Genomic DNA, 55,517 nt, shown 5'->3' on the forward strand with positions numbered 1-55,517 from the left:
AGCCATGATCCACATTGCTCTCGGAGCCCTACTCATCAGGCGAATTGCTCATTGAAGACCTTTTTCAAAAGGACTCTCAGTTTTCAGCGCTCGCAGGTCGCTGAAAATCCTGGGCTTACGCCGCGGAACGAATAGGCCGGTCCGTCAATTTTATTTGGGGCGTCCTGGTTGGCGATCAGGCGAAAGCGGTTATTGAAGCTGACCAACTTCAAACCGATATTATATTATTGGAAGAATGTTGCGATATGAGACTATTTTTTATTGTTTTGGCGCTTGCCCTGATTAGCTGGTCGAATGTCGCTTCTGCAGCCGGGCCGAAGAGAAATTTCGGCATAGAGTGCCGACGCATTCCCATTCAGGGGACAGGTTCTCCAGATGCAGTCACACGGCCATCCTGGGCGATGCCCTTGTCGAATCCCGCTGGCCAACGGTCACAACGTGCCGTCGTCTATCCGAAGGCGGTGCCGTCACCGCAGCTTTTCCGCTATGAGTGCGGACGCTAGTGTGGTGGATTTGAAGTTCCTGTCATTTGGATGGCATCTGCGTTCAGCAACTTCAAATCCGTAAGCAACCTCGCTCCTGTATGAGACGAATTTCGGATTCGCCACACTAAGTCTGCGCAACCGAATTAGGCTCCGCAGACCGATTTCAGGGGTCAGTAGGGGCTGTCGACCTTGCCCATCTCTACATAGACAGTCTTGATCTGGCTGTAATGGGCAAGGGCTGCAATACCGTTTTCGCGTCCGATACCGGATTGCTTGTAGCCGCCGAACGGTACTTCTACCGGCGTCAGGTTATAGGCGTTGATCCAGCATGTCCCGGCCTTGATCTGGCCGATGACGCGATGGCCGCGCGCAATATCGGCGGTGAACACACCCGCTGCCAGACCGAACTCGGTATCATTGGCGCGTGCGATCACTTCCTCCTCGTCGGAGAATTCCAGAACGCTCATCACCGGCCCGAAAATCTCCTCGCGCGCGATGGTCATGTCGTCGGTCACATCCGTAAAGACGGTCGGCTCAATGAAATAGCCTTTGTCGAAACCCTGCAGCTTCGGCACGCCGCCGCCGCAGGCGAGTGTCGCGCCTTCTGCCTTGCCCTTTTCAATATAGGACAAAACCTTGTCGCGTTGGGAGGCGTTGACGAGCGGACCCATCTGTGTTGCTTCATCCAGCGGATCGCCAATGCGGATTTTTCGCGTGCGTTCGACCAGCCGCTCGACAAAGCGCTCGCACACCTTCCTGTGAACGAAGACGCGGGTGCCGTTCGAACAGACCTGACCGGTCGAATAGAAATTGCCGAGCATCGCGCCGCCAATGGCGCTTTCAAGATCGGCATCGTCAAAGATGATGATCGGTGACTTGCCGCCAAGTTCCATGGTCACGTGCTTCAGGTGTTCGCCTGCCTGCGCCATGATGCGCTTGCCGGTCGGCACCGAGCCGGTGAGGGACACCTTGGCTGTCAGGCGATGATTGACGAGCGCGGCACCCACATCGCCAAAGCCCTGCACGACATTGAAGAGACCGTCGGGGAGACCTGCTTCCTTATAGGCTTCAGCCAATGCGAGCGCTGAAAGCGGCGTGTTTTCGGACGGCTTGAAGATGAAGGCATTGCCCATGGCGAGCGCCGGCGCCGATTTCCACGCCGCGATCTGGATCGGATAATTCCACGCGCCGATACCGACGCAGATGCCGAGCGCTTCGCGGCGCGTATAGGCAAACGAACCGCCAAGCTCCACGAACTCGCCGTTGAAGCCGGAAATGATGCCGCCGAAAAACTCCAGCGCATCCGCTGCCGAGGCGGCATCCGCAACGAGGGTTTCCTGAAGCGCCTTGCCGGTATCCAGCGTTTCGAGCTTCGACAGCTTCTTGTTTTTCTCACGAAGGATTTCCGCTGTGCGGCGCAGGATGCGGCCACGCTCGACGGGCTTCAAGGCTGCCCATTCGCCCTGCGCCTTCAGCGCCGCCGCGTAGGCCGCTTCGATCACATCGGGCGTCGCCGAATAAAGCTTCGCAATCTCTTCGCCGGTTGCCGGATAGATGACCGGCAGCGGCTTGCCCGCCTTGTCTTCCACGAATGCGCCGCCAATGAAGTGCGAGGCTTTGGGTTGTGCTTTCATTGTTGGTTCCTTGTTTAAGGCAGTAGGGCAGTAAGGCAGTAGGGCAGTATGTTTTTAAGCGCAGGGAACATGACCTATCTATTGTTTTACGCATGTCTTTAGCCCGAAACCGGTTCCCACTCTCGGGAGACATGCTCTAACATATTGCCCTACTGCCTTACTGCCCTATTCCCCTGGACCGCGTCAGCGGTCTGCCTCCCTCCACCGCGGATTGATCCAAGGCTCCTGATTGGAGCGCGCGAGCGGCGTACGACCGAGAATATGATCGGAGGCCTTTTCGCCGACCATGATCGACGGGCCGTTGAGATTGCCGTTGGTAATGCGCGGGAAGATGGATGAATCCGCAACGCGCAGGGCTTCGACACCGATCACCCGGCATTCAGCATCGACCACTGCCATTGGATCGTCAACCGCACCCATTTTGCACGTACCGCATGGATGGAAGGCGCTTTCAACATGCTCGCGGATGAAATTGTCGATTTCATCGTCGCTTTGAACATGCGCGCCGGGCTGGATTTCCGCGCCGCGATAGGCGTCGAATGCTTTTTGTCCGAAGATTTCCCGCGTCAGCCGCACGCAGTGGCGGAAATCGGCCCAGTCATCTTCATGCGACATATAATTGAACTTGATGACAGGCTTTTCGCGGGGGTTGGCGGAGCGCAATGTCACACTGCCGCGAGATTTCGACCGCATTGGCCCGACATGGGCCTGAAAGCCGTGCGATTGCGCTGCCGCCTTGCCGTCATAGCGGATGGCGACCGGCAGGAAGTGATACTGGATGTCGGGATATTCCACACCTGCCTTCGAGCGCACGAAAGCAGCGGATTCGAAATGGTTCGTCGCGCCGTCGCCCGTCTTGAAGAACAGCCACTCCGCACCGATTTTCGCTTTCGAGAACAGGTTCAGCTTGGAGTAGAGTGTGATCGGCTGTGTGCATTCCTGCTGGATATAGACCTCAAGATGGTCCTGCAGGTTCTGGCCGACGCCGGGACGATCCGCCACCACGTCGATGCCGTGTTGTTTCAGTTGTTCGGCCGGTCCGATGCCGGAAAGCATGAGAAGCTTGGGCGAATTGATCGATGAAGCGGCAATAATGACCTCGCGCCGCGCACGGATGGTCGAGAAGCTGCGGCCTGCCTCGATTTCAACACCAACCGCGCGCTTGCCCTCAAGCACGATCTTGCGGGCCAGGCCCTTGACCAGCTTGACATTCGGGCGCTTGAGGGCCGGTTTCAGATAGGCATTGGCGGCAGACCAGCGACGACCATTATGGATCGTCTGCTCCATCGGGCCGAAGCCTTCCTGCTTCTCGCCATTATAGTCTTCCGTGACTTCAAAGCCCGCTTCATGGCCCGCCTCGACAAAGGCATGAAACAGCGGATTGTCGCGCTTGCCGCGCTGGATATAGAGCGGGCCGCTGGTGCCGCGCCAGCCTTCCTGACCGCCGCTCGAATTTTCCATGCGCTTGAAATAGGGCAGCACATCGGCATAGGCCCAGCCGCGCGCGCCGCTTTCCGACCAATAGTCGTAGTCGCGCGCATGGCCTCGGACATAGACCATGCCATTGATCGAAGATGAACCACCAAGCACCTTGCCGCGCGGGGTGACAAGGCTGCGCCCGCCAATATGCGGTTCCGGCTCGGTGGAAAAGCCCCAGTCATAGGTTTCCATATTCATGGGGAAGGAGAGGGCGGCTGGCATCTGGATCAGCGGGCCGACGTCCGGCACGCCATATTCAATGACGATTACCGAATAGCGACCGTCTTCCGAGAGACGGTAGGCCATGGCCGATCCGGCCGAACCGGAGCCGATGATGACGAAATCCGCTTCCATGCTCATTTTGCCCCCATAAGCTGAACTGCGATGTAATCTTCCACCAGCGCTATGGCCGAGGCAGCATCAGGCGCGTCGGCGCCGAGCGCGTGACGGATATAGAGACCATCGATCATGGCACCCGCGCCTTCAGCAATGCGGCTGGCCCGCTCGCGCGTTGTCAGGTGTTCAAGCGCAAAAACGAGGTTCGAATGCAGGCGACGCGCATAGATGCGCAAAAGTCGACGCGTCTCCTCCGACTGCTGCGCATGCACGTAGAAGGTGAGCCAGGCCGCAATTGTTTCCTGCGCGAATTGCGATGCGGAAAAATTGACCGCGATGATCGCAGCGATGCGCTCCTGTGGCGTTTCAGTCCGTCCAATGGCGGCGTTCAGATCCTGCCCCAACTCGCGCAGCAGGTGGCGCATCGTGGCGAGAATGAGCTTGTCCTTGCCGCCGAAATAATGATGCGCGAGCGCGGGCGAAACGCCTGCCTCATGGGCGATCTGCGCAACGGTCACGTCCAGCGAACCGCGCTGGCCGATAGTGCGAATGGCGGCATCGATCAGTTCGCGCCGCCGCAAGGGTTCCATCCCGATCTTGGGCATAATCGTGGTCCGTTCTCAGGCTAATTACCGGCCATTCTAACGTTGATTGACTCATCAATCAATAAAAACCAGATATGCAAATCATGCATTTACCGTCGTAACAGTGGGTGGCTTGTATGACAGGGAGCCTTGCCGGGGAGGCGCCAACTGCTTACATTCAACTGATGAGCAGAGCTTTCACCAAAGAACAGGATGATGCGCCAACCGATCTCGGTGAGCGCCCGGTCAGTCCGCATCGCAATCTCGTCACGCCGACGGGCCTGAAGATGATCGAGGATGAAATCGCCCGACTGCAGCGCGAACTTGCGGATGCCAATGTCGCTGGCGAACGTTCGGCGATTGCGCGTATCTCACGCGATCTGCGCTACTGGACGGCGCGGCGCGAAAATGCCGAGCTTTCGGTTCCCGCTCCCGACAGCGATGTCGTGCGTTTCGGCATGACGGTGGAACTGGAAAATCTGGACGACGGCAAGGTCCGCCGCTGGACCATCGTGGGCGAGGACGAAGCCGATCCGTCCAACGGCAAGATTTCCCACGTTGCGCCGGTCGCGATCCTGCTGTTCGGCAAGCCGGTCGGAGATGTCGTGAAAATCAATAATGTCGAATGGGAAATCGTGTCGCTTAGAGCATAATCCGACCGGAGTGCAACGAGGATCGACAAGATTATGCTTTGGAAAGAAAAGCTTAGAGCGCCGATCTGATCCAATCAGATCAAACCGCGCTCTAAGGTTGTTTAGTCTTCGTCTAAAGCGACGGTATGGTCGCGGAAAAACGCCGCAGCACCCAATTCATCGATTTCACTCGTCGAAACCATCAGGACGAGCTGGATAATGTCTTCCTGTTCGGCCTCAAGACTGAAACCATTGAAATAAAGAAACAAGTCGGCGGCAGCCAATCCTGTTCTCTTGTTGCCATCCACGAAAGGATGGTTCTTCAGCACTCTGAACAGATAGGCCGCCGCCAGGTCGAAAATATCCAGATCGCCATAGGCTTCCTTTTGCAGCGGACGCGCAAATGCTGAATCAAGCAAGCCGTTATCGCGAATACCCGCTGCACCGCCATGCAGACGCAACTGCTCCCGATGCAGTGCCTCTATGAATGCCCGCGAATGAAAGTCGATCATTGAGCGAGCACGCGATAAGCGGTCTCGTATTTTTTCATCCGCTCGCGGGCGATCTTCATTTTCTTCTCGAAGATTTCCGGGTCTTCCGTGCTCCTGGTCAGTCTCAGCCCATCCTTGTCTGCGGTCAGGACCAGAGTGTCGCCAGTTTGTACGTTCAACTGCTCCAGCATTTCCTTCGGGATGATCACACCGTCGGAATTGCCGATTTTGCGCAGGGTTACGTACATGGCTTTTCTCCTATGTTATAACGCATGATATAACATGGTGCGCCTGTGGTGTCACCACAAGCTACAGCCAGCCCTTGCGACGGAAATAATAGAGCGGCAGCAGAGCGGAAGCGACCATCAGGCCCAGCGCCATCGGATAGCCCCATGGCGATTGCAGCTCCGGCATGAAAGAGAAGTTCATGCCGTAGATGGAAGCCACCAGTGTCGGCGGCATGAAGCCGACCGCCGCCACAGAGAAAATCTTGATGATGGCGTTCTGCTCCACCGAAATCAGCCCGACGATCGTATCGAGCAGGAAGGTGACCTTGTTGGACAGAAAATCCACATAGGCGGTCAGCGATTGCGTGTCGCGCTCCAGCGACTTGATCCAGCTGCGGGTTTCCTTCTTGCCGGATGCGGGATTGTTCGTCGCCGACAGATAGACCAGCATGCGGCTGATGCCCGCCAGACTTTCGCGCATTCGCGAGAGAAAGGTTCCCTGTCCGCCGATCTGGGTCAATATGTGCCGGAAGTCCTGCGTCGTCATCGGGCGCGCCTTTGGCTGGCGGCGATAGATGGAGTGCGAGGCGGCATCGATCTTGCCCGCCACGCCTTCCAGAATATCGGCGAGCCGGTTCGTTGTGGCTTCGGTGATGCCAAGCATGATTGACAGGCCCGAGCATTTGGGTGAGATCAACCCGTTGCCCGGCTTGGTCGAGCGCATGATATAGGTGCTGAACGATTTCGGATTGGCATAGCGCACGGTTATCAGGCGCGAACCGTGCAGGATGAAGGTGATCGGCGCCAGCTCGCGATGGTCGAGATCGACCGCATGCAGAATCGGAACGGTCAGATATTGCGCGCCGGTTTCCATGTAGAATCGGCTCGATTCCTCGATTTCCGTCATATCTTCCCGTGTCGGGATCGAGATGCCGGTCCAGGCCTCGACAATGCTGTCTTCATTGACGCCGGGAGCGAATAGATCGATCCAGATCACATTCTCGGGCAGTGGAGTACCCGGCTCGACTTCCACTTGTTCGAGGTGGTCTCCGGAAAGGCTGTAAAGTGTGATCATACTGGCACCTGAAGTCTGGCCCGAAATCTCGAGCGGCTGGATTATGGGCACTGTGCGCGAAAATTGTTAACGGAATGCGGCAGTGGTTACCAGTCTGGCGACAGGAATTTCAAATCCGCCACGCCAGCTGCAATCAGCTTGCTTCATGACGGTTGACAGCTTCATTGCACAGGTCTAATTCATCAAGTCATCAGATGACTTTGGTGAGACTATGAAGGCGATATCCCGCAAGACTTTGACGGATTCAGCCATGCAGTCGTTGCGTGGGGAAATTATGTCAGGACGCTGGTCGATAGGCGACCAGCTACCGAATGAGGCCGCACTTTCCGCAAAACTTGACGTCAGCCGTGGTACAATACGTGAAGCCGTGCGGGCGCTTGTGGCGCAGGGAATGCTGGAAACACGGCAGGGTTCGGGAACCTATGTCCGCTCCACTGCCGACACGGCGCGCAGCCTCGACCGCATCCGCCATACCAGTCTGCGTGACCGCTTTGAGACTCGGGCAGTTCTGGAAACGGAGGCGGCACGGCTTGCCGCCTTACGCATCACGTCCAAGGGGATTGCGCATCTTGAGAAAATGCTGGCACAGCGCGGCAACCGCGATGAAATCGACCGGGCAACTTTCGTGGCCCGAGACTTTGCCTTTCATGAGGCCATCGTCGCGGCCTCGGGCAATAGCGCGCTGATCGAGGTCTATGCCTTTTTCTCTGCTTCCATTCGCGAATCCATAGAAGCCACGCTCGACGGTGAACTGCCTGAGCCCAGCGATGAAGCGCATCGCCAGATCGTCGAAGCCATCGCTTCGGGTGATCCCGACAAGGCCGGAGCAACGGTTCGCCGCTTCATGGCACCCCTGATTGAAGAACTTGAAAGGTTGCTGGCATCATGAGCCACACGAACACAGCCCTGCCGGGCACGACAGAAAACGAGGCGATGCTGCTGCCTGAAGCGCTGGTTGATGCGGAAGCGGACAGCGTTCCGCCGCCGCCTGTCCAGCAACTGCCAGGCAAGGCGATGGGCATTTTGCTGGGGTTGAGCCTCGTGCTGATCGCCGCCAATCTGCGACCGGTATTTTCCAGCGTTTCCGTGCTTTTGCCGGAAATCATCGATGCCACCGGCATGTCGTCCGTTGCGGCCGGTATTCTGACCACTTTGCCGGTGGTCTGTCTTGGCGTTTTCGCGCCATTCGCACCACGGCTGGCGCAGCGTTTTGGCGCTGAACGGGTTCTGCTTGTTGTTCTGGCTGTGCTGACCGTGGGCACGGCACTTCGTGGCTTCGGTTCGCTCTCCTCGCTCTATATTGGTGCGGCGCTGGCCGGTGCCGCCATTGCAACGGGCAATGTGTTGCTTCCGGGTGTCGTCAAGCGTGACTTTCCCAAAACCGCAGCCATCATGACCGGTCTTTATACGATGGCGCTGTGCGGCGGTGCCGCAGCCGCAGCCGGTTTCACCATTCCGATCAAGGGAGTGCTCGGCGGTTCCTGGAGCCTCGCTCTGGCCTTCTGGGCCGTTCCGGCAGCAATCATTCTGATGCTGTGGCTGCCGCAGGCCATGCGTGCGAAACACAATGTCGCTCATTCGGGTTTCAAGGTTATCGGCCTGTGGAAGGACAGGCTGGCCTGGCAGGTAACCTTGTTCATGGGCCTGCAGTCTTCCACCGCCTATATCGTCTTCGGATGGCTGGCGCCGATCCTGCGTGAGCAGGGCCTGAGCCCAGCAGCTGCGGGCGGTCTGGTGTCCTTTTCCATCATGGCGCAGGTCATTACCTGTCTCGGGGTGCCTTCCATTGCCACCCGTCAGAAGAACCAGAGCCTGCTCAATGTCGTTCTCTGCGCCTGTGCGGCCTTGCCATTGATCGGGTTTCTTTACCTGCCGCAGTGGACATTCTGGATACTGGCCGTGATTCAGGGCATCGGGCAGGGTGGTCTCATCGCTGCAGCCATGATGGTGATCGTTTTGCGGGCGCCGGATTCGCACACCGCAGCCCATCTGTCCGGCATGGCACAGTGCGTCGGCTACACACTGGCTGCGATTGGACCGCTCGTTGTCGGGATGATCCACAGCGCGACTGGCAGCTTTGCGGCCTGCGGTGCGTTCTTTGCTCTGCTGGGGTTGGGGGCTGCTATCGCCGGATGGGGGGCAGGGCGCGCGCAACATGTGGGCGTGCAGGTCATCAAGGAATAGCGGCAACAAAAAACCCCGGCAAAACCGGGGTTTTTCTTTATTCCCACACGAAAGGCATCAGGCCTTTTCGTACAGCTCTTCGACGAATTCCCAATTGATGAGGTTGTCGACGAAGGCTTCGAGGTACTTCGGACGCAGATTGCGATAATCGACATAGTAGGAGTGTTCCCATACGTCGACGCCGAGGATCGGCGTTGCGCCGTGAACGAGCGGGTTTTCACCGTTTGGAGTCTTGGAAATTTCAAGCTTGCCGTTCTTGACCGACAGCCAGGCCCAGCCCGAACCGAACTGGCCGACACCGGCGGCGATGAAATCTTCGCGGAACTTGTCATAGCCGCCGAGATCGGACTCGATTGCCTTTTCAAGCTTGCCTGGCAGCTTCTTGCCGCCGCCGCCCTTCTTCATCCACTTCCAGAACTGGATGTGGTTGTAGTGCTGGCCGGCATTGTTGAAGAGGCCCTGGTTCTTGCCGTAGCTTTCCTTGACGATCTCTTCCAGGCTCTTGCCTTCGAGGCCGGAGCCTTCGAGCAGCTTGTTGCCGTTGGTGACATAAGCCTGATGGTGCTTGTCGTGATGAAGTTCAAGCGTCTCGCGCGACATGAAAGGCGCAAGGGCGTCATAGTCATACGGCAGGGCGGGCAGTTCGAAAGCCATTGGAAACTCTCCTCTTTTCTTTCAGCTTACATGGCAGCTTACGTGGGCAGCTTGCGGCGGGCCGAGCAGACGCTGCCTAAAACTTGCGTGCGGAATCTACATAGGCCGCATCGGTGCGGGCGGCAATGGCGCGAATGAGCAATTCAGCTTCAAGACAATGAATTATTATTGAAATCACAGTAGGATGGCGCAGAGTTCATTTTTCAGCATCACGGTGCGATTGCGCCTCAAGGGAGGAAATGGTGTCCCACAGTTCTTATGTCTTCGACGCTTATGGCACATTGTTCGATGTCCATTCGGCGGTGCGGCGACATGCGGATAAAGCCGGGCCGGACGGGCGGGCATTTTCCGAACTGTGGCGGGCAAAACAGCTCGAATATTCCTGGGTTCTCAGCCTGATGGGCGCCTATAGCGACTTCTGGAAACTCACCGAGGATTCGCTCGATTTTGCATTCGCGCGCTATCCTTCGGTCGATCCGGCATTACGTAATGACCTGCTCGATGCCTATTGGAAGCTCGATTGCTATCCGGAAGTGCCCGGCGCCCTCAAAAGCCTGAAGGAGAAGGGAGCGCGGCTTGCAATTCTCTCCAACGGCTCACCCGCAATGCTGGAATCCGCTGTCCGTTCGGCAGCGCTCGGCGTTCTCCTGGATGATGTCATTTCGGTCGATGAAGTCAGAAAATACAAGACCGCCCCGGCGGTCTATGAGCTCATCACCCTGCAATGGCGGCTTTATCCGTCAGCGATTTCGTTCCAGTCTTCGAATCGCTGGGACGTGGCAGGTGCGGTACGGTTCGGCATGCGCGGGGTCTGGATCAATCGGTCCAACCAGCCTGACGAATACAAGCAGTTTGCTCCGGCGCTCATCTTGCCAAGTCTTCAACTGCTCGACTGAGTTCTCACTAAAAGTTGAACTGTGCGATTTATTGAAGGCTGGCTCTAGCACCCAAAATTGTGTCGCGGCTGCAACACGAGCCATACTGGTGGGCTTTCGCCATGTTTAGGCCGCATTCCGAACGGGCGTACGCCACATTTTTCGGGCGTTTTCCGTGCAACCAATCACCGGAAACAGCCGTTTACGGACGTTTCGATAGCTCGCCGCGTATCTGCCACAATTGGCTGGGTCGCAATTCGTTAACCCTGAATGTGTATCTGTAACCCCTCCCGTCACTAAACTGGTTTTCATATGCAAACGACCCTTACCCGCCGTTCCTTTCTGACGGCAATGACAGCAACAGCGGCCGCCGGCCTGGCCGGTTGCGCTCAGTTGGGGCAGAATGTTCCAATCATCGATGTGGATCAGTCGGGCAACCCGATCAACCGCACCCCGCAGGCCAATGTCGACGCTTCCTATGGCGGCTGGGCGCAGATGTATGCCGCCGTCGAAGATGGCGGCTTCCAGCTTCCGGCAATTCCGATCCAAAAGATGGACAAGCGCTATCTGCGTCAGGTAGTGCAGGATCCAACCGGCGAAATGCCCGGTACTCTGGTCATCGATACCTCCAACCGTTTCTGCTATCTCGTTCTCGACAACGGCCAGGCGCTGCGTTACGGCGTCGGCATCGGTCGTGAGGGCTTTGCATGGTCGGGTCGTGCCGTGATCCAGTACAAGCGCCAGTGGCCGCGCTGGACCCCGCCGGACGAAATGATTGCCCGCCAGCCGGAACTGCAGCCTTATAGCGCCAAGAACGGCGGCATGGCGCCGGGCCTCAAGAATCCACTGGGCGCGCGTGCGCTGTACATTTTCCAGGATGGCAAGGACACGCTCTACCGCCTGCACGGCAACCCGGAATGGTGGTCGATCGGCAAGGCAGTCTCTTCGGGCTGCGTGCGCTTCCTGAACCAGGATATCATCGATCTTTATGATCGCGTACCGCCGAAATCACCGATTCTCGTGATGTAATGGCGCGTGCCGAAACGGCAGATCGCAAAAGCCCCGGACAGCCATCTGTCCGGGGCTTTTTCTGTGATGCTACAGGTTCACTTGCCGTTGTCTTAAAAATAAGCCACTTTCCGCGCGGACAAATCGTCGGAGCAAGGGGAGGGAAACCATGTCCGAGGAAAAAGCCGCCAAGGAAGCCGTGAAAGGGCCTGCATCCTATTTTCCGTCCATTGAGAAGAAGTACGGACAGCCCGTCCAGCATTGGCTTTCGCTGATTGAGCAGCGAAAGGGCGACAAGCATATGGAAATCGTCAACTGGCTGAAGTCGGAATTCGACATGGGGCACGGCCACGCCAATGCCCTGGTCGCCTACGCCCTCGCCAAACCGGCGAAGGCGTGACGCTGGCATTTTCTACCGCTTGAAACTGCCGAGAATGCCGCGCACGAGTGCGCGGCCCAGCGAGTTGCCAACCGAGCGGACGACGGATTTCATCGCGGCTTCCGCGACGGTCTGGCGACCGGAGCGACGGCCGGTGCCAAGTGCGGTGCCGACGAGATCGCCGAGGATGCCACCGCCGCCTTCTTCCTCTTCCTTGGTCTTTTGCTGTGCTGCGGCAGCATTTTGCGCTTTACGGGCCAGCATTTCGAAAGCGGAATCGCGATCTACAGCCTGATCGTATTGCCCGGCAACCGGGCTTGCAGCGATGATCTTCGCGCGTTCTTCCGGCGTCAGCGGGCCGATGCGTGACGAGGGCGGACGCATGAGTGTGCGCTGCACGATGGATGGCACGCCCTTGGCCTGAAGCGTGGAAACCAGTGCTTCGCCGGTGGCGAGATTGGTGATCGCCTGAAACGTGTTGAAATCAGGATTCGGACGGAACGTATCGGCTGCGGTTTTCACGGCATTGGTTTCGCGCGGCGTATAGGCGCGAAGTGCGTGCTGCACGCGATTACCAAGCTGCGCCAGAACCGTTTCCGGCACGTCGAGCGGGTTTTGCGTCACGAAATAGACGCCAACGCCCTTGGAGCGGATCAGACGCACGACCTGCTCGACACGGTCGACCAGTGCCTTCGGCGCTTCATCGAAGAGAAGATGCGCCTCATCGAAGAAGAAGACGAGCCTTGGCTTGTCGGGATCGCCAACTTCCGGCAGTTCTTCAAACAGTTCCGACATCAGCCAGAGCAGGAAGGTGGAATAGAGCCGTGGGCTCATCATCAGCTTGTCGGCGGCAAGCACGCTCACCACGCCGCGCCCATCGGTCGTGGTGCGCATCAGGTCGGAAATCTTGAGCGCTGGTTCCCCGAAGAATTTCGAGCCGCCCTGTTGGTCGAGAACCAGAAGCGAGCGCTGGATCGCACCCACCGAAGCCTTGTTCACATTGCCGTATTTGCCCGAAAGCTCGGCGGAGCGCTCCGCCATTTCTGCGAGAATGGCCTGCAAGTCCTTGAGGTCCAGAAGCAGCAAGCCTTCTTCATCCGCCAGGCGGAAGGCGATGTTCAGCACACCTTCCTGCGCGTCGGTGAGGTTCATCAGGCGCGACAGAAGCAGCGGCCCCATTTCGGAAATGGTCGCACGGACAGGGTGCCCCTGTTCCCCGAAAATGTCCCAGAAGATAACGGGCGCGGCGCGCATTTCGTACGGATCGAGCTTCACTTCCGATGCGCGCTTGAGAAGGCCGTCATTTTGAACGCCGATGGCACCGATGCCGGAAAGATCGCCCTTGATGTCGGCGCAGAAAACCGGAACGCCAGCCGCCGAAAAGCTTTCGGCCAGAACTTGCAGCGTGACCGTTTTACCGGTGCCGGTCGCGCCGGTGACGAGGCCGTGCCGGTTGCCATATTTCAGCGCTAGATATTCCGGCTGCTGGTAGGAGTCGTCCGGCTTGCGGCTCGCGCCAAGAAAAATAGCGTCTTCGGCAGTCATCAGGCAGCTTGCTCCCTCTGTTCAACTATAATAGCAGGGCGCTAAGATGCTAACGCATCACGCCCTGAAAATGCTCAATTGCCGCACGGGCTTAACCACGTCTCGATAAGTCAAACTCAATGAGACTTGGTATAACTTACGATATAGAGCAAAATCCGGCCGGAGTGAAACGAGGATCGGTAAGATTATGCCGGATCGCGACCCTCAACGCTCAGGATAGCCGTTCGGGTGGGCTGGAATGGCTTTCAGATAGGTGGCAATGGCGTTTCGGTCCGCCTCGGTGAGATGGGCCATATTCGCAACCACATCGGTCATCGATCCGCCGAGCGAATCGAAATCCGGGGTAAAGCCGCTCTGCAATGCATAGGCGATATCGTTCTCGCTCCAGCCGCCAATGCCTGCTTCATCGGGCGTGATGTTCGGCACAACGCCGCGTTTTCCATCGCTGCCGGTCTCCGGCGACAAGGCTCCGGCGAGCCATTTGCCGGTATCCAGCCCGCCAATCGCATTGCGCGGCGTGTGGCATTCGCCGCAATGGCCGAGTGCTTCTGTCAGATACTGGCCGCGTTTCACCTGATCGGAGGCATTTGAAATTTCCACCGCAGGCTGGTCGGACAGATATAGCTGCTTCCAGAGGCCGAGCCCGCGCCGGATATTGAACGGGAAGGAAAGCTTGTGCGGCGCTGCGACATTGTCGGAGGGCGGCAGCGTTTTCATGAAGGCAAAGAGATCGGCCACATCCTGCGGCTGCATTTTGGTATAAGAGGTGTAGGGGAAGGACGGATAAAGATGTTCATCCTGCTTGCCGACGCCCTTCAGCATCGCATTGGCAAAGTCCTGGATAGTCCAGGTGCCGATACCCTGATCGGACGGGGAAATATTGGGCGCAATGAAAGTCCCGAAATCCGAAACCAGTTCGTGCCCGCCCGCCAGAACCTTGCGCGCATCGCCTGATGCCCCCGGCGCGGCGTGACAGGAAGCACAGCCGCCCGCCCAGAAAACCTGTTCGCCCTTGACTGGATCGCCAGGCTTCATCGCGTCCAGAATGGTCGCGTCCACTTTCTGTGGCGCGGTCAGAATCCAGAAAGCCGCAGCTCCAACGACGACCACGGCGCCTGCGACATATGCCAGTTTTCGGACCATTTCATCGGTTCCCGTATGGCGGTTCCGGCGCGAACCGGACCGCTCTTATGATCGCTATTCAGCGTAACAGTTCCAATGTGCGAAGGCGCTGGAAAACTGCACCGCACTTTGTCGGAAATGCCTTCGCACACCGAATTTTCCGTCCGGTGCGCTCTGTGTCAATTGTGAAGATCAGTTCTTCTTGACGCGATAGGCCTGATGGCAGGAACCGCAATTGGCGGCGACCTGTTGGAAGGCTGGTTTCAGCGCATCGAGATCCTGCGGCTTGGCAGCCAGTCCTGCAGCCGCATCGGTCTGGAATTTTTCAACGTGCTTGACGAAATCGTCCTTGTTTTCCCAGATTTTCGGTGAGGCTTCGGTGTCGCCCTGATCGGAACCTGCCGGGAACAAAGCGTCCACATCCAGTTTCTTGGCATCGGCATCGATCTTCTCCAGCGCTGCAAGCGCTGTGGCGGCATCGAATGGCTTCTCGCCTTTGATCATGGGAGCAATCGACCCGACCGAACGTCCAAGATCCTTCATGATTGCCTGACGATCGGCAGTGACATCGGCCTGCGCGACACCGGTAACCAATACCGCCGCAGAGCTGACAGTCAGAAAAAACAAACGCATGCGATCCTCCGCATTTAAAAATTGAACAGACTTCGTCCCTTGGTTCAAATATCCGATACAATGCAGCACATTGCAATCATCGCATCGGCTAAATCCCCAATGCGGCAAGTATCATCCTGAGTTGACAGTGGTTATTACACTGGTTTCACGTTATCGTGAAAAATATGACTGATATACTATTGTTTATACTGAGCCGGGTTTGTCGGGGCAGTACAAACAAAAAAAGCCCCGGAAAAACCGGGGCCTTTTCAAGCGTATGAAGTTCGATCAGACAAACTGGCCGAGGCCCGGAATGGCGCCGATGACGGCGTCAACCGGTTCGTCACCGGCCTTTTCCTTGGCAAAGCGGATGGTTTCCTTGGCAACGCCGGAAATTTCACCCATGCCGAGGCCCGCACCCATCAGCTGGGAGCCGAGACCCATCACGCCGCCCATCAGGCCAGACAGGAAGCCGCCGCCCTTGACCTGCGCGATTGCTTCTTCAGCGCCGGGAAATGCTGCCAGAAGCTTCTGGACTTCCGCTGCCGGGCCTTCCTTCTGCAGGAAGGCGAGGATCATGCCGACTGCCTTTTCTGCCGTTGCCGCATCGATGCCAACTTTGGAGGTGATGCGTGCGATCAGTTCTTCCATGGAAACTCTCCCAAAAATCTTACGTTTACGTAATATGCATTCTCGCCTTCGCTTTGCAAGCCGCCATGAGCGAAAATATTAGAGCATGATTCCGAAAAGTGGGAACCGGTTTTCGGATAAAATCATGCTCAAACAAAAACTTAGAGCAAGACGACGATAAAACTTACAAACATCCCGCTCTTGGAGAATATGACTCGTGAGGTGACGAGATAATTACGCTGTTCGAATTTCCTGCAATTCCAGTTCCTCGATCATGACCTGCCGCATGACGAATTTCTGAATCTTGCCGGTTACGGTCATTGGAAACTGATCCACGAAGCGGATATGGGCCGGAACCTTGTAATGGGCGATCCGCTGCCGACAATATTCAATCAGTTCTTCCTCGGAAAGCTGGCCGTCCTTGTGCAGCTTGACCCAGGCACAGATGATTTCGCCGAATTTCCGGTCGGGAATGCCGAATATCTGGACATCGCTGATCGCGGGATGGGTAAAGAGGAATTCTTCAATCTCGCGCGGATAGATGTTCTCGCCGCCGCGAATGATAAGATCCTTGATGCGTCCGACGATGTTGCAATAGCCTTCCTCGTCTATCGTTGCGAGGTCTCCGGTGTGCATCCATCCTGCATCGTCGATAGCGCCGGCTGAACTTTCCGCATCGTTCCAGTAACCGCGCATGACGCTATAGCCGCGCGTCAGCAATTCGCCCTTTTCGCCACGCGGCACCACCTTGCCATCTGCATCGACGATCTTCACTTCCAGATGCGGGTGAATGCGCCCGACTGTGGAGACGCGCCGCTCCAGCGGATCGGTCGTCGAACTCTGGAAACTGACCGGGCTTGTCTCGGTCATGCCATAGGCGATGGTGATTTCGCTCTGGTGCATCTCGCTCACTACACGCCGCATCACTTCAATAGGGCAGGGCGATCCGGCCATGATGCCGGTGCGCAGGCTGGTCAGGTCGAAGCGGCTGAATTCCGGGTGATCGAGCATTGCAATGAACATGGTCGGCACGCCATGCAGCCCGGTGCATTGCTCCTCTTCAACGGTCTGGAGCGTCAGGAGAGGGTCGAAACTGTCGTTCGGGACCACCATGCAGGAGCCGTGAGTGACGCAGGCAAGATTACCGAGCACCATGCCGAAGCAATGATAGAACGGCACCGGAATGCAGAGCCGGTCCTGTTCGGAAAGCTGCATCGCCTCGCCGACGAAAAACCCGTTATTGAGGATATTGTGATGGGAGAGCGTCGCGCCCTTCGGACTGCCGGTCGTGCCGCTGGTGAACTGGATATTGATGGGATCGTCGAATTGCAGGTCTTGGGCAAGCTCTGCCAGTTCTTCGCGCGTGACATCATCGCCGGATTGGGCGACGTCACCGAAATTCAGCATGCCGGAGGTTTGTTCCGCACCCAGCCGGATCACGCAGCGCAGCATGGGAAGCCGCTCGGATATCAGATGACCGGGCCGGGCTTCATCCAGTTCGGGTACGATGCTGCGCAGGATATCGATATAGTTGCTGGTTTTCAGCGACGGCGCGAGGATAAGCGCTGCGCATTCGACCTTCCCCAGCACATATTCCAGCTCATGCGCTCGATAGGCCGGGTTGATGTTGACGAGGATCAGACCCGCCTTTGCGCTCGCAAACTGGGTGAGAATCCATTCGAGATTGTTCGGCGACCAGATGCCGAGACGCTCGCCGGGGCGCAGCCCGATGGCGAGGAAGCCTTCGGCAAGTTCGTCAGTCAATTGCCTGAGTTCGCGATAGGTCAGCCGGACATTCTGGTGTCGGACGATAACGGCCGGACGGTCGGGATATTTTTCTGCGATCTGGTCGAGGTGCCGACCGATCGTATTACCGATGAGAAGCTTGTCGCTCGCACCATGAACATAGCTGGGAACATAGCTGGCCTGCTGCATTTCCGATCCTCCCAAACCGAAGATGACGCCCGAAGGCGATGCATCAAGTGATGGGAGGATGCCATTCGCGGAGCTTCGTGGAAACCGCAGTTTTTATGTTCGGGTTCAGCGCTTGGTGCAACGCACCAGCGTAGCGGCACCGGCATTGGTATATTTGCTCTGCATCGTATAGAGCCAACCCTTGCATTCCGACATGCTGCTGAAGCACCGGACACGGTCGATCGGGACCAGCCCGTCGCCGCCGGTGATGAAGGGCGAGTCGTCCACGCCGCTGAACTGGCCGACGATGATGCCGCTGCCTCTTCTCGGCACGCTGCAGCGCTGACCGGCAAATTCGCCCACATCCTTGCGCACCTGCGCCTCTGCCGACATCGGCAGCGCGACAAGGCCCAAAACCGCGAGCGAGGCGGAAGTGAGGCAAACAGCAATGACCTGACGCAGCATCGGTCTCTCCCTAAAAAGAATAGCTATTGAACAATACTATAAGATCATAAGCGAAATAGCGCGTTCTTCCAGAGCATGTCTCCCGAAAGTGGGAACCGGTTTCAGGATAAAGACATGCGTAAAAAGAAGGAAGCATCGCACCCATAAAATCTGGATGCGATGCTTGTTTTCAAGGCTCAGAGCGTATCGCCCGCCTTGCCCGTCACCTTGAGCGCGAAGGCATAGGTGTAGGCAACTTCTTCCAGCCGCGAGAAGCGACCCGACGCCCCGGCATGGCCCGCATCCATATTGATGCGGAACAGGACTGGATGATTGTCGGTCTTGAGCTCACGCAGTCTGGCGACCCACTTGGCAGGCTCCCAATACGTGACGCGCGGATCGGTAAGCCCGGCCACGGCCAATATGGCCGGATAGGCCTGAGAACTGACATTATCGTAGGGTGAATAGCCCGCAATGGTCCGGTAATCCGCTTCCGATGTGATCGGATTGCCCCATTCGGGCCATTCCGGCGGGGTAAGCGGCAGGGTGTCGTCCAGCATCGTGTTCAGCACGTCGACGAACGGCACTTCGGCAATGATGCCGCCGAATGCGTCGGGGGCCATATTGGCAATCGCGCCCATCAGCATGCCGCCTGCCGAACCGCCATGTGCAACGATGCGGTCATGACTGGTGAAGCCTTCGGCAACGAGATGCTTGGCGGCGGCAATGAAATCGGTGAAGGTGTTCACCTTCTTGTCGCGCTTGCCGTTTTCATACCAGGCGAAACCCTTGTCCTTGCCGCCGCGGATATGCGCGATGGCGTAGACGAAACCGCGATCCACGAGCGACAGCCGCGACGTGCTGAAGCTTGCGGGAATGGTGATGCCATAGGAACCGTAGCCATAAAGCAGGCAAGGGGCCGAGCCGTCGAGCTTCGTATCCTTGTGATAGAGCAGGGACACCGGCACCAGTTCGCCGTCCGGTGCCTTGGCGAAGACCCGGCGGGTGACATAGTCTTGCACATTGTGACCGGAAGGAACTTCCTGCGTCTTCAAAAGCGTCCGCTCGCGCGTGCGCATATTATAGTCGAAGAGCTGTTCCGGTGTCGTCATGGACGAATAGGAGAAGCGGATCACATCCGTATCATATTCGGCGCTGCCATGAAGGCCGAGCGAATAGGCCTCCTCGTCGAAGGCAATGGCATGTTCCTCGCCGGTTTCGCGGTCGCGGATCACGATGCGCGGCAGGCCGTTATCGCGTTCCATCCAGACAAGGTGATGCTTGTAGGCCGAATGCGACAGGATCAGCCGTCCCGGCTTTTCCGCCACGACCTCCACCCAGTTTTCCGGCTGCGGCGAGATGGCAGGCGCCTGACAAATCTTGAAATCCTTGGCGCCATCCGCATTGGTCAGGATGTAGAACACATCGCCGCCCGGCGCGATGTCATATTCCGTACCGGTCTTGCGCTCCATGACGAGCTGCGGCTTTGCCGCCGGATCGCTGGCAGGAAGGAGCCAGCATTCCGACGTCTCATGGTCGTGAATGTCGATGAAGATATAGTCGTCCAGCGCCGAGCCGCCGACGCCGAGGAAAAAGCCCGGGTCCTTTTCTTCGTAGATCAGCCTGTCGTCCGACTGGTCCGTGCCTACCTTGTGATAGAAGACTTTGGACGGTCGATGGTTCTCATCGAGCCGCGTATAGAAGAAGCCCTTGCTCTCCGCATCCCAGGCACCGCCGCCATTCGTATCGGTGACGATGTCTTCAAGGTCTTTCATGGATGTGAGGTCACGGACTTTCAGCTTGTAGAATTCCGAACCCTTGTCGTCATAGCCCCAGATCAAAAGCTTGTGATCCGGCGCATGGTCGGCCGATGCAAGGCGGAAATAGGCCTTGTCCTTGCCTTCGATATCACCGTCGAGAAGGATGGTTTCTGCGCCGCCGTCACGCGGCGTGCGAATGAAATAGGGCTGTTCGCCACCGGTGCGATAGGACACGCCATAGGCGAAAGGGCCATCCTTGGCGGGAACGGACGAGTCGTCTTCCTTGATGCGCCCGCGCATTTCGGCAAACAGGCTTTTCTGCAGCGCCTCCGTGTCCTTCATCAGTTCTGCCTGATATGTATTCTCTGCTTCCAGATGCATACGTATTTCAGGGGACAGAACCGACGGATCCTTGAATACTTCCTGCCAGTTATCTGCACGCAGCCAAGCATAGTCGTCGGTGCGCGTGATCCCGTGGCGGGTGTCATTGACTGGATGCTTGGGTGCGTGCGGCGGTTGAAGTTGGGAGGAGTTTTGAGACATCCACAATTCCGATGAAAACTGTTTCGATTTGCTGCAAGGCCGGTAAGCCGTGCCTTCGGGCGGGTGATACTGGTGTTTATATAGTTGGCGGAGAAGGCGAAAGCGAGTTGATTCCGTTGAAATATATTTGAACAATGCCTTTTTGAGGCCCGATTCTGCCGTCAAAAGCTACGTAACGGAAGCATGTTAGTCTTGAACTTCGTACAAGAAAACTTGAGGGAGAAAACTATTGCTAACGTTGTCCGGGCAAATTAAAGGAAGCCGTGCAGTGAACTGTGGCTTCATCCATATCCTTCAATAAATGACAGGGGCGGCGACGTGAACACGTTGCGATTCAAAGTTTCCCTATCGTAGCAAGGTTGAGTTCGAGTTTTTCTATTTGCCGATTCAAGAAGAAAGACTTGTTATTAATGTAATGTGGTTTGACAATTCTATTGCAAATGACATTGTCAACTGGTATTCGCAATCGCGAACGGATGGGGGCAGAGTTTTGGAATACGTAACGACGATGGCAGGCGGGGATCTCCAGTCGTCGATTACGCAACAATAAGAAGTAAAAGGAAATCTGATGGAAAATCTGGACACGCACGACGAAAGCGCAGAACTGCTTCTGAGCCTTACTGCAGATGTTGTCGCTGCTTATGTCGGCAATAATTCGATTCGTGCAGGCGAACTGCCGTTACTGATCGCTGAAGTACATGCTGCTTTCAAGCGTCACGTCGAACGTGAAGAAGCGCCTGTCGTTGTTGAGAAGCCGAAGCCCGCAGTCAATCCGAAGAAGTCGATTCACGACGACTACATCATCTGCCTTGAAGACGGCAAGAAGTTCAAGTCACTGAAGCGTCACCTGATGACGCATTACAACATGACGCCTGAACAGTACCGTGAAAAGTGGGATCTCGACCCGAACTATCCGATGGTCGCTCCGAACTACGCTGCTGCTCGTTCGCGTCTGGCGAAGAAGATGGGCCTGGGCCGCAAGCCTAAGGAAGCTTAATAGACCTGACTCCCGGACAGGACGCGCTTTGTCGCATCTGTTCTGTGAACTTTATAGAAATGGCCGTTATCGTCGAGCTTGTGCTTGTCGATAACGGCCATTTTGTTTTGGGTTTGAGCTCTTCCGGAAGTTGATGATCTTTTCATCCGATCCGGTCGAATGCCTGCTTCAATGCAATATGCCGGTTCAGGTCGTAACTCCAATGGCCGCACGCTCCCTTCAGTCGCTCCCTTTCCATGAGACGTGTGAGACGTCGTTTGGTTCGTTCCTTCTCTTCCTGTGAGGCTTTGAGAACTTCATCCAGATCGATACCCGCAATGATCTGCAAGGCAACCTGCTGCATCGCCGTCAATTGATTCTGTTTTTGCCGGGCAAAAAATAGTGTGCGGGCATGTTTGAGTTCCGCTTCCATGGCCATTTTCCTCATTCTCAGATGCGAATAAGCATGCGCCATGTCAGATAGTGTTGGATAATATTCCTAGAATTTGCCGGTTTTTCCTGTAAGATAACCGCTGACCATGCAGGATTGAGGCGCATTAATGTTGCGTTGACAAGGCCTTAGCTCATCTTAGAACTTGCGAAAATAACCAAAGACGACAGTTCTTTTTACGAAACTTATCCACACTTGCAATTTCCTCCGTATAAGAAGATATTCCTATTCTGGTGAGGGAAGATGAATGTCTTTGGAACTATCGGATGTCATTCATACGCGGGCGGAAGCTTTCGAAGCATTGAAGCTGATTGCTGCACGGCACGGGCGAAGCCTTAGCCTTGAAAGGGTGGAAGGGACCGCTGACCGGTCGCGGCAGCAGCAGAATGTAGCGCTGTGCGATGCTCTCATCGATTTGCTTGTGGCAATGTTTGGAGTTTCCGGCACAGAGCTGCGGTCTCCGTTGCGGTGCCGCCGCGAGGTTGCCCGTGTCCGGCAGATCGGTATGTACGTCGCACATACGGCTTTCGGCATGGTGATGAGTGAGGTAGCGGCCGGATTTGGGCGGGATCGAACCACGGTGATGCACGCTTGTCATCTGGTGGAAGATATGCGTGACGATACGGAATTCGATGCAATTGTCTCAACATTTGAACGAATTGCGCAAAGCGCCTTCACGGGCTGGAGGATGGCGGCATGACCACGCAACTGTCGGTATCCGAAGCGAGAATCCTGCGCTTTTTGAAACATGATGGCTGTGAGGTTCAGGATTCCGTTCGCGCTTCGCATGTGCTGCTTGCAACGGATCAGGGGACTATTGCCGCTTCCCGTGCTGAACTGGAGGCGATGCAGACAAAGGGATTGCTGCATTGGAATGAAGAGCGGCTTGTTCCATCGCAGCCCGCTAAGCGGCGTTCGAAAGATGACGGCAAACCATTACCTCGCTCGGCAAAAAACCTGCAGTCCATTGAATATGAACAGGGCGAAAGGGCCGAGATCAATCCGGAGGAATCGCCGCTGGCCATGCTCTACAGGCGCAAGAATCTGAATGGTGCTTCCTTCATTTCGGAAAGCGAGTTTCTTGCCGGTGAAAGGCTGCGCACCGACTTCACGCGCGGATCGCTGATGCCATCCGTCACGATGCGCTGGGACACCAGCGTCAGGGCTAGGCGCAGCGGACCGGGCGGCATGGCGGAACTGACCGATATTGCGCTTGCCAGCCGCATTCGCGTCGAGCGGGCATTGGAGGCGGTCGGACCGGAACTGAACGGCGTTCTTGTCGATGTCTGCTGCTTCCTGAAGGGTCTCGAAACCGTGGAACGTGAGCGGCAATGGCCCGCACGTTCGGCCAAGATGCTGCTCAAGGCCGGTCTTGCGGCGCTGCACAGGCACTATAATCCTCATGTCGAAAAGGCCCGGAATGCGGACACAATCCTGCACTGGGGAACCAACGACTATCGGCCGCATATGCGGCCACAGAATATATGAGGTGACACCCTCATTGACACCTTTCGGGGGCGGGGCTATCGCCTCTTTCTCAAAGGGACTTTGTACCCGTTGGGGAAGTGGGGAGATATCACATGAATTCGGTACGGGATCGGCTGGAAAGCTCTCTGTTGCAGCTGGAAGCGCGGGCCGGGAGCGAGCACGTTTTCAGCAAGGTCTATGCGCAACAGGCGCGAGCCGAGGCGGATGCCGCCGATGCACGCCTTCGCGACGGACGCGCGCTCGGGCCGCTCGACGGGCGTATTGTTTCGATCAAGGATCTCTTCGATATTGCCGGAGAACCGACGCTGGCCGGTTCGGTTATTCGCCGCGATGCAACTCCGGCAACGCAGGATGCCGCGATTGTCCGGCGTCTGCGCGATACGGGCGCCGTCATCGTCGGCAAAACCCACATGACCGAATTTGCCTTCACGCCGGTCGGTCTCAATCCGCATTACGGCGAGCCGGGCAATGCCATCGATCCCGCACGTGTTCCGGGCGGGTCGTCGTCGGGCGCCGCAGTCTCGGTCGCAGAAGGTACCAGCGAAATTGCCATCGGTTCGGATACAGGCGGATCGGTGCGCATTCCGGCAGCGTTGAACGGTATTGTCGGCTTCAAGCCGACGGCCCGGCGCATTCCGCTCGACGGTGCTTTTCCGCTGGCGCCGTCGCTCGATTCCATCGGCCCGCTGACCGGAACGGTGGCCGATGCCATTTTAACCGATGCGATTATGGCAGGCGAAACGCCGGTGCTGCCCGATGCCCTGCCGCTCAAGGGTCTGCGCGTCGCGCTGCCGAAAGGCTATCTATTGGCCGATATGGAGCCGGATGTAGCAAAACACTTCGCGGCCACCGTCGCGCTTCTTGAAAAGGCAGGCGCGATCATTGCCGATCTGGAAGTCGACGATCTGATCCAGCGCCTGCGCGAGGCAACCCGCGTCGGTTCCATCGCCGGGATCGAGGCAAGCCATATCCATGCCTCGACATGGCTTGGCGATCCTGATGCGAATGTCGATATCCGCGTGAAACATCCGCTTTCCGTCCGCGTCAAGGTTCCGATGGAAACCTATCGGGCGATCATGGAAACGCGGGCAATGCTTGTGCGCGAAATGGATGAGCGTTTGAGCGATTTTGATATGTTCGTAACGCCGACCACGCCGATTGTTGCACCGACGATTGCCTCGGTCAGCCATGACGAGGCTGAATATGACCGTGTGGAAGGGCTGCTCTTGCGTGATACGCAGGTTGGAAACCAGTTCGACCTGTGCAGCATCACCGTGCCCATGCCGGGCATGACGCTGCCGACCGGTTTCATGCTCAGCGCACGCGGTGGCACGGACAAAAGGCTGCTGGCCGCAGCCCTGTCGGTCGAGAAACTTTTAGAGCCTGAATCAAAAAGCGGCATGTGAGTGCGAAAATGGTAATTTTCGAGTACCGGAGCGCAATGTACTTTTAGGTACATGAGCACCGGAACGCAGGTAAATTGCCATTTGCAGCCGCACAGGGCGACTTTTGGAACGGGCTCTTAGGCTGATTCTTTCGCCAGCTCTGCTTCACGACGGATGCGCGCCACCATGGCGCGCAGGCCATTGGAGCGCTGCGGCGTCAGATGTTCATCGAGGCCGAGCTTTTTCAGAATGGCTTCCGGGTCCACGGCGAGAATGTCCGAAGCCTTGTGGCCCGAATAAAGCGCCAGCACGATGGCCACCAGACCGCGCACGATATGCGCATCGGAATCGCCCAGAAATTCAATGACAGGATCGTTGCCGCCTTGCGGCAGCGTCTTGAGCCAGACCTGGCTCACGCAGCCCTGAACCTTGTGCGCCGCATCGCGGGCATCGTCGGGATAGGGCGGCAGTTCCTTGCCGAGGTCGATGACATAGCGATAGCGGTCTTCCCAATCGTCGAGAAATTCGAAATCGGACATGATGCTATCGATGGTCGTGGTCATGGTACTCGCCTGAAAGAAGTTTCCTGCCGCTTATATAGTCACGAAACGCCGCGAGGTCACGGAAAACTAGCGCGAAATGGAACCAGTCGGGCGGCGGTCGAGTGCGCGTAGGGCTTCTTTCCGCGATGTCGGGATGGGAATGCCAGTTCCGGTCTGCGCAGGTTCGGCAGCTGCCGGTTCCACTTTTGCAGGCGGTTGCGGCTTGGTGCCGAAACGGTCGCTCAGATATTCGAGCGCGGCGCGGCTTCCCTCCAGAAGCCCGCTTCCGGCGCTGGAAACAAGCGAGGTTCCGTTCTGGCAGAAGGAAGGGTTGTCGATGCACAGCTTGCCCAGTTCCACGGCGGTTTTGCCATTGGCGAGAAGCTGGTCGATTGAATCCGGCTCCCGCTTCGTCTCGGCAATGGCTGGCTTCTCCTGCGGCTTGCTTTGCTCATCCGCAGGGAAGATGCGCGGCATCACGATGAACGCCAACGACAGCCAGAATACGGATTTGAGGAGAAAACGGATCATCGCCCTGCTTTTGTTGCGGTGTATTGGCGTCAATGTCCGACGAATTGGAAAAGATTCCGTAACCGTCCAGTTTAAACGTTAAAATTGCACGCGGGCAGAAATATGGTCTCGCCGATTGCTACACTCTGTTTACCATAGACAGAAAAGCAGACCCGGCGTGTCACTTATCCGCTTTGGACGGTCCCGTTTTATCGTTTCTTTAAAGCCTCGGCTGCAATCTGTTGCTGGCTGGAAGAGTGTCGTCACGGCGAACAGTTTTCCGGTTTTGATTATGCAAGAGTATTGAGTGAGTACGGCACGTTGAACGCCATTCTTTTGAAAACAGCCGAAACCGTCCGCATGAATGTGCAGGCGATCAGCCGTTTTTACGAACGTTTCTGCCGCCGCTGGGTATCCAATCCCGATACGGCCTCCATACGTGTCATCGGTTCGGTTCTCACCGTGCCGGTCCTGCTTTGCGCTGCGGTGCTTGGCTCCGGCGTAACGCCGGGCTTTACGGAATTTGCGATCCTGGCAGCAAGCTTTGCAGGCGTCGCCATGATCCTGTGTGCGCTGTCGCTTATGGGCGTCGCAGTGCCTTTACTGGCTGGCCTGAACTTCACTGCCTATGGCGCGGGTCTTGCGGTCATCGGCGCTTTTTCGCATGGCAATGCAGTTCTGTGGCTGATGGCGGCCGGTCTGCCGCTTGAAGTCTGGTTCGCGACCCGCAAACCGGTTGCAGCCGCCGCAAGTGCAGCATTTGCAGCCATGATTCTCGGCTACTTTGCGACGGCAAGCGGCGGCGCCATTTCCGGCGGCAGCTATGTTTCCGTCGCTGTTCTGGTGTTTTACGCGGCAAGCCTCGTTGCGCGTGGTTTTGCAAGCGCGTCCACCCCCAAGCAGATCAGGATCAGCGCGCCGCAGGTGGCCGTGGCTGCGGGTGACGTGCAGTTCACGCTCGATGCCGAGGGCGTGGTGTCGTCGGTCGATACGAATTCGGCAAAGCTTTTGGGCGTACAGCCCAAAATGCTGGAAGGGACGGCGCTGATCGACCGCGTTCATGTGGCCGACCGTGTGCAGTATCTTTCGCTTCTGGCCGATCTTCGCGCGGGCGCATCCTTGCGCAAGATCGATGCGCGTCTGCGCTCCATCGAAAATGGCGATACGATCTTCCGCACCTACCGTCTCGAAGGTGCCGTAAGCGCTCATGCCATCACGTTGATTGGCCGCTCGCTCGAAGGCGAACAGAAGCTTCTGAACGAGATTGCAACGCTGAAAGCGGAGCTGGAATCGGAGCGCATCGGCAAGGGCCGTCTGCTTGCAGCCGTCAGCCATGAGCTGCGCACGCCGCTCAATTCCATCATTGGCTTTTCCGACATGCTGTCGCATGAAATGGGTGGCAAGCTCGCCAATGAGAAGCAGCGCGAATATGCGGGTCTCATTCACCAGTCCGGCCATTATCTGCTGGAACTCGTGAATGCCGTTCTCGACAATTCACGTCTGGAAACCGGCAATTACAGCATCGATCCGCAGAACTTCGCTTTTCGCGAGGCGGCTGAAATGTGCACCGCCGTCATGCTGCCGCAGGCGGAAAAGAAAGGCGTCGCTTTCTGCCACCGCGTCGGCAACGGCATCGGCGAATTGGTGGCCGACCGCCGCGCCGTCCAGCAAATCCTGCTCAACCTCGCCGGAAATGCGGTGAAGTTTACGCAAAGCGGCGGCTGCGTCACCATCGATGCAACCCGGGTGATGACTGACGGTCGCCCGATGCTGGAAATCATCGTTTCGGATACGGGCATCGGCATCGAGCCGGAAGATATGCAGCGCATCGGCACGCCTTTCGTGCGCGCCGACAATAATTATACGCGCGCACAGGAGGGAAGCGGCCTCGGGCTTTCAGTGGTCAAGGGGCTGGTGGAACTGCATCAGGGGAGCATGCAACTGAAAAGTTGCCCCGGCGAAGGCACGATCGTCACGATCCGCCTTCCGGTGGCAGGCCCGCAATTTGTCATGGGAGAAGACGACAATCAGGAGCTTGGCCCAGAGCTCGGCCCAGAGCTTGGCACGGTGATCGACATGTACCGTCACCAGGGAGAAAGGCGTAATGACTGGCAGAACGACGAAGACAACAGCCAAATCCGGGAGCAGAAAAATGCGCAAACCCGTAAAACGGCGTAGTCTCGGCTCGCGGCTCCTCCATTTCTTCTTCACATCGGCTTCCGCGCTGGCGATTGCAGCGGGTGAATTCATCGTGCGCAACCCCGTCCTGACCGGCGGGGCAACTGCGTTTCTGGTGGTGATGAGTTTCGTTTCGGCCAATGCGCTCTGGTATCAGCCGGAGGCGCACAACGCCGTATTCTTCCGCACCAGGCCGGATTTCGTGTTCAAGCCGACGCCGCGCCCGGTCCTGCCGGGGACGGCGGCGGCGAAGGATAACGCCCCGAAACCGACCGAGACTGCCTCTGCAAACAATGACATGGCGCAGTCGCTGGAAGCTGCCAGCGCGTCGCCTGACCGCATGACGATGAGTGCATCGGTGGACGACATGCTGCCTGCGCTTGCGCCCAATGCCGATCTGGAAATCGCGCGCCTCCAGCAGCGGCTTTCGACGCTTGGAATTTACAAGGGGCCGGTGGATGGTTTTACCGGGCCGCAGACCCGAGAAGCGGTGGAACGCTGGCGCGCCCTGCAGCAGAAGCTCGGCGTGCAGGAAGCAAATATCCCTGCGCAATTGCAGGCCGATACGCAAAGCACTGCCCCCGGTCAGGACGAGGTGGCCAAAGCCATCGAGGTCGCGGTTCCGACGCCGCGGCCGCAGCCCGCTGCTTTGAAAACGGAAACGGATGCAAAGCCGAAGCCAGCCCTCGCATCCTATGAAAAACCGGCGCAAAAAAAGCAGGTGGCGGCAACGCCCGCCGTGCAATCGGCGAAAGTGAGTTCGCAGGATATTATCCGCGTGCAGGCCGGGTTGAAGGCATTCGGCAATGACACCGTGCCGGTGAACGGACAGCCGGGCAAGACGACACAGGAAGCCGTGCGCGAATTCCAGAAACTGTTCAGCATGCCGGTGACGGGCGAAATCGATGCAACGCTCATCGCCAAGATGCGCGAGATCGGCCTGATAAGCTGATGGGTTCCCGATGCGCCTGACATCCGACTTCTGGGTTTCGGCATTGATCCGCAAGGTGCAGGGCGAGGGAGGTTTTGCCTATCTCGCCCGTCGCGGTTCGCCGGAAGCGGGCGCTATCTTCATCAAGGTCAGTTCGCGCTTCGGCACCTGCGACCTCTATTCGCCTGCGCCCCAAACCTCCTATGAGGAGGATAATGACGGCGAGCGCATGTTCCTGCGTATTCTCCACGACGCCGATGAGATAACGGCAAGCGACCGCATGGCACGGGAAACCCGCTTCGATCCCGATCTTTGGCTGGTCGAACTGGAAGACGTTGCCGACGCATCGGCGTTCTTTTCCGTCTCGCAGGACGGCGAGGCAATATAGAGCGGGATTACTTCACTGACGTCTGACGCGACGGGTGATCGGAATTGGCGGCATCCGCGAGCGGGGTGTCGTCCTCGGCTTCGGCCATTTCGCGCAGTTTGCCGCGCAGCATGGCCGACATATCCTCGGCCTTCCAGCGCCGTACGAGCGCCATCGCCTTTTCGCGGTCGATGGAGCGATAGATATGGACGAACTCCCGAAGGTTGTCGCGGTTGGTGTCGATAGGACCCAGAATGGCCGTCATGACGAGATAGCATTCGGCAGGCGACAATCCGAGCGCCTTGAGTGCGATCGGCAGGTGCGAGTCCGGCCACTGTCCGATGATCGCATCGGACCGTTCAAAGGACAGGTCGAGCGCATCGGCCAGCGCATTGCGGAAAAACTGGCTGTCGATCAGAAGCGCGGTGTCGATGAGATGCTGCGAGCCGGTGGTCGCGCCCGCCTCGTAGAAAGGCTGCTGCAGCGCACGCGCCAGCCGTTCGGAACTTCCGTCCTTCATCAGCGGTGTGCTGGCTGCAGAAAGATCAGGAATATCGGGCCTTTCGAGCGGCTCTGCCTCGATATTGGCAAGGTTTTCCTGAAGCGCCAGCGTGCGGTCGATGACCGGATCGGCGAAACTGCGCAGAACACCTTGCAGAAGAACGTCACCGGACTGGCGCCGCGCAATGGCGCGCGCATGGGCAAGACCGCTCCTGCCGATGATTTCGATGAGGTCGGAAGGACGCAGAAGGGGAGAGCGCAGCAGGATGGGTGCGGAGATTTCGACGGGCTCGTCAGCCAGCGCCAGAATGAGACGACGCGGCGCGTCCTCCAATTGTGCCAGCGCATTGGCTGCATGACGCTTGCCGCGGGTGGAAGCGCATTGCAGAAGCGGCATGGCAAGATCTTCGAGCTGCTGCATGTCCTGTCGTCCGGGGCGCGTGATACCCGCGAACGCCGAAATTGCGGCGGCCAGAAGGTCGTCCGCCTTGGCTCTCCCCGCTTTTGAATTCGATGGGCTCCGGTGGCCTGAAATATCCTCCAGGGCGCGGAACTGATCATTTGTCACGCAGAATACTCCGGTGGGCACACAACTCACCCGCCCCAATTGCAGATCACGCATCCGGCGGCAGCCGGTTGATGCGCAAATGCACCCCGCATGGGTCGGTATCCCGGATAGTAGCGTTGAAGCCTTAGCAACTCATTAACCGTGCCATAAAGAAACAGCATCGGCTTCGGTTTTCAGAGCCCTTCGAAGGGCGCGCATTGTGCGTCGTTGAAAAAACGCCGCACTTCCGTGTTCCATGTTGCATCGGGCACGAAAACCCGCAGCACGGCGGCACCTTCGCCGATATTCTGCTCGATCAGGATCGAACGCGCATCGGCCCGCGAACCGTCCGAGCGCAGGCTGGCCATGCCGATGGGATCGGCCAGGATCAGATCGAGCTTGCGTTCGTTGGAAACGCTGTCGTTCAAACTATAGAGATTGTCCCCGTTGGGCGCATAGATCGAGAGCGACCAATAAGGCACATTGGCCCCGGTGGTGAAGTGCACAGGTCCGTCGGCAAGATCAAAGCGACAGGTGGCTTGCTGCACAAGCGGGTCACTGTCGCTGACCGGGCCGGACTTTTCATCCAGCTTGTGGAAACGGTATGGCTCGCTTCCGGCTTCAATCCGCGACCATGCGTTCTGGTCTGAGTAGAAGGGAACGAGGAAGAGAACCGCGATATGAACAATCGCAGCGCCCACGATGCCGAGGAGAACGAGGCGGAAAATTCTAGCCACGGCATGCCCCCGGATTTGCCCCGGCAACCCGCTCAATATTCGGCATCACCAGATCGGAAAGACCGGAAGACGATGCGGCAGGCGTGTCGTAAAGAGTCATGACGAGGACGAAATCGCCACTCCCTTCTACAGGGAGCCAGTTGCCCGGCGCTGCATCGGGGCCGATGGTGATCGTGACGCTGCCGCCATCGTCGTAGAGCACCTCGCGGGAATGCAGTGCTTCCTGCAATCCCTCGCGCGGTTTGATTGGCTCCAGATCAGGCGTGGCGGGATAGACGGTCCAGAAGCGGGCAGGCGGCGTCATGCCGCTCAGGCGGTAAGTGCAGCCGCGCCGGAGCGTTCGCCCGCTATTGTCGCTGCGCGCATAAAAGGGCAGCCCCTCAGCGGTTCCGAGCGCCAGATAGGCTTTGCGGGCCGCACGGGCCTTGGAATAGGGGTCGGCAGCGGGCGTGCCTGCCGCCGGATAGGCGCTCCAGGCTCCGACGCGGAGTTCACCGAAACCCTCAAAGCGGTCGAGAACCTTGTCGACGCTCCAGATGCCGCCGCCCAGCGCCAGCACAAGCACAATCGCCGTGTTGAATATCGTTTTGAACATCGCCCCTCAGAGTACCGATATTTTCGTGCGTTCGGCGATCTTAGGCAGCGGCGGGGCCGCAAGGAAGCGGTCGTGTAGCTCCTTGATTACTTTTGTCGATAGAGGAGACAGTACACGCGGCGGCGCGGCCACGGTTGCTTCCGGCTTGGCATTTGCCACTTGCGGCTCGCTCTTCTTGGGCGGAGCCGGGAACGGTGGCGTCACGCCCGGTATGGGCTTCAGCTCGATGTTCTGATGCGCATAGGCCATCATGCGCTGCCAGGCCATGGCTGGCAGGATGCCGCCGGTCAGGTCTTTCATCGGGGTGAAATTATCATTGCCGAACCAGACTGCTGCCGTGAAATTGCCGGTAAAACCGACGAACCATGCATCGCGATAGTTTTGCGTTGTGCCGGTCTTGCCGCCCACCCGCGTCATCGGCAATGCTGCGCGGCGTCCGGTGCCGCGTTCGGGCACCTGCACCAGCATGGAATTCATTTCGAGTGCGGCTTTCTCCGACAGTGCCCTGTGCGGCTTCGGTGCATCGCGGCCGAAATCCCACAATACCTTGCCTTCCGACGAAACGATCTGCGTAAACGCGTGCCGGTTGCCGGCCATGCCTGCATTCGGAAACACGTTGAAGCCGGTGGCCTGATCCATCACCGTCATTTCCGATGTGCCGAGCACCATGGTCTTGTGCGACGAGATCGGCGATTCCACGCCCATCGCCTTGGTCAGCGCAACGATGGGGGCCGTGGTCAGATAATCGCGCGCCAGCCGGACCGGCACGCTGTTCAACGAGCGGACAAGCGCCGTCGTCAGGTCCACGCGACCGGCAAAGCTGCGGCCATAATTGCGCGGCGACCAGTTGCCCCAGCTGATCGGAGCATCCGAGACGATGGTGCTGGGCGTCAGACCTTTTTCCATCGCCGCCGCATAGACATAGGGCTTGAAGGAAGAACCGGCCTGCCGCAATGCCTTGGTGGCGCGGTTGAACTGGCTTTCGCCATAATCCCGCCCGCCCACCAGTGCGCGGACGGACCCGTCATTGGCGAGCACCACAGTCGCCGCTTCTGCAACATTATAGTCCTTGCCGAACTGGCGCAGATGATATTCGAGCGATTCCTCTGCCGCCTTCTGCAAGTTGCGGTCGAGCGTGGTGCGCACGATCAATGTGTGCTGCGGAATATTGGCGGCGACCTTCTTTACCTCTTCGAAGGCCCAGTCGAGGAAGTAATCCGGGCTCTCATTCTTGGCGCGGTCGATGACGCTGGCCGGATGACGGCGCGCGGCGGCAACCTGTCCCTCGCTCAGGAAACCGCTTTCAACCATGTTGGAAAGCACGACATTGGCGCGCGCACGCGCTGCGGGCAGATTGACATGCGGCGCGAACTTGGCAGGCGCCTTGAACAGACCTGCCAGCATCGCAGCTTCGGCGAGCGAGACATCCTTCACGCTTTTGCCGAAATAGAACTCGGAAGCGGCTGCGATACCGAAGGTTCCGCCGCCCATATAGGCGCGGTCGAGATAAAGCTGCAGGATTTCCTTCTTGCTCAGATTGCTTTCCAGCCAGAGCGCAAGGAAGGCTTCCTTGATCTTACGCTCGATGGTGCGCTCGTTGGACAGGAAAAGGTTCTTGGCAAGCTGCTGCGTGATGGTTGAGCCGCCCTGAACGACGCCATTGGCGCGCATGTTCTGGCTGAGCGCACGGGTCAGGCCCCAGAGATCGATGCCGTAATGGTCGAAAAAGCGCCGGTCTTCGGTGCCGAGCACAGCCTTGATGACGTGATCCGGTAATTCATCGATAGGCACGGCCTGACGATGCAGAATGCCGCGCTGGCCGATTTCGTTGCCGTAGCGGTCGAGGAAGGTGACCGCATAATCGTCCTGCGCGCGCCAGTCCTTTTTCGTTTCCTCGAATGCGGGCAGGGCCAGAACCAGCATCAAAACGGCACCGCCGACGCCGAGCGTGAACCCTTCGTCAAGGACTTCGACCACGAAACGCCGGAAACCGCGTACGCGAAAACGGCGTGAGAAAATGGTGATGTTTTCCCACCATTCACCGAGATTGTAGCGCAGGCTGTAGAGAGTGGAGTCAATCCATGCGTCGAGTCCGATCAGGCGCGAAACCCTGAAGGGCTTGCGCTTCTCGCTTCCGGAATCTTTTTCTGCCGTTTTACGCATAAACACTGACTTCGGCATGGTTGGTTTCGGAGATAGGCGGAACTTTCCTATCCATAATAGCAGATTAATAAGCCACACCTCATGTGAAATGGTTAAAACACAAGCAGCTTTTTGGCTGCAGGAAAAAAGTCAATTAATAGGAAAATAATCCTTGACTGCGTAACGGTGCTTTGCTAGGTTCTATGTACAGTCGAAAAATTGTGACTGTCGCTGGTTACGCTATATACCCCCAGCTGATACCGGTGTGCATAACCCTGAAAAGCTATAGCGGCTTTTCAGGGTTATGTCGTTTAAGGCAGTTGTGAAAATTGTGAACACACACCCTGAAATTGTGGAAAAGATGTCGCGCGGAGAAGCGCGCATTCGTTTGGCGCATCAGTTGCAGACAGCACATGGCATTGATCCGGCTGATATTGCGGATTTGCTGTCTGTTTCGGTAAGCCAATATCTCAACCGTTTGAACCGCCTGAACCTGGCTTGTTCATTTGCAGCATCTGATTCGGATCAGCGGGCACGCGACGCCATTCTGGAACGTCTGCAGGCCGAGCTGAAACGGTTGCTTGAAGGCGAAGACCTGCCGGACAAGAGCAAGTCGGAAGCGCTGATGGCGCTTGCCCGTGCGGTAAAATCCGTCAGCGAGTTGACGGCTGAGGAGAAGGCGCCCAGCCAGCCGCCTGCTGGCCGCGCGGTCGCTTCGTTGAGCGAAACGCGCAAGGCGCTGATGCGTATAAGCAGGAGGATAAACGAACTTGCAGAAAGTCGGGCGCGGGAGATTCTGGACGGCAGGCCTGACGCCGCAGCAAGTGGAAGCAGCAGAGGCGGAGTGGCTTTTTCAGGCGCGTGATGCGCAATTGCCGCCTTATGGTGACTGGCGCACCTGGCTCATCATGGGTGGACGTGGTTCCGGCAAGACGCGGGCAGGCGCAGAATGGGCTTCCGGCATGGCGCTGGGGCTGCCGCCTTTTGCAAAGGCGGCATACGGGCATATTGCACTGGTCGGTGAAACCTTCAGCGATGCGCGCGAAGTTATGGTGGATGGACCGTCCGGCATACTGGCAGTGTCGCGGCTGGCGCGCCCCCGCTATGAAGCGACCCGGCGCAGGCTTTTATGGGAGAACGGCGCGGTGGCGTCGCTTTATTCGTCCGAAGATCCCGACAGCCTGCGCGGTCCGCAATTCGATGCCGCATGGTGCGATGAGCTTGCGAAATGGAAAAACCCGCAGGAAACCTGGGATATGCTGCAATTCGGCCTGCGTCTGGGAACCTTTCCAAGGCAGGTCGTGACCACGACGCCGCGCGCGGTTCCGCTTTTGAAAGCCTTGGTTGGCGATGCCTCGGTTTCGATGACGCATATGCGGACGGACGAAAACGCGGCCAATCTGGCGGCAGGTTTCATGCAGACGATCAACCATCGCTATGCCGGGACGCGTCTGGGACGGCAGGAACTCGACGGCGAACTGATCGAGGAACGCGCTGGTGCCCTTTGGTCGCGCGACCTTATCGAGCGCTGTTTCGAGGCCGCAACGCCTGAACTGGTCCGCATCGTCGTGGCCATCGACCCGCCTGCCTCCTCGGGCAAGGTGTCGGATGCCTGCGGTATTGTCGTTGCCGGTCTCGACGAGGAGGGAAATGGCCACGTGCTGGCGGATGCCAGCATGAACGCGGCAAAGCCGCATCAATGGGCGCGAAAGGCCATTGCGCTTTTCCATGCGCATCAGGCCGATGCGATTGTCGCGGAGGTCAACCAGGGCGGCGAGATGGTGGCGGCGGTGCTGGCTGCGGAGGATGCGAGCGTGCCGGTTCTCAAGCGCCATGCGTCCAGAGGCAAATGGCTGCGGGCAGAGCCGGTGGCCGCACTTTATGAACAGGGGCGCATTCGCCATGCCGGACGGTTCCCGGCGCTGGAGGACGAAATGTGCGATTTTGCGCCGGGCGGTCTTTCCAGCGGGCGGTCGCCGGACCGGCTCGACGCGCTTGTCTGGGCGCTGGGCGAACTGATGCTCGGCACCGAACGCAAACCGCGTATACGCCGGTTTGGCTGAACGACTCTAAACAATTGGAGAAGCCATAGAATGGCATGGAACTGGGTCCGAAAATGGCCGGGGCGACGAAACACGCCGGTATCTGCCATAAAGTCTGACGCTCCACGTCAGACCAAAATGGCGAACGGCTTTGTCGCGCTGCATATGGATCATGGCGCATCGTGGATCGCGCGGGATTATACATCGCTGGCGCGTGAAGGCTTCATGCGCAATCCGGTCGCCCATCGCTGCGTGCGCATGATTGCGGAAGCCGCGAGCAGCGTGCCGTGGCTGCTGTATGAAGGTGCAACCGAACATGAAACGCATCCGCTGCTCGATCTGTTTACCCGCCCTCAGTGCGGGCTGGACGGGGCCACGTTCTTCGAGCGGCTTTACGGGCACCTGCTGATTTCCGGCAACGCCTATGTCGAACGCGTTGACCTGCCGAGCGGCCGCATGGAACTGCATCTCCTGCGCCCGGAGCGGGTTAGCGTCGAGACCGACACTGAAGGCTGGCCGCAAGCGCTGGTCTATCGTTCAGGAAATGCGGGCAGACGCCTTTCGCTCGGAAGCGACGGGGCTGCTGCCTTGCAACTCAAGCTGTTTCATCCGCTGGATGACCATTACGGGTTTCCGCCGCTGGAAGCGGCTCTCATGGCGCTTGATCTTCACAATGCGGCAGGCGCCTGGAACAAGGCTTTGCTCGACAATTCGGCCCGGCCTTCCGGCGCGCTGGTCTATGCGCCGAAGGATGGCGGCAATCTGACGGAAGAACAGTTCGAACGCCTCAAGGAAGAACTGGAGGAGGGCTATACCGGCGCTTCCGGCGCGGGGCGTCCACTGCTTCTGGAAGGCGGTCTGGACTGGAAGGCCATGGGCTACAGCCCGCAGGACATGGATTTCATCGAGGCCAAAAATAGTGCTGCCCGCGACATTGCATTGGCATTCGGTGTGCCGCCGATGCTGCTCGGCATTCCCGGCGACAATACTTTTGCCAATTATGCAGAGGCCAACCGCGCCTTTTACCGGCTGACGGTGCTGCCGCTGATAGGCCGCGCCGCCAAGGCGTTCAGTGGCTGGCTCGGCCCGCATTTCGGCGACGGGTTGCGGCTCGATCATGACATCGACCGCATAGAAGGCCTGTCGTCCGAGCGGGAATCGCTGTGGCGGCGCATTTCCGAGGCATCGTTCCTCACCGACGAAGAAAAACGCGATGCGGTCGGTTATCAGCCGCACGCGGGAAGGAGGCCATCATGACCAACCTCAACGATGCAGTATTTGCTTCGGAAGCGGCCTGGATATGGTTCGCCAAGATGGCGGGCGCGGTGGCGGGTTCCGCCGTGTCGCTCGCCTATATGCTGCCGCATGGAAAACGCGAGGCGGCGATCCGTTTCGCGGTCGGCATCATCTGCGGCATGGTTTTCGGCGGCGCGGCAGGCGTCAAGATTTCCGAAACCCTGGCTCTCGGCGGATTGCTTGGCCGGGCGGAACTGATGCTGATGGGATCAGCTGCGGCAAGCCTTGCCGCCTGGTCGGCACTCGGCATCTTCAAGCGGTTCTCCGAACGGCTGAAGCACGCGCCCGTCCCCGGAATTCTCCCCGAGGAAAGGGAGCACAATGGCGATGCATGATATGCGGCTGGAAACGAAACAGGCTGCTCTCTCCATCCAGGATGTGGAGCTGGACGGAAGCTTTTCCGGCTATGCAAGCGTCTTCGGCCTGCCGGATCTCGGTAATGATGTGATCGAACGGGGCGCTTTCGCCCGCTCGCTTGCCAGGGGCGGCGTGTCGGGCGTGCGCATGCTCTGGCAGCATGATGCGGCTGAGCCTATCGGCGTGTGGACCGCGATCCGCGAGGATGCGCGGGGGCTCTATGTCGAGGGCAGGCTGGCCAAGGGCGTTGCGCGGGCGCGCGATGCGTTGGAGTTGATGCGCGGCGGCGGGCTGGACGGATTGTCCATCGGCTTTCGCACAGTCAAGGCGCGCAAGGATGCGCGAACCGGCCTGCGCCATATTATCGAAGCCGATCTGTGGGAAATCTCGGTCGTCACCTTTCCGATGCTGCCGCAGGCGCGTGTCAGCAGCGTCAAGGCGACACTGCCGACGATCCGTGAATTCGAACGCTGGCTCACGCGGGATGCGGGGCTGAGCCGGACTGCGGCGAAAACCGTCATAGCCAAGGGCTTTGCAGCCCTTGCCGACGGGAGACAGGGGCGGGACGCTCGCCTGTCGTCTGAGGATAAAGGCCTCGCGCAACGTATGCGTGAGGCTGCTCGAGCATGTCTCCCGAAAGTGGAAGCCGGTTTCGGGACAAAGACATGCGTAAAAACAAATAGATAGAGCATTTCCAATGATTCAATCAAAACGGGAAATGCTCTAGAATGATCTGAAACAACGAAAATCACAGGACCTAAATGGAAGAAAACCAGACCGTCCCGCTCGAAACCAAGAGCGTGGAAACGAAGGCGCTTGGCCATAATGATGGCGATGTATCCGAGGCTTTCGATGAGTTCATGACGGCTTTTTCGGCATTCCGCGAGGCCAATGACGAACGGCTGAAGAAGGTCGAAAAGGGTATCGATGCCGATGTGCTTTTGCGCGACAAGGTTGATCGCATCAATCGTACGCTTGACGAGCAGAAGGCGGCGCTCGACCAGTATGTGCTCAAGCAGGCGCGTCCGCCGCTGGGTGGCGTCGCACCGCTTGGCAATATCGAGCACAAGCAGGCGTTTGACGGCTATGTCCGCCGTGGCGATGAGCAGACTCTGCGTGGGCTTGAGCAGAAGGCGCATTCCTATGCCTCCGGCCCGGATGGCGGCTATCTGGTTCCGGCCGAGTTGGAAACCGAAATCGGACGCAGGCTTGCCATTCTGTCCCCAATCCGCGGTATTTCCAGCGTGCGGCAGGTTTCAGGCGCTGTTCTGAAAAAGCCGTTCTCGGTCAGCGGTCCGGCCACGGGCTGGGTTGGTGAAACCGATGCACGCCCGCAGACTGCATCGGCAAAACTGGCCGAATTGCAGTTCCCGACCATGGAAATCTACGCCATGCCGGCGGCGACCTCGTCGCTTCTCGACGACGCGGCAATCAATGTCGAACAGTGGATTGCCGAGGAAGTCGAAGCAGCCTTCGCGGAACAGGAGGGCGCTGCCTTCGTCAATGGCGATGGCATCAACAAGCCGCGCGGTTTCCTTGACTATGAGAGCGTGGCGGATAATGCTTGGGCATGGGGCAAGATCGGTCATATTGCAACCGGCGTTGCCGGTGCGCTGCCGGAAGCAGATCCTTCGGACAAGCTGATCGAGCTCATCTATGGTCTGAGGGCCGGTTATCGCCAGAATGCCAATTTCGTCATGAACCGCAAGACGCAGAGCGTGTTGCGCAAGCTCAAGGACAAGGACGGCAATTATCTCTGGCAGCCGCCATCTGCCGTTGGTGAAAAGGCTTCTCTGATGGGCTTCGGTCTGGTCGAGGCCGAGCATATGCCGGACATCGCAGCCGATAGCCCGGCCATCGCCTTCGGTGATTTCGGGCGCGGCTATCTGGTGGTGGATCGCATTGGTGTGCGTGTGCTGCGCGATCCTTATTCGGCCAAGCCCTATGTGCTCTTCTATACAACCAAGCGCGTCGGCGGCGGAGTGCAGGATTTCGAGGCAATCAAATTGCTGAAATTTTCCGCCTGACGGAACTGGCAGCTTGAAGCTGTCAGTTTTTGCAGTGGATTACCGGCCTATCCTGCCGGTTTTGGCAGGTAGTTTCCAGTTTCAAAGCGGGTGAATCTGCACCCGGAGTTCGTGTTTAACTGTCTGATTTGAAAGTTATCATTTAGGGGACGATCCATGACAATGTTTCTTGTCACGCCACCGGCGCTGGAGCCGGTGACGATAGCCGATGTGCGCGCATTTTTACGAATTTCCACTGAAAGCGAGGACGATGTTCTGCATCGTCTGATCGCGACCGCCCGCGAAATCATCGAAGCCGAAACCGGCCTGTCGCTGATCGACCAGACCTGGCGCCTGCGCGTCGATCGCTGGCCGCGCTCGGGTCGCCTGGCTTTGTTCAAATATCCGGTCAAGGCGGTGACGTCCGTCGTGGCATACAGGGTGGACGGAACCGCAATCTGCTTTTCACCGGAAGAATTTGTCCTGCATCACAACCGCAGGCCGCAGCGCCTTTATATGGCGCAATATCCGGACGCAGCGCAATTCATCGGCCTTGAAGTCGATTTCCTGGCCGGTTTCGGAGAAAGCGGCGTCGAGGTTCCGGACGCTCTCAAACATGCGATCCTGACGCTCGTGGCACATCTTTATGAGTCACGTGCCGGTGTCGATGCGGATGCCGCCCAACGCTCCTTCCCGCCGGTCATCAACCAGATGATCGACAGCTGGAAGAGGGTGTCCCTATGAATAACGTGCTTTTTATCGATCCGGGCCAGCTCACATCCGAGCTGGTGCTGGAGGCGATGCAGCCGGTGGCGGACGGCATGGGCGGTTACGACGAGAGCTGGTCCGAGGTCGGTATGGTCTGGGGACGGATCGAGCCGCTTTCCACATCGCAGAAGGATTTCGGCACACGCCCGCACCCGGAAGTGACGCATCGCATCCTGCTGCGGTATCGGCCTGATCTCTCCACCGCCATGCGGCTGCGCAAGGCGGGGCGGGTCTTTTCGCTGCGTTCCATCCACGATCCCGATGAAAGCGAACGCTATCTCGTCTGTCTCGCGAGCGAACAGGGACGATGAATATTTCAATGCAACTTACATTCGATGGTCTTGTCCGGGCGCTGCGCTGGAAAGCGTTGTCGGTCCGGGAAACCATCGCTGTTCAACAGGCGCCGGGATTGGATGATACCGGCATTCGCACAACTCAGGATGCAGGCGGGGGCAAGCATGAAAAATGGCGCGGCAGCATTGCAGAAGGCACTGTTTGAGGCTCTGAAGAAGGATGGCGAACTCATTGAATCGATTGGCGGAGAACGTATCTACGACCATGTTCCGCCCAAAACGCCTTTTCCCTATGTGACGCTTGGCGAGACCGCCAGCCGTGACTGGGATACGTCGACGGAAAAGGGTGGCGAGCATTTTCTCAATATCCAGATATGGGCCAGGGAAAGCGGGCGCAAGCGCGTGCTGGACATTGCGGCCAGGATCGCAACGGCGCTCGACGAAAAGCCGGTGGAGGTCAGCGGCCACCGCCTTGTGAACCTGATGCTGACCGAAGTGCTGGCCCGCAATACCGACGGGCAGGGCAGCTATCTCGGCACCATGCGCTATCGCGCCGTGACCGAACCGGTCAGTTAAAACAAGGGAAGTCAGAATGGCAGCACAGAGAGGCAAGGACATCTTGCTCAAGACGGCGCGTGACGACGGCATGTTTGAAACCTGCGCGGGCTTGCGCACCAAGCGTATCGCGTTCAACGCCGAAACCGTGGATGTGACGGATGCCGACGCCGCCGGTCGCTGGCGGCAATTGCTCGCGGGCAGCGGGGTGCAGCGCGCATCCGTCAGCGGCTCGGGCATCTTCAAGGATGCCGCGTCCGATGCGCTGATCCGCCGGATATTCTTCGAGGGCGAAATCCGCGACTGGCAGATCGTCCTGCCGGATTTCGGCACGATCAGCGGGCCGTTCCAGATAACGGCGCTGGAATATGGTGGCAATCACGATGCGGAAGTGACGTTCGAGATCGCGCTGGAATCCGCGAGCTTCATCACCTTTGGTGAAGCGCTGTGATGGTCAACCGCCATCGCGGCGAGGTCGCCGCACGGCTCGATGATCGCGACTGGACGCTCTGCCTGACGCTCGGCGCGTTGGCGGAACTGGAAGCGGCGTTCGAGGTCGATAATCTTTCTGACCTGACGGCTTGCTTTTCAACGGGGCGGCTGTCGGCGCGCGACATGCAGCGCATTCTCTGCGCCGGGCTTCGCGGCGGCGGCCATACGGTCAGCGTGGACGACGTTGCCGATATGCGCGTGGAGGGCGGGGCGGCTGGCTTTGCCCGCATCGTCGCATCGCTGCTGACGGTTACGTTCGGATCGCCTGAAAAGGATTCCGCGCCAAACCCTTGAATACCGCAGTTGAATCGAAATCTCCACTGTCGCCTTTCCCCTGGGATGAGGCGATGCGGGCAGGGTTCGGTCTGCTGCGGCTTTCCCCACAGGCATTCTGGTCGATGACGCCGCGTGAACTGAACGCCGCACTCGGCCCCGCCGCGCCGGTTTTCGACGCGCCCTCGCGCCAGTCATTCGAAACGCTGATGCGCGCCTTTCCAGACAGGTGAATGATGACAGATGAAACCGTTACCGTATCCGTAGACGCGGATACGAGCGCCTTCGACCGCGCTTTGACCGATCTCGAAAAGCGCTCGTCGAGCTTTGGCAACAGCCTGAGCTCGGCTTTGAAGGGCGCGATCACATCCGGCAAGGGGCTGGAGGACGTGCTGCGCGGCCTTGCAGGCAGCCTAGCCGGGACCGCGCTTTCAGCGGGCATGCAGCCCCTGCAAAGCCTCACTTCGTCAATGATGGGTGGGCTTTTCAGCGGCATTCGCGGCATCATGCCCTTTGCCAAGGGCGGGGTGGTGTCAAGCCCGACCTATTTCGGCATGGGCAACGGCTCGCTTGGCCTGACGGGCGAGGCGGGTGCCGAAGCCATCCTGCCGCTGGCGCGTGGCGCGGATGGTCGCTTAGGTGTTGCGACGGGCGGCGGCGGCAAGCCGGTGCAGGTCGTATTCAACATGACGTCGCCGGATGCCTCGTCCTTCCGCAAGTCGGAAGCGCAGCTTTCCACGATGCTGGCAGGCGCGGTGCGGCGCGGCGCACGGAGGCTTTGAACATGATCCCGAAAAGTGGGAACCGGTTTTCAGGATCGTGCGTGAGGAAACGAGACCATGATTGAAGCCTTTCACGATGTGCGCTTTCCGCTCGGCGTATCCTTCGGGGCGACGGGCGGGCCGGAATGGCGCAATGAGATCGTCACGCTCACCTCCGGCATGGAAAAGCGCAATGCAAGATGGGCGCATTCGCGTCGGCATTTTGATGCCGGAACGGGTCTGCGCTCGCTGGATGATCTGAGGCAGGTGCTGGCCTTTTTTGAAGCGCGGCGCGGCTCGCTTCATGTATTCCGCTTTCGCGATCCGTTCGATTTTTCGTCTGCTGCGGGCAGCGCGCCGCCCAGGGCGACCGATCAGCGGATTGGGGTTGGCGACGGGGCGAAGGCGGGCTTTCAGCTCGTCAAACACTATGAGAGCTATGACCGCCCGATCACGCATCCCGTTGTCGGTTCCGTGCTGGTCGCGGCCAATGGCGCGGCCATGCCGGAAGGCGAAGCCTTCACGGTCGATCACACCGCTGGAACGGTGACATTTTCACCGGATTATGTGCCAGCGCCCGGTGTGAATATCACCGCCGGATTCCTGTTCGATGTGCCGGTGCGTTTTGACACGGATCGCCTGACGGCAAGCATCGCCTCGTTTCAGGCGGGCGAAATTCCGTCGATCCCGATCATAGAGGTGAAGATATGATCCCGGTTCCGCCGGAACTTGAATCACATTTGCAGGGCGAGGTGACAAGCCATTGCTTTGCCTGGCTTATCAGACGAAGCGACGGCATTGTTCTGGGCTTTACCGATCATGATCGCACATTGCAGGTCAGCGGAATTGCCTGCGAACCTCTGACTGGTCTCAACAGCAGCGAAGCCTCGACAGCGCTCGGCCTATCGGTGGCAGGCGGCGAGGTTGAGGGCGTTCTGTCATCCGCGAAGATCAGCGATATGGATATCGAGCAGGGGCGTTATGATGGCGCCTCCATCGAAGCCTATCTGGTGAATTGGTCTGCACCGGCACAGCATATGCTCTTACGTCGCTGGACGGCTGGTAAGATCAGCCGATCCGGCAGCCGGTTCGTGATGGAACTGAAAGGGGCTGCTGCCGCGTTCGACGCGGTGCGCGGACGCCGCGTGCTGCGCCATTGCGACGCAGATTTGGGCGACAGCCGTTGCCGCGTCGATGTCAACGATCCGCGTTACTTTGCGGAAAGCACGGTGCAGGCTTCGGATGGTCCAAGCCTGACTGCGACAGGTCTGGACGGCTTTGCTTCCGGCTGGTTTTCAGGCGGAATGCTCAACTGGACCGGCGGCGCGAATGCCGGTCAGATCGTGCGTGTGACGGTTCATTCCGGACAGGTTTTGCAACTTGCCGAACCGCCGGTGCTGCCTGTCGCGCAAGGCGATGCCTTTCGCATCATTGCCGGGTGCGACAAGAGCTTTGCGACCTGCAAGGCGAAGTTCGCGAACCATCTCAATTTTCGCGGTTTCCCCCATCTTCCGGGCAATGATGCGGCCTATGCCTATGTCAATGGCGGCGGTGAATATGACGGGAGCGCGCTTGTTCCATGACGATGGCTGACGAGGTTCTGTCCGAGGCGGAGCGGTGGATCGGCACACCCTATCGTCATGGCGCTTCCAGAAGGGGCGTCAGTTGCGATTGCCTCGGTCTGGTGCGGGGTGTCTGGCGCTCGCTTTACGGCTGCGAGCCGGAAGCGCCCGCCGTCTATGCGCCCGACTGGGCCGAGGTTTCGACCGGCGATCCCATGCTGGAAGCGGCATCCCGCCACATGATCCGGCGGGGTTCCGAGCCAAAGCCCGGCGACCTTGTCGTGTTTCGCTGGCGGGCAGGCGTTGCAGCCAAGCATCTGGGCATCATGGCGCATGATAACCGTTTCATCCACGCTTATCAGGGGCATAGCGTGATGGCTTCAGCGCTGGTGCCGCAATGGCGCAATCGCATTGCTGGAATTTTCATCTTTCCCGAACGGAAAATCTGAAACATGGCCACAATTGTTTTGCAGGCGGTGGGTGCTGCGGTCGGCGGCATTTTCGGGCCTGTCGGTGCCGCTATCGGCGCCGGTCTTGGCGCGATGGGCGGCTATGCCATCGACAATGCGCTCATCAATTCCACACGCCACGTCGAGGGTGCGCGCCTCAACGGCGGGCGTGTCGCCACGGCGGAGGAAGGGGCGGCGCTGCCCTTTGTCTATGGCACGGTGCGGGTTTCCGGCACACTTATCTGGGCGACCCGCTTCGAGGAGCACAAGACCACGGAACGTCAGGGCGGCAAGGGCGGGCCGAAAGTCACCAGCTACAGCTATTTCGGCAATGCCGCCTATGCCGTTGCGGAAGGCGCGATTGCCGGTATCCGCCGCATGTGGGCCGATGGGCAGGAACTTGATCTCACAGAAATTGAAATGCGTATCTATCGCGGCACGGAGACACAGGCTCCCGATCCGCTGATCGAGGCGAAACAGGGAGCGGGCAACGCGCCTGCCTATCGCGGCACGGCCTATGTGGTGTTCGAGCGCATTCCGCTCGACCGGTTCGGCAATCGTCTGCCGCAGTTCCAGTTCGAGGTGATGCGGCCTGTCGGAAAGGTAGCGCAATCCGTCCGGGCGGTGGCTCTTATTCCCGGCTCGACGGAATTCGGACTGTCGCCCGATCCGGTGAGCGATGAACCGCTTGCCGGTCAGAAGCGCTGGATCAACCGCAATATCTTGCGCGCCCGCAGCGACTGGGCGGCTTCGATGGACGAGTTGCAGGCGCTTTGTCCGAGCTTGCGCCATGTCGCGATTGTGCTGCCATGGTTCGGCGATGATCTGCGCGCCGGTTCCTGCCGGATCAGGCCCGGCGTCACCGCGCTTTCAGCGCGCAAGCCGAGCCATATCTGGAAAGTAGAAAATGTGACGCGGGCGACAGCCCATCTCATTTCCACAAGCGGCGAGGGCGCTGCCTATGGTGGAACGCCATCCGATCAGACGGTGATTGCCGCCATTCGCGATGCGAAGGCGCGTGGGCTGAAGGTAACTTTATACCCTTTCATCATGATGGATGTGCCGGAAGGCAATCAACTGCCGTCGCCCTATGGCGGCATTGGCCAACCTGCTTATCCATGGCGCGGGCGCATCACCTGTCACCCTGCGGTCGGCGTCGACGGATCGCCTGACAGGACGCCTGCCGCGGGCGAAGAGGTGCGGGCCTTTGTCGATGGGCAATGGGGCTATCGCCGCTTCCTCAACCATTGCGCCGATCTGGCCCGGCAGGCCGGTGGCGTGGACGCTTTCCTGCTCGGATCGGAACTGCGTGGCTTGACCGCCATCCGCGATGGACAGGAGAGTTTTCCCTTCGTCACCCATCTTTGCACGCTTGCCGCCGACATGCGGGCAAAGCTCGGCACGGCTTGCAGGATCACCTATGGCGCGGACTGGTCGGAATATTTCGGCTATCAGGCGCAGGATGGCAGCGGCGACCTCTTCTTCAATCTCGACCCGCTCTGGGCGCACCCGGCCATCGATGCCATCGGGATCGACAATTATATGCCGCTTGCCGACTGGCGTGACAGCGATCTCGACAATGGCAACCCGGACGGGTTCGCGACGGCCTATGATCCGGGTGGCCTTGCAGGTCAGGTGGCATCCGGCGAGGGCCATGACTGGTATTATGCAAATGCCGATGACCGAGAGGCCCGCAGGCGTTCGCCCATTACGGACGGTTTGGCGGGCAAGCCATGGGTCTATCGCTACAAGGATTTGCATGGCTGGTGGAGCAACCGGCATTATAACCGCGTCGCGGGGGCCGAAGCCGCGCAGCCGACGGCGTGGATACCGCATTCCAAGCCGTTCTGGTTTACCGAGCTTGGCTGTCCCGCCGTCGACAAGGGGCCGAACCAGCCGAATGTTTTCCCCGATCCGAAATCATCGGAAAACGCGACGCCGTATTTTTCAAACGGATCACGCGCGGATATCGGCATGGACCGATTTTTGCGCGCGCATTACCGCCACTGGCAGGACAACAATCCCGTTTCCCCGCTCTATGGCGGGCCGATGCTGGATATGGACCGCATCTATCTGTGGTCGTGGGATACGAGGCCGTTTCCGGAATTTCCGCTCGCTGCTGATACCTGGGGCGATACGGAAAACTGGCGTCTTGGCCATTGGCTGAACGGGCGCATCAGCGGCGTGTCGCTGGATGAGCTGATCGCTGGCATCCTCAAGGATTTCGGCCTGCCGGAAGCCGATTGCTCCGGTGCCGATGGCTATCTTTCCGGCTTTGTCATCAGTGAGCCATCGAGCGCGCGGGGCGTGCTGGAGCCGCTCTTGAATGTCTTTGGCGTTCATGGGTTTGAACAGGCCGGGCGTTTCATCTTCAAAAGCATCACGCGTGCGGGATCGGTGCTCGAATTGCCGGATTTTGTTCAGCCGGAGGACCGGGAAGCGCTCACCGTCATGATCGAGGATCGCGGCGATCTGCCGTCCGTGGCCGAGCTTTATTGCAACGATCCCCTGCGGGATTTCCAGATTGCCGGGGCTTCGGTTCGCCGTGCGGAGGGGCAGGGCACGGAAACGCTGAGCCTTTCCGGCGTCATGGAACAGGGGCAGGCAACGGCACTCGCCGAAGCCTGGATGGCGCGACGTCATGCGGAACGGCGCTCGGTGGATTTCGCGCTGCCATGGTCGATGGCGGCCCTTCACGTCGGCGACCGTGTGCGGCTTGGCATACTAAGCGGCGAGCGCAATTATGTCGTGACGGGTCTGGACGATGGGGAAATCCGCACTGTCCGCGCCGTGGCGCTGGCGCCGAACATCGTCTTTGCAGATCACGGCAAAACGCCGACCAGTCCCGGCGGCGGTCCGGCTCTCGATATGAAGCCGATCTTTCACATGATCGATCTGCCGCTCTGGCCGGGCGCGGAGGAACCCGCCGGGCAATTCCGCATCGCCTGTCACGCAAAGCCATGGCGCGGCGCGGCAGTGTTTGCATCGCCTTCGGAAGACGGCTTTGCTGAACGCACCGTCGTGCAGGACCGCGCAATCATGGGGGAACTGACCGCGCCGCTGGAAGGCGCTCCCAGCGGACGCCTGATTGAAGGGCAGTCGGTTGAGGTTGCGCTTTATGCAGGTGAGCTGCAATCGCGGCCAATGGCGCAGATATTGAACGGAGCCAACACGGCCCTGCTGCGCGCACCTGGCGGCGATTGGGAGGTGTTTCAGTTTCTGGAGGCTGAGGAAATCGGTCAGAGCCGCTGGAAGCTGACGCGCCTTTTGCGCGGACAGCTCGGAACCGAGCAGGCGGCATCCGCCTTGAAGGACGCCGAGACGCCCTTCATATTGCTGGACGGCGCGGTTGTGTCAGCCGGTTTGCAGGTCCCGGAAATCGGGCTTGAACTGAACTGGCGTGTCGGAACGGCGGGCAAGGCCTTTTCGGATGACTATTTCGATACGGTCCGGACAAGCGGCGGTATGCGGGGCTTACGTCCGCTCAGCCCGGTGCATCCGAAGATGGTGCGGCTCGCGAATGGCGATCTTTCCTTCAACTGGATCCGGCGCGGGCGGATCGATGCGGATGACTGGCTGCAAGAGGACATTCCGCTTGGCGAGGAGCGCGAGGCCTATCGCATCGAAATCTGGTGGAACGACACGCTGGTACGAAGCAGCCAGACATCGGCGCCGTCATGGATTTATGGCGCGGCGGAACGACAGGCCGATATCGGCAATGCTGAATTCCGGTTTCGCGTTGCAATGATCGGCGCAAAAAGCGGGCCGGGCGATTTTGCGTATCTCGATATCCCGGCAATCGACAACTGACAGGAAAAAATATGAACGCAGATAAATCATGGTATCTTTCGCGGACGGTTTGGGCTGGTTTCGTGGCGCTTTTTCTTTCGCTTGCAGGCGTTTTCGGTGTGGCTACCGATGTGATCGATCAGGGTGCACTGACGGATGTTTTGCTGCAACTGGCGACTGCAATTGCCGGAATTGTTACGATAATCGGGCGTATCGGGGCAACTTCACGCATTTCATAATTTCACAAAGCGTGATAGTCAGGGGCTGAATTTTCCTTTGGGCCTGGAGGAGGAATGGTTGTTCATGCATCGTTCAGCTGTCGGGCGCTATATAAGGCGGCATGATGAAACAAAATTCTGCACTCAAAGTTTTCGCGCTTCTCGCGGTTAGTATTGGCTTGCTGCCGGTCGATGCCGGTGCCCTGCCGATAACTGCGCCGCAGAAGTCCAATCTCATCGTCGCTGCCGCCGGAGATTGTGCGGCAGTCGGCGAACAGGTGGCTGCCCAGCAGGGCGGCCAGCTTGCCAAGGCAACCGCCGCGACTCAGAACGGTCGCCCCGTGTGTGTGATCGTGGTGCTTGTGCCGGGGCGCGACGGCGAGCGCCCGCGCCGCGTCGAAGTGGCTGTTCCCGCTCAATAGCAACGGTTTTGCCGCTGTTTTTCATGAATTGAGGGAGAATGTCCGCTTGCGTATCCTGATCGTTGAAGACGACAAGGACCTGAACCGGCAGCTTTCCGATGCGATGGCTGCTGCCGGTTATGTGGTCGACCGCGCCTATGACGGCGAAGAAGGGCATTATCTCGGCGACACCGAGCCTTACGATGCCGTGGTGCTCGACATCGGCTTGCCGCGCATGGACGGCATCAGCGTCGTGGAGCGCTGGCGGCGCAGCGGGCGTACCATGCCCGTTCTCATGCTCACTGCCCGCGACCGCTGGAGCGATAAGGTCGCCGGCATCGATGCCGGCGCCGACGACTATGTGGCGAAGCCCTTCCATATCGAGGAAGTGCTGGCGCGGCTGCGCGCATTGATCCGCCGTGCGGCTGGTCATGCTTCGTCGGAACTCGTCTGCGGGCCGCTCTATCTTGACACGAAAACATCGAAGGCAAGCGTCAACGGCGTCGCGCTCAAGCTTACCTCGCACGAATACCGGCTTTTGTCCTATCTGATGCACCATATGGATGAGGTGGTCTCGCGTACCGAACTGGTCGAGCATCTTTATGATCAGGATTTCGACCGCGATTCCAATACGATTGAAGTCTTCGTTGGTCGCCTGCGCAAGAAGATGGGTGTGGACCTGATCGAGACCGTGCGCGGCATGGGCTATCGCATCCGCTCCGAAGGGGAGGTCGAAGGCGAAACGAAAGGCAACGACAGCTGAAGCTTCTCCGGGTCTTTCCTCCGCTGCGTTCACTCGCGGTCCGCGTCGTCACCCTTTCCACGATCTGGGTCATCGTCGCACTTGTAGTGGTGGCGACCTTCATCGGGTCACTTTATGGCGATGCCGCACGCAGCAATTTTGAACGCCTGCTGACCGCCCATCTGTTCAGTCTTGTCGGTGCTGTCAGCACGTCGGGAGAGGGTGCGTTGCAGGGACGCCCGGAGCTGGGCGAGTTGCGCTATTCCAGCCCGCTTTCCGGCTGGTACTGGTCCGTCGATCCCGTCACGCCAAATCTCACCGGAAGGCTGCAGTCGCCTTCGATGCTCGGGCGCATCGTGCCGGAAATGCCGGTGACGCAGGTTCCCTTCGACAGTTCCTTCATGCGCAGCTACACCTTGCCCGGTCTCAACGGCGAAGAACTTTTCATTGTTGAAACGGAAGTGGTGCTGGACAATGCCAACCGAGTCGCGCGCTTTCGCGTCATGGGCAATCTCAGCGAGGTTTTGAAGGAGATATCCGATTTCAGAACCCGCCTCGCGATCTATCTGGCGATCTTCGGCATCGGCAGTATCCTCATCAATGCCGCCGTGATCCTGTTCGGTCTGCGTCCGCTCGACAAGGTACGTCAGGCATTGGCTGATATTCGCGAGGGGCGCTCGTCAAAGCTCGATGCGTCGTTGCCTGTCGAAATTGCGCCGCTCGCCACCGAAATGAACGCGCTCATCGAAAACAATCGCCGCATTGTCGAGCGGTCGCGAACACAGGTCGGCAATCTCGCGCATTCTCTCAAGACCCCGCTTTCCGTGCTGGTCAACGAGGCGCGAAGCATGGGCGGCGAACATGGGCGCATTGTGCAGGAACAAAGCGAGGCGATGCAGGTGCAGATCCAGCATTATCTGCAGCGTGCGCGCATCGCCGCGCAGCGTGACAGTGTCGTGTTCCGTACGCCCGTGACCCCGGTTCTTGAACGCATGCGGCGCGTGACGGCGAAACTCAATCCGGTTTTCAGCGTTACCTTCAGAAATGACTTGCCCAACGCGGTTTTTGCCGGGGAGCGCGAAGATTTGGAAGAGATCGTCGGTAACCTGCTGGAGAATGCGGGCAAATGGGGCCGCAAACGTATCAATATCGGGCTTGCCCCCATTTATGGGGAGCAACGACAGTTTGAAGTCCTGATAGAAGATGACGGGCCGGGCCTGGCGACGGACAAGATCGAGGCGGCACTGAAACGCGGCAGCCGCGTCGATGAAACGAAACCTGGAACCGGCCTTGGGCTGGCGATTGTGCAGGACACCGTTCGTGAATATGGCGGGAGCTTGCATCTGGGCAAGAGCTCGTGGGGCGGATTGGGTGTCCGGGTCGTGTTGCCGCTGACGGAAGATTGACGGTTGTTTTGGGCCGAAAGCGAACTAGAGCATTTCCAGCAAAAGTGCGAAGCGGTTTTGCGTAGGATAATGTGTAAAAACCGAGAGATAGAGCGGATCCATGATTTTATGTTAACAGGATCCGCACTAGAAGATTAAATTGAAAAAGCCATGCGCTGATATAGTGTGCGTGCTAATTATATATGAAGGCCGGTTGTTATGATGATGGTATCCAGGTTTTCTCACCCAGTTTCAGTTGCTTCGATGATGCTTGCTGTGGCGCTTGCACTGTCGGCCTGCGGCACGACCGGCAAGGGTACCGGTCTTGGCTCGCTGGGTGGTGGTTCCACGGCACAGAAGCCCGAAACCAGCCTGTTGACGTCTCTTGGCAATGGTCTTCTCGGCAGCTCTGCAAATCAGCTGAACGCAGCCGATCGCAAGAAAGCACTTGAGGCTGAATATCGCGCGCTCGAATATTCTCCGGCCGGCAAGGCCGTATCGTGGAGCGGCAGCGGATCGAATTCCGGTGATGTGACGGCAGCGCAGCCCTATCAGGTCGGCTCTCAGAACTGCCGCCAGTATTCGCACAGCTTCACCATTGGCGGATCGCAACAGACTATCCGCGGAACAGCATGTCGCAATCCGGACGGCAGCTGGACACCGCTGACCTGATATCCCGCCTTTGCGGCGAATTGCCCTAGTCGGCAACTTACTGCAAGTAGTAGTTGGTTTTTCCCTTGGCTGCGCTTAAGTCGTGGCCATGGGATTCTGGCTTATTGCAGCATTACTGACATTGGCAGCCACTCTGGCTGTTTTGTTGCCTCTCACGCGGCGCAAGCAGGCATTCTTGTCCGCTGAAAAGAATGATCTTGAAGTCTATCGGGATCAGTTGCGCGAGGTCGAGGCCGATGCAGCCCGGGGCATGATCGACCCGCAGAGCGCCGAACAGGCGCGCATTGAAATATCGCGTCGCATTTTGAATGCTGAAAAGACCGGCAAGGAAGCTGCGGAGGCTGCAGGCAAGGCCGCACCGGGCCGGTTGTTGGCTTTTCTGGCCGTGCTCGCAGTGCCGCTGATCGCCTGGGGCGTCTACCCGCTTTTCGGTAAGCCGGACATGCCGTCCATGCCACTCGCCGAACGGCTTTCGGCAAGTGCGGATCGCGGCTCTGTGGATGAGCTTGTGGCGCGTGCCGAAGCACATCTGGCACAAAATCCGGGCGATGTGCGCGGATGGGATGTGCTGGCGCCGATCTATTTGCGGCTTGGTCGCGCTGCCGATGCCGTCAATGCATATCGCAGTTCCATTCGTATCGCCGGAGAGAATTTCCCGCGCGTTCTGGGATTGGGTGAAGCGCTGGCCACCGCTTCGGGCGGCACCGTGACTGCCGAGGCTGAAGGCTTCTTCAAAAAAGCTGCCGATCTCGAGCCGAATGACGTTCGCCCGCAATTCTACCTTGCGCAAGGCGAGATGCAGGACGGTCGCATGGATATGGCCGCCAATCGTCTGCAGGCGTTCCTTGACAAGGCGCCCGCCGATGCGCCGTGGCGCGGCCAGATTGAGCAGGCTATCGCCCGGCTTCGTGATCCCGCTTCCAGCGGCGAACCGCAGCCGAAAGGGCCAACAACGGACGACGTCGATGCCGCTTCGTCGCTCAGCCCGGAAGACCGGCAGGCGATGATCGAAGGCATGGTTCAACGTCTGGATGAAAGTCTTCGCCAGAATAGTGGGGATGTCGAAGGCTGGAAGCGTCTCGTGCGCTCCTATATGATCCTCAACCGCCGCGATGCAGCGCTGGACGCCCTTAATCGCGGTATGACAGCCCTTCAGGGCGAAAGCCGGTCGAACCTTCAAAGTTTCGCAGCCGGTCTTGGACTAGAGACAGGGAACGCACAAAAATGAGCGCGACCACAGATGACAATGCACGGAGTACCAAACTGGTAGGCAATTTCGCCCGTACCGTCAGTCAGAGAAAGCGCAAGCGCCTGTTCCTGATCGGCGGTGCACTGGCGGTTCTGGCCGTAGCGGTCGGACTGATGCTGATGGCTTTCAGTCAGGATATTCGTTTCTTCCGCACACCGGCCGATCTGACGGAACAGGATATGGCCTCCAGCTCGCGGTTCCGTCTTGGTGGTCTCGTCGAGGAAGGTTCCGTCAGCCGGGAAGGCAGCGAACTGCGTTTCACGGTGACTGATACGATCAAGACCGTGAAGGTCGTGTTCGAGGGGATTCCGCCTGATCTCTTCCGCGAGGGGCAGGGCGTCGTCGCCGAGGGGCGCTTCGGAGACGACGGCGTGTTTCGCGCCGACAATGTACTGGCGAAGCACGACGAAAATTACGTTCCCAAGGATCTTGCCGACAGCCTGAAGGAAAAAGGTGTCTGGGAAGGCAAGTAAAGGTTAGGGCATTCCATATCGGACCAGTGGTCCGGCAGGCTGCTTGATGGAGATTGCAGATGAGTGTCGAAATCGGCCATTTTGCTCTGGTTCTGGCGCTGGCACTGTCGATTGTCCAATCGATCGTGCCAGTGATCGGCGCACACCGTAGGGACATGCAGCTCATGTCAGTCGCGGCGCCGACGGCAATTGCTGTCTTCGCGCTGATCTGCCTTGCATCGGCCGTGCTTGTCCATGCCTATGTCGTGTCGGATTTCTCGGTCCTGAATGTGGTCGAAAACTCGCACTCACAAAAGCCGCTCCTCTACAAGATCACCGGCGTCTGGGGTAATCACGAAGGCTCCATGCTGCTGTGGGTGTTCATTCTGACCTTCTTCAGCGCGCTGGTCGCTGCCTTTTCCGGTAATCTGCCTGAAACACTGCGCGCCAATGTCCTTGCCGTGCAGGGCTGGATCGGTGTCGCCTTTCTGGCATTCATCATCTTTACCTCGAATCCGTTTACACGCATTTTCCCGGCTCCGATGGAGGGAGGGGACCTCAACCCGATCCTTCAGGATATCGGCCTCGCGATCCATCCGCCGCTGCTCTATCTCGGCTATGTCGGCTTTTCGGTGTGCTTCTCCTTTGCCGTGGCGGCACTGATCGAAGGGCGCCTCGATGCGGCGTGGGCGCGCTGGGTGCGTCCGTGGGCGCTGGTTGCCTGGATGTTCCTGACCGGCGGCATCGCCATGGGTTCCTACTGGGCCTATTATGAGTTGGGCTGGGGCGGCTGGTGGTTCTGGGACCCGGTCGAGAACGCATCGTTCATGCCGTGGCTGGTCGGCACCGCACTGCTCCATTCCGCTCTCGTGATGGAAAAGCGCTCGGCGCTGAAAATCTGGACCGTGCTGCTTGCGATCCTCACCTTTTCGCTGTCGTTGCTCGGCACTTTCCTTGTCCGCTCCGGCGTTCTGACCTCGGTTCACAGCTTCGCCACCGATCCGGGACGCGGTCTTTTCATTCTGGCGATCCTTGCAATCTTCATTGGCGGGTCTCTCTCGCTTTTCGCGCTTCGCGTTCAGAGCCTGACGGCAGGCGGTATATTCCACCCGATTTCCCGCGAAGGCGCGCTCGTCTTCAACAATCTGTTTCTGACGACTGCCGCGGCGACCGTGCTGATCGGCACGCTTTATCCGCTGCTGCTTGAAGTGATGACGGGCAACAAGATTTCGGTCGGCGCTCCGTTCTTCAATATGACGTTCGGCCCGCTGATGATCCCGCTTCTGTTTGCGGTTCCTTTCGGTCCGCTGCTCGCCTGGAAACGCGGAGATCTTTACGGTGTGTCACAGCGGCTGATGACGGCTTTCGCGCTTTCGCTTCTTGCTGCGGCAATAGTCTTGTGGAGCACGTCGGCAAAATCGGTTCTGGCCGCCTGTGGAATAGGGCTTGCCGCATGGCTGATTTTCGGCAGCCTGACCGATCTTGTTCTCAAGGCCGGTATCGGCAAAGTTTCTGCGAACAAGGCATTTGCCCGTTTCAAAGGATTGCCGCGCTCGGTTTTCGGCACGGCGCTTGCCCATATCGGGCTTGGTGTGACGCTGCTCGGCATTGTAAGCGTGACTACGTTCGGTACGGAGAATGTCCTGATCATGCGCCCCGGTGATACCGCCAAGGTGCAGGATTACACGTTGCGTTTTGAGGGCCTGCGTCCATTAACCGGCTCAAATTTTACCGAGAATCGCGGCACTTTTACATTGCTTGATTCCAGTTCGCGCAATCTCGGACAAATCGA

61 protein-coding genes (1 of these 61 running past the window's edge) are annotated in these 55,517 nt (G+C 58.6%); 40 read left to right on the forward strand and 21 right to left on the reverse strand.

Features of this window, described 5'->3' with window-relative positions; genetic code table 11:
• Positions 1–245: 245 nt before the first annotated feature.
• Positions 246–503, forward strand: coding sequence for a hypothetical protein (locus JNC70_RS17190; RefSeq protein ID WP_374788738.1), 258 nt, complete (start codon positions 246–248; stop codon positions 501–503).
• 152 nt (positions 504–655) lie between these two features.
• On the opposite strand, the gene betB is transcribed toward JNC70_RS17190, so the two are convergent.
• The 3 genes from betB to betI all read right to left on the reverse strand — a co-directional run bounded on the left by betB (position 656) and on the right by betI (position 4,539).
• Positions 656–2,119 (reverse strand): betaine-aldehyde dehydrogenase, encoded by a 1,464-nt coding sequence (betB, locus tag JNC70_RS17195; protein ID WP_374788739.1) that lies wholly within the window; start codon positions 2,117–2,119, stop codon positions 656–658.
• 183 nt (positions 2,120–2,302) lie between these two features.
• A complete protein-coding gene (gene betA / locus JNC70_RS17200) occupies positions 2,303–3,952 on the reverse strand; it encodes a choline dehydrogenase (protein ID WP_374788761.1) in 1,650 nt (549 codons plus the stop codon).
• Positions 3,953–3,954: 2 nt separating this feature from the next.
• Entirely contained in the window at positions 3,955–4,539 is a 585-nt protein-coding gene (gene betI, locus JNC70_RS17205; RefSeq protein WP_104755406.1) for a transcriptional regulator BetI, read from the reverse strand.
• Positions 4,540–4,703: 164 nt separating this feature from the next.
• Between betI and JNC70_RS17210 the strand changes: the two genes are divergently transcribed.
• Positions 4,704–5,171 carry a GreA/GreB family elongation factor gene (locus tag JNC70_RS17210; protein WP_104755407.1) on the forward strand — a complete coding sequence of 156 codons (468 nt, stop codon included), beginning with the start codon at positions 4,704–4,706 and terminating at the stop codon, positions 5,169–5,171.
• Between the two features lie 101 nt (positions 5,172–5,272).
• Here JNC70_RS17210 and JNC70_RS17215 read toward each other — a convergent pair whose 3' ends face one another.
• From JNC70_RS17215 to JNC70_RS17225, 3 genes are all read right to left on the reverse strand, one after another.
• A complete protein-coding gene (locus JNC70_RS17215) occupies positions 5,273–5,662 on the reverse strand; it encodes a type II toxin-antitoxin system death-on-curing family toxin (protein WP_104755409.1) in 390 nt (129 codons plus the stop codon).
• Entirely contained in the window at positions 5,659–5,889 is a 231-nt protein-coding gene (locus tag JNC70_RS17220) for an AbrB/MazE/SpoVT family DNA-binding domain-containing protein (RefSeq protein ID WP_104755410.1), read from the reverse strand. The genes JNC70_RS17215 and JNC70_RS17220 overlap by 4 nt, the downstream gene beginning before the upstream one ends.
• 61 nt (positions 5,890–5,950) lie before the next feature.
• Entirely contained in the window at positions 5,951–6,943 is a 993-nt protein-coding gene (locus JNC70_RS17225) for a magnesium transporter CorA family protein (protein WP_104755411.1), read from the reverse strand.
• 211 nt (positions 6,944–7,154) lie between these two features.
• Between JNC70_RS17225 and JNC70_RS17230 the strand changes: the two genes are divergently transcribed.
• Together JNC70_RS17230 and JNC70_RS17235 are read left to right on the forward strand one after the other, a co-directional pair.
• Positions 7,155–7,832 (forward strand): FadR/GntR family transcriptional regulator, encoded by a 678-nt coding sequence (locus tag JNC70_RS17230; protein WP_104755412.1) that lies wholly within the window; start codon positions 7,155–7,157, stop codon positions 7,830–7,832.
• Positions 7,833–7,876: 44 nt separating this feature from the next.
• A complete protein-coding gene (locus JNC70_RS17235) occupies positions 7,877–9,127 on the forward strand; it encodes a CynX/NimT family MFS transporter (protein ID WP_374788762.1) in 1,251 nt (416 codons plus the stop codon).
• A 57-nt stretch (positions 9,128–9,184) separates the two neighbouring features.
• Here the strand turns inward: JNC70_RS17235 and JNC70_RS17240 are convergent, their stop codons facing one another.
• On the reverse strand, positions 9,185–9,781 hold the full coding sequence (locus tag JNC70_RS17240; RefSeq protein ID WP_006471131.1) for a superoxide dismutase: 597 nt from the start codon (positions 9,779–9,781) through the stop codon (positions 9,185–9,187).
• Between the two features lie 242 nt (positions 9,782–10,023).
• Here JNC70_RS17240 and JNC70_RS17245 point away from each other — a divergent pair, with 242 nt between their 5' ends.
• The 3 genes from JNC70_RS17245 to JNC70_RS17255 all read left to right on the forward strand — a co-directional run bounded on the left by JNC70_RS17245 (position 10,024) and on the right by JNC70_RS17255 (position 12,064).
• A complete protein-coding gene (locus JNC70_RS17245) occupies positions 10,024–10,677 on the forward strand; it encodes a haloacid dehalogenase type II (RefSeq protein WP_374788740.1) in 654 nt (217 codons plus the stop codon).
• Between the two features lie 291 nt (positions 10,678–10,968).
• Positions 10,969–11,685 carry a L,D-transpeptidase gene (locus JNC70_RS17250; RefSeq protein ID WP_104755415.1) on the forward strand — a complete coding sequence of 239 codons (717 nt, stop codon included), beginning with the start codon at positions 10,969–10,971 and terminating at the stop codon, positions 11,683–11,685.
• 148 nt (positions 11,686–11,833) lie between these two features.
• The gene (locus JNC70_RS17255; RefSeq protein ID WP_104755416.1) at positions 11,834–12,064 is read left to right on the forward strand and encodes a DUF4287 domain-containing protein; all 231 of its coding nucleotides are present in this window, start codon (positions 11,834–11,836) and stop codon (positions 12,062–12,064) included.
• Positions 12,065–12,076: 12 nt separating this feature from the next.
• On the opposite strand, the gene JNC70_RS17260 is transcribed toward JNC70_RS17255, so the two are convergent.
• From JNC70_RS17260 to JNC70_RS17290, 7 genes are all read right to left on the reverse strand, one after another.
• Positions 12,077–13,588, reverse strand: a complete 1,512-nt coding sequence (locus tag JNC70_RS17260; protein WP_104755417.1) for a helicase HerA-like C-terminal domain-containing protein — start codon at positions 13,586–13,588, stop codon at positions 12,077–12,079.
• A 204-nt stretch (positions 13,589–13,792) separates the two neighbouring features.
• Positions 13,793–14,731: a c-type cytochrome gene (locus JNC70_RS17265; RefSeq protein ID WP_104755418.1), complete on the reverse strand. Its 939-nt coding sequence runs from the start codon at positions 14,729–14,731 to the stop codon at positions 13,793–13,795.
• 171 nt (positions 14,732–14,902) lie between these two features.
• Positions 14,903–15,343, reverse strand: a complete 441-nt coding sequence (locus tag JNC70_RS17270; protein ID WP_104755419.1) for a c-type cytochrome — start codon at positions 15,341–15,343, stop codon at positions 14,903–14,905.
• A 267-nt stretch (positions 15,344–15,610) separates the two neighbouring features.
• Positions 15,611–15,973: a DUF2267 domain-containing protein gene (locus tag JNC70_RS17275; RefSeq protein ID WP_010661572.1), complete on the reverse strand. Its 363-nt coding sequence runs from the start codon at positions 15,971–15,973 to the stop codon at positions 15,611–15,613.
• A gap of 213 nt (positions 15,974–16,186) precedes the next feature.
• Entirely contained in the window at positions 16,187–17,887 is a 1,701-nt protein-coding gene (locus JNC70_RS17280) for an AMP-binding protein (RefSeq protein ID WP_374788741.1), read from the reverse strand.
• A gap of 105 nt (positions 17,888–17,992) precedes the next feature.
• Positions 17,993–18,331 (reverse strand): hypothetical protein, encoded by a 339-nt coding sequence (locus tag JNC70_RS17285; protein ID WP_211693680.1) that lies wholly within the window; start codon positions 18,329–18,331, stop codon positions 17,993–17,995.
• A 176-nt stretch (positions 18,332–18,507) separates the two neighbouring features.
• A complete protein-coding gene (locus JNC70_RS17290) occupies positions 18,508–20,613 on the reverse strand; it encodes a S9 family peptidase (RefSeq protein WP_374788742.1) in 2,106 nt (701 codons plus the stop codon).
• Positions 20,614–21,181: 568 nt separating this feature from the next.
• Here JNC70_RS17290 and JNC70_RS17295 point away from each other — a divergent pair.
• Complete coding sequence (locus JNC70_RS17295) at positions 21,182–21,610, forward strand: Ros/MucR family transcriptional regulator (protein WP_104755423.1); 429 nt, start codon at positions 21,182–21,184, stop codon at positions 21,608–21,610.
• A 142-nt stretch (positions 21,611–21,752) separates the two neighbouring features.
• Here the strand turns inward: JNC70_RS17295 and JNC70_RS17300 are convergent, their stop codons facing one another.
• The gene (locus JNC70_RS17300; protein ID WP_104755424.1) at positions 21,753–22,022 is read right to left on the reverse strand and encodes a cytoplasmic protein; all 270 of its coding nucleotides are present in this window, start codon (positions 22,020–22,022) and stop codon (positions 21,753–21,755) included.
• A gap of 271 nt (positions 22,023–22,293) precedes the next feature.
• On the opposite strand from JNC70_RS17300, the gene JNC70_RS17305 reads away from it, so the two are divergent.
• The 3 genes from JNC70_RS17305 (at position 22,294) to JNC70_RS17315 (ending at position 24,934) form a co-directional block, all read left to right on the forward strand.
• Positions 22,294–22,740: a helix-turn-helix domain-containing protein gene (locus tag JNC70_RS17305; protein WP_104755473.1), complete on the forward strand. Its 447-nt coding sequence runs from the start codon at positions 22,294–22,296 to the stop codon at positions 22,738–22,740.
• On the forward strand, positions 22,737–23,528 hold the full coding sequence (locus JNC70_RS17310) for a DUF6456 domain-containing protein (protein WP_374788743.1): 792 nt from the start codon (positions 22,737–22,739) through the stop codon (positions 23,526–23,528). Before JNC70_RS17305 ends, JNC70_RS17310 begins: the two co-directional genes overlap by 4 nt.
• A gap of 92 nt (positions 23,529–23,620) precedes the next feature.
• A complete protein-coding gene (locus tag JNC70_RS17315; protein ID WP_374788744.1) occupies positions 23,621–24,934 on the forward strand; it encodes an amidase in 1,314 nt (437 codons plus the stop codon).
• Between the two features lie 116 nt (positions 24,935–25,050).
• On the opposite strand, the gene JNC70_RS17320 is transcribed toward JNC70_RS17315, so the two are convergent.
• Positions 25,051–25,476 (reverse strand): SufE family protein, encoded by a 426-nt coding sequence (locus tag JNC70_RS17320; protein WP_374788745.1) that lies wholly within the window; start codon positions 25,474–25,476, stop codon positions 25,051–25,053.
• A 66-nt stretch (positions 25,477–25,542) separates the two neighbouring features.
• Positions 25,543–25,986: a hypothetical protein gene (locus JNC70_RS17325; protein WP_211693684.1), complete on the reverse strand. Its 444-nt coding sequence runs from the start codon at positions 25,984–25,986 to the stop codon at positions 25,543–25,545.
• Positions 25,987–26,286: 300 nt separating this feature from the next.
• On the opposite strand from JNC70_RS17325, the gene JNC70_RS17330 reads away from it, so the two are divergent.
• The 3 genes from JNC70_RS17330 to JNC70_RS17340 are packed head-to-tail and all read left to right on the forward strand — an operon-like array spanning position 26,287 to position 29,462.
• Positions 26,287–28,143, forward strand: a complete 1,857-nt coding sequence (locus tag JNC70_RS17330; RefSeq protein WP_374788746.1) for an ATP-binding protein — start codon at positions 26,287–26,289, stop codon at positions 28,141–28,143.
• Positions 28,118–29,095: a peptidoglycan-binding protein gene (locus JNC70_RS17335; protein ID WP_374788747.1), complete on the forward strand. Its 978-nt coding sequence runs from the start codon at positions 28,118–28,120 to the stop codon at positions 29,093–29,095. Before JNC70_RS17330 ends, JNC70_RS17335 begins: the two co-directional genes overlap by 26 nt.
• Positions 29,096–29,105: 10 nt before the next feature.
• On the forward strand, positions 29,106–29,462 hold the full coding sequence (locus tag JNC70_RS17340; protein ID WP_211693687.1) for a DUF1491 family protein: 357 nt from the start codon (positions 29,106–29,108) through the stop codon (positions 29,460–29,462).
• Positions 29,463–29,469: 7 nt separating this feature from the next.
• On the opposite strand, the gene JNC70_RS17345 is transcribed toward JNC70_RS17340, so the two are convergent.
• From JNC70_RS17345 to JNC70_RS17360, 4 genes are all read right to left on the reverse strand, one after another.
• Positions 29,470–30,510: a DUF2336 domain-containing protein gene (locus JNC70_RS17345; RefSeq protein ID WP_374788748.1), complete on the reverse strand. Its 1,041-nt coding sequence runs from the start codon at positions 30,508–30,510 to the stop codon at positions 29,470–29,472.
• A 173-nt stretch (positions 30,511–30,683) separates the two neighbouring features.
• Entirely contained in the window at positions 30,684–31,226 is a 543-nt protein-coding gene (locus JNC70_RS17350; protein WP_104755433.1) for a DUF1254 domain-containing protein, read from the reverse strand.
• Positions 31,219–31,821, reverse strand: coding sequence for a DUF1214 domain-containing protein (locus JNC70_RS17355; RefSeq protein ID WP_104755434.1), 603 nt, complete (start codon positions 31,819–31,821; stop codon positions 31,219–31,221). Before JNC70_RS17355 ends, JNC70_RS17350 begins: the two co-directional genes overlap by 8 nt.
• A gap of 6 nt (positions 31,822–31,827) precedes the next feature.
• Positions 31,828–34,002 carry a penicillin-binding protein 1A gene (locus tag JNC70_RS17360; RefSeq protein WP_374788749.1) on the reverse strand — a complete coding sequence of 725 codons (2,175 nt, stop codon included), beginning with the start codon at positions 34,000–34,002 and terminating at the stop codon, positions 31,828–31,830.
• A gap of 292 nt (positions 34,003–34,294) precedes the next feature.
• On the opposite strand from JNC70_RS17360, the gene JNC70_RS17365 reads away from it, so the two are divergent.
• The 26 genes from JNC70_RS17365 to JNC70_RS17490 all read left to right on the forward strand — a co-directional run.
• Positions 34,295–34,828, forward strand: coding sequence for a hypothetical protein (locus JNC70_RS17365; RefSeq protein ID WP_245414746.1), 534 nt, complete (start codon positions 34,295–34,297; stop codon positions 34,826–34,828).
• Positions 34,734–36,026: a DNA-packaging protein gene (locus JNC70_RS17370; RefSeq protein WP_374788750.1), complete on the forward strand. Its 1,293-nt coding sequence runs from the start codon at positions 34,734–34,736 to the stop codon at positions 36,024–36,026. The genes JNC70_RS17365 and JNC70_RS17370 overlap by 95 nt, the downstream gene beginning before the upstream one ends.
• A gap of 30 nt (positions 36,027–36,056) precedes the next feature.
• Positions 36,057–37,262 carry a phage portal protein gene (locus JNC70_RS17375; protein WP_374788751.1) on the forward strand — a complete coding sequence of 402 codons (1,206 nt, stop codon included), beginning with the start codon at positions 36,057–36,059 and terminating at the stop codon, positions 37,260–37,262.
• A complete protein-coding gene (locus JNC70_RS17380) occupies positions 37,259–37,636 on the forward strand; it encodes a DUF6107 family protein (RefSeq protein WP_104755438.1) in 378 nt (125 codons plus the stop codon). Before JNC70_RS17375 ends, JNC70_RS17380 begins: the two co-directional genes overlap by 4 nt.
• Positions 37,623–38,345, forward strand: a complete 723-nt coding sequence (locus JNC70_RS17385; protein WP_374788752.1) for an HK97 family phage prohead protease — start codon at positions 37,623–37,625, stop codon at positions 38,343–38,345. The genes JNC70_RS17380 and JNC70_RS17385 overlap by 14 nt, the downstream gene beginning before the upstream one ends.
• A 74-nt stretch (positions 38,346–38,419) precedes the next feature.
• Complete coding sequence (locus JNC70_RS17390) at positions 38,420–39,685, forward strand: phage major capsid protein (RefSeq protein WP_374788753.1); 1,266 nt, start codon at positions 38,420–38,422, stop codon at positions 39,683–39,685.
• 156 nt (positions 39,686–39,841) lie between these two features.
• Positions 39,842–40,408: a head-tail connector protein gene (locus tag JNC70_RS17395; protein ID WP_104755441.1), complete on the forward strand. Its 567-nt coding sequence runs from the start codon at positions 39,842–39,844 to the stop codon at positions 40,406–40,408.
• Positions 40,405–40,743, forward strand: coding sequence for a phage head closure protein (locus JNC70_RS17400; protein ID WP_104755442.1), 339 nt, complete (start codon positions 40,405–40,407; stop codon positions 40,741–40,743). The genes JNC70_RS17395 and JNC70_RS17400 overlap by 4 nt, the downstream gene beginning before the upstream one ends.
• Positions 40,744–40,751: 8 nt before the next feature.
• Positions 40,752–40,931 carry a hypothetical protein gene (locus JNC70_RS17405; protein ID WP_249126968.1) on the forward strand — a complete coding sequence of 60 codons (180 nt, stop codon included), beginning with the start codon at positions 40,752–40,754 and terminating at the stop codon, positions 40,929–40,931.
• The gene (locus tag JNC70_RS17410; RefSeq protein ID WP_104755444.1) at positions 40,891–41,301 is read left to right on the forward strand and encodes a DUF3168 domain-containing protein; all 411 of its coding nucleotides are present in this window, start codon (positions 40,891–40,893) and stop codon (positions 41,299–41,301) included. Before JNC70_RS17405 ends, JNC70_RS17410 begins: the two co-directional genes overlap by 41 nt.
• A gap of 16 nt (positions 41,302–41,317) precedes the next feature.
• The gene (locus JNC70_RS17415; protein ID WP_374788754.1) at positions 41,318–41,731 is read left to right on the forward strand and encodes a phage major tail protein, TP901-1 family; all 414 of its coding nucleotides are present in this window, start codon (positions 41,318–41,320) and stop codon (positions 41,729–41,731) included.
• The gene (locus JNC70_RS17420; RefSeq protein ID WP_374788763.1) at positions 41,731–42,066 is read left to right on the forward strand and encodes a gene transfer agent family protein; all 336 of its coding nucleotides are present in this window, start codon (positions 41,731–41,733) and stop codon (positions 42,064–42,066) included. The genes JNC70_RS17415 and JNC70_RS17420 overlap by 1 nt, the downstream gene beginning before the upstream one ends.
• Before the next feature lie 26 nt (positions 42,067–42,092).
• Positions 42,093–42,278: a rcc01693 family protein gene (locus JNC70_RS17425; protein ID WP_374788764.1), complete on the forward strand. Its 186-nt coding sequence runs from the start codon at positions 42,093–42,095 to the stop codon at positions 42,276–42,278.
• 3 nt (positions 42,279–42,281) lie between these two features.
• Positions 42,282–42,827, forward strand: coding sequence for a phage tail tape measure protein (locus JNC70_RS17430; protein ID WP_374788765.1), 546 nt, complete (start codon positions 42,282–42,284; stop codon positions 42,825–42,827).
• Between the two features lie 57 nt (positions 42,828–42,884).
• A complete protein-coding gene (locus tag JNC70_RS17435) occupies positions 42,885–43,517 on the forward strand; it encodes a phage distal tail protein, Rcc01695 family (RefSeq protein WP_374788755.1) in 633 nt (210 codons plus the stop codon).
• Positions 43,514–44,389 (forward strand): phage/gene transfer agent baseplate hub protein, encoded by an 876-nt coding sequence (locus JNC70_RS17440; RefSeq protein ID WP_104755448.1) that lies wholly within the window; start codon positions 43,514–43,516, stop codon positions 44,387–44,389. Before JNC70_RS17435 ends, JNC70_RS17440 begins: the two co-directional genes overlap by 4 nt.
• Positions 44,386–44,817, forward strand: coding sequence for an NlpC/P60 family protein (locus tag JNC70_RS17445; RefSeq protein WP_104755449.1), 432 nt, complete (start codon positions 44,386–44,388; stop codon positions 44,815–44,817). The genes JNC70_RS17440 and JNC70_RS17445 overlap by 4 nt, the downstream gene beginning before the upstream one ends.
• A gap of 3 nt (positions 44,818–44,820) precedes the next feature.
• The gene (locus tag JNC70_RS17450; RefSeq protein ID WP_374788756.1) at positions 44,821–48,627 is read left to right on the forward strand and encodes a baseplate multidomain protein megatron; all 3,807 of its coding nucleotides are present in this window, start codon (positions 44,821–44,823) and stop codon (positions 48,625–48,627) included.
• Between the two features lie 11 nt (positions 48,628–48,638).
• Positions 48,639–48,845, forward strand: coding sequence for a hypothetical protein (locus tag JNC70_RS17455; RefSeq protein ID WP_104755451.1), 207 nt, complete (start codon positions 48,639–48,641; stop codon positions 48,843–48,845).
• 104 nt (positions 48,846–48,949) lie between these two features.
• Positions 48,950–49,246, forward strand: coding sequence for a hypothetical protein (locus JNC70_RS17460; RefSeq protein ID WP_104755452.1), 297 nt, complete (start codon positions 48,950–48,952; stop codon positions 49,244–49,246).
• Between the two features lie 46 nt (positions 49,247–49,292).
• Positions 49,293–49,988, forward strand: coding sequence for a response regulator transcription factor (locus JNC70_RS17465; RefSeq protein ID WP_104755453.1), 696 nt, complete (start codon positions 49,293–49,295; stop codon positions 49,986–49,988).
• Between the two features lie 86 nt (positions 49,989–50,074).
• Positions 50,075–51,373: an ATP-binding protein gene (locus JNC70_RS17470; protein WP_208623444.1), complete on the forward strand. Its 1,299-nt coding sequence runs from the start codon at positions 50,075–50,077 to the stop codon at positions 51,371–51,373.
• A gap of 198 nt (positions 51,374–51,571) precedes the next feature.
• On the forward strand, positions 51,572–52,024 hold the full coding sequence (locus tag JNC70_RS17475; protein WP_104755455.1) for an RT0821/Lpp0805 family surface protein: 453 nt from the start codon (positions 51,572–51,574) through the stop codon (positions 52,022–52,024).
• Positions 52,025–52,112: 88 nt separating this feature from the next.
• Positions 52,113–53,252, forward strand: coding sequence for a c-type cytochrome biogenesis protein CcmI (ccmI, locus tag JNC70_RS17480; RefSeq protein WP_104755456.1), 1,140 nt, complete (start codon positions 52,113–52,115; stop codon positions 53,250–53,252).
• Positions 53,249–53,746, forward strand: a complete 498-nt coding sequence (ccmE, locus tag JNC70_RS17485; RefSeq protein WP_104755457.1) for a cytochrome c maturation protein CcmE — start codon at positions 53,249–53,251, stop codon at positions 53,744–53,746. The genes ccmI and ccmE overlap by 4 nt, the downstream gene beginning before the upstream one ends.
• A gap of 59 nt (positions 53,747–53,805) precedes the next feature.
• Positions 53,806–55,517, forward strand: partial view of a heme lyase CcmF/NrfE family subunit gene (locus tag JNC70_RS17490; protein WP_104755458.1) — the 5' portion only. 280 nt of this gene lie beyond the right edge of the window; the window shows 1,712 of its 1,992 coding nt (coding positions 1–1,712); the start codon lies at positions 53,806–53,808; its stop codon lies off the right edge, out of view.

Origin of the sequence: Brucella oryzae (assembly GCF_041929965.1) — a bacterium.
Lineage (GTDB): Bacteria > Pseudomonadota > Alphaproteobacteria > Rhizobiales > Rhizobiaceae > Brucella > Brucella oryzae.

Bases quoted from the DNA above. Each gene is read 5' to 3' on its own strand.
- JNC70_RS17220 (WP_104755410.1), bottom strand. From the start codon at position 5,889: ATGTACGTAACCCTGCGCAAAATCGGCAATTCCGACGGTGTGATCATC.
- JNC70_RS17215 (WP_104755409.1), bottom strand. From the start codon at position 5,662: ATGATCGACTTTCATTCGCGGGCATTCATAGAGGCACTGCATCGGGAG.
- JNC70_RS17315 (WP_374788744.1), top strand. From the start codon at position 23,621: ATGAATTCGGTACGGGATCGGCTGGAAAGCTCTCTGTTGCAGCTGGAA.
- JNC70_RS17290 (WP_374788742.1), bottom strand. From the start codon at position 20,613: ATGTCTCAAAACTCCTCCCAACTTCAACCGCCGCACGCACCCAAGCAT.
- JNC70_RS17260 (WP_104755417.1), bottom strand. From the start codon at position 13,588: ATGACTGCCGAAGACGCTATTTTTCTTGGCGCGAGCCGCAAGCCGGAC.
- JNC70_RS17410 (WP_104755444.1), top strand. From the start codon at position 40,891: ATGAAAAATGGCGCGGCAGCATTGCAGAAGGCACTGTTTGAGGCTCTG.
- JNC70_RS17420 (WP_374788763.1), top strand. From the start codon at position 41,731: ATGGTCAACCGCCATCGCGGCGAGGTCGCCGCACGGCTCGATGATCGC.
- JNC70_RS17265 (WP_104755418.1), bottom strand. From the start codon at position 14,731: ATGGTCCGAAAACTGGCATATGTCGCAGGCGCCGTGGTCGTCGTTGGA.
- JNC70_RS17395 (WP_104755441.1), top strand. From the start codon at position 39,842: ATGACAATGTTTCTTGTCACGCCACCGGCGCTGGAGCCGGTGACGATA.
- JNC70_RS17435 (WP_374788755.1), top strand. From the start codon at position 42,885: ATGATTGAAGCCTTTCACGATGTGCGCTTTCCGCTCGGCGTATCCTTC.
- JNC70_RS17285 (WP_211693680.1), bottom strand. From the start codon at position 18,331: ATGCTGCGTCAGGTCATTGCTGTTTGCCTCACTTCCGCCTCGCTCGCG.
- JNC70_RS17335 (WP_374788747.1), top strand. From the start codon at position 28,118: ATGCGCAAACCCGTAAAACGGCGTAGTCTCGGCTCGCGGCTCCTCCAT.
- JNC70_RS17210 (WP_104755407.1), top strand. From the start codon at position 4,704: ATGAGCAGAGCTTTCACCAAAGAACAGGATGATGCGCCAACCGATCTC.
- betA (WP_374788761.1), bottom strand. From the start codon at position 3,952: ATGGAAGCGGATTTCGTCATCATCGGCTCCGGTTCGGCCGGATCGGCC.
- JNC70_RS17225 (WP_104755411.1), bottom strand. From the start codon at position 6,943: ATGATCACACTTTACAGCCTTTCCGGAGACCACCTCGAACAAGTGGAA.
- JNC70_RS17455 (WP_104755451.1), top strand. From the start codon at position 48,639: ATGAACGCAGATAAATCATGGTATCTTTCGCGGACGGTTTGGGCTGGT.
- JNC70_RS17230 (WP_104755412.1), top strand. From the start codon at position 7,155: ATGAAGGCGATATCCCGCAAGACTTTGACGGATTCAGCCATGCAGTCG.
- JNC70_RS17250 (WP_104755415.1), top strand. From the start codon at position 10,969: ATGCAAACGACCCTTACCCGCCGTTCCTTTCTGACGGCAATGACAGCA.
- JNC70_RS17280 (WP_374788741.1), bottom strand. From the start codon at position 17,887: ATGCAGCAGGCCAGCTATGTTCCCAGCTATGTTCATGGTGCGAGCGAC.
- JNC70_RS17310 (WP_374788743.1), top strand. From the start codon at position 22,737: ATGACCACGCAACTGTCGGTATCCGAAGCGAGAATCCTGCGCTTTTTG.
- ccmE (WP_104755457.1), top strand. From the start codon at position 53,249: ATGAGCGCGACCACAGATGACAATGCACGGAGTACCAAACTGGTAGGC.
- betI (WP_104755406.1), bottom strand. From the start codon at position 4,539: ATGCCCAAGATCGGGATGGAACCCTTGCGGCGGCGCGAACTGATCGAT.
- JNC70_RS17275 (WP_010661572.1), bottom strand. From the start codon at position 15,973: ATGGAAGAACTGATCGCACGCATCACCTCCAAAGTTGGCATCGATGCG.
- JNC70_RS17235 (WP_374788762.1), top strand. From the start codon at position 7,877: ATGCTGCTGCCTGAAGCGCTGGTTGATGCGGAAGCGGACAGCGTTCCG.
- JNC70_RS17240 (WP_006471131.1), bottom strand. From the start codon at position 9,781: ATGGCTTTCGAACTGCCCGCCCTGCCGTATGACTATGACGCCCTTGCG.
- JNC70_RS17270 (WP_104755419.1), bottom strand. From the start codon at position 15,343: ATGCGTTTGTTTTTTCTGACTGTCAGCTCTGCGGCGGTATTGGTTACC.
- JNC70_RS17405 (WP_249126968.1), top strand. From the start codon at position 40,752: ATGCAACTTACATTCGATGGTCTTGTCCGGGCGCTGCGCTGGAAAGCG.
- JNC70_RS17385 (WP_374788752.1), top strand. From the start codon at position 37,623: ATGGCGATGCATGATATGCGGCTGGAAACGAAACAGGCTGCTCTCTCC.
- JNC70_RS17460 (WP_104755452.1), top strand. From the start codon at position 48,950: ATGAAACAAAATTCTGCACTCAAAGTTTTCGCGCTTCTCGCGGTTAGT.
- JNC70_RS17375 (WP_374788751.1), top strand. From the start codon at position 36,057: ATGGCATGGAACTGGGTCCGAAAATGGCCGGGGCGACGAAACACGCCG.
- JNC70_RS17440 (WP_104755448.1), top strand. From the start codon at position 43,514: ATGATCCCGGTTCCGCCGGAACTTGAATCACATTTGCAGGGCGAGGTG.
- JNC70_RS17295 (WP_104755423.1), top strand. From the start codon at position 21,182: ATGGAAAATCTGGACACGCACGACGAAAGCGCAGAACTGCTTCTGAGC.
- JNC70_RS17415 (WP_374788754.1), top strand. From the start codon at position 41,318: ATGGCAGCACAGAGAGGCAAGGACATCTTGCTCAAGACGGCGCGTGAC.
- JNC70_RS17255 (WP_104755416.1), top strand. From the start codon at position 11,834: ATGTCCGAGGAAAAAGCCGCCAAGGAAGCCGTGAAAGGGCCTGCATCC.
- betB (WP_374788739.1), bottom strand. From the start codon at position 2,119: ATGAAAGCACAACCCAAAGCCTCGCACTTCATTGGCGGCGCATTCGTG.
- JNC70_RS17360 (WP_374788749.1), bottom strand. From the start codon at position 34,002: ATGCCGAAGTCAGTGTTTATGCGTAAAACGGCAGAAAAAGATTCCGGA.
- JNC70_RS17190 (WP_374788738.1), top strand. From the start codon at position 246: ATGAGACTATTTTTTATTGTTTTGGCGCTTGCCCTGATTAGCTGGTCG.
- JNC70_RS17445 (WP_104755449.1), top strand. From the start codon at position 44,386: ATGACGATGGCTGACGAGGTTCTGTCCGAGGCGGAGCGGTGGATCGGC.
- JNC70_RS17450 (WP_374788756.1), top strand. From the start codon at position 44,821: ATGGCCACAATTGTTTTGCAGGCGGTGGGTGCTGCGGTCGGCGGCATT.
- JNC70_RS17390 (WP_374788753.1), top strand. From the start codon at position 38,420: ATGGAAGAAAACCAGACCGTCCCGCTCGAAACCAAGAGCGTGGAAACG.
- JNC70_RS17475 (WP_104755455.1), top strand. From the start codon at position 51,572: ATGATGATGGTATCCAGGTTTTCTCACCCAGTTTCAGTTGCTTCGATG.
- ccmI (WP_104755456.1), top strand. From the start codon at position 52,113: ATGGGATTCTGGCTTATTGCAGCATTACTGACATTGGCAGCCACTCTG.
- JNC70_RS17340 (WP_211693687.1), top strand. From the start codon at position 29,106: ATGCGCCTGACATCCGACTTCTGGGTTTCGGCATTGATCCGCAAGGTG.
- JNC70_RS17355 (WP_104755434.1), bottom strand. From the start codon at position 31,821: ATGTTCAAAACGATATTCAACACGGCGATTGTGCTTGTGCTGGCGCTG.
- JNC70_RS17300 (WP_104755424.1), bottom strand. From the start codon at position 22,022: ATGGAAGCGGAACTCAAACATGCCCGCACACTATTTTTTGCCCGGCAA.
- JNC70_RS17320 (WP_374788745.1), bottom strand. From the start codon at position 25,476: ATGACCACGACCATCGATAGCATCATGTCCGATTTCGAATTTCTCGAC.
- JNC70_RS17400 (WP_104755442.1), top strand. From the start codon at position 40,405: ATGAATAACGTGCTTTTTATCGATCCGGGCCAGCTCACATCCGAGCTG.
- JNC70_RS17430 (WP_374788765.1), top strand. From the start codon at position 42,282: ATGACAGATGAAACCGTTACCGTATCCGTAGACGCGGATACGAGCGCC.
- JNC70_RS17325 (WP_211693684.1), bottom strand. From the start codon at position 25,986: ATGATCCGTTTTCTCCTCAAATCCGTATTCTGGCTGTCGTTGGCGTTC.
- JNC70_RS17380 (WP_104755438.1), top strand. From the start codon at position 37,259: ATGACCAACCTCAACGATGCAGTATTTGCTTCGGAAGCGGCCTGGATA.